The organism is Paenibacillus sp. J22P90 (assembly GCF_059692195.1).
The window spans coordinates 1,038,089-1,095,759 of the sequence record NZ_JCAUAY010000001.1; the positions used below are offsets into that span (position 1 = coordinate 1,038,089).

The window sequence follows — 57,671 nt, forward strand, 5'->3', positions numbered from 1 at the left end:
TTGACGAATAAATCCATCTGGCGTGTGGAAGGGCTCGACATTACACAGACCTTAACGCTCGTCGATGATCCAACGAACCCGAATGCAGGCAATATGAAGGTTAGTTACCATGTGAAAAATACAACCAATCAGAATCAGAGTGTCGGTACTCGGATTTTGCTTGATACGATGCTCGGTTCGCAGGATGCGTCTCCGATTTCAGTAGCTGGCGGAAGTGAGTACATCCGCAATGAGAAGGTCATAACGGGACAGCTTCCGTATTACTGGAGTGCAACGGACAATCCGCTGAATCCCAAGGTGATGTCCTATGGTTTCATGCAAGGGTGGGGAAATAAAGCACCGAATCAGATGGTTATTGCCCACTGGAACGGTATTTCCCAAACCAAGTGGGATTACACCGTGAATCCGCTGCTTGATTTCACAAGCAAGCTCAATGCTTACGGCTCAGCCGACAGTGCGGTCGCTCTTTATTGGGACCCGGCCGGCCTAGCTCCTGGCGGAGAAGCAGTGTTCGAGACGTACTATGGGCTCGGAAGCTTTTTTACATCGAAAAAAGAAGCCACCTACAGGCTGCAAGTCGGCGCGCCGAAACAGCTGACATTAACGAACGATCGCAATGGCTATAATGAAGCGGAATTTGAGATTCGTGTCGATGTTGATAATAGCATTGACCGTTCGGTGAACATGGATGGCGTGCAAGTCACACTTGCACTACCGGCAGAGTTGGATCTTGCTTCCAGCGAGCTTATGACGAAAACGATCGGCAGTGTGAAGGTCGGCGAGACGAAAACCGTCACATGGCGGGTAAAACCCAAGGTGCAGCTTGCTTATAAAGCAGCCCCGTTCCAATTGATCGCGCAAGCGGCCGGCGGGGAGGAAAGTATACAAGCGTCTTATGTTATCCTTCCAGCGTTGACGGGTGAAATACCAAATATGCAGCTGATGGAGGTTTACCCTAAGAAGATCTATACACTGGATGATAATCCAGCTCTAACGTTGCAAGGGGCAGGCTTTGAAATATTGAAAGGCTCGTCAGGTTGGAACGTCGACGTTATTCGCGATCGTGATGGCGCAAGCGTGGCCGTTCCCCTTTCGGATGTATCGATTCAGGATGATAAGCAGATTGCGGCCAAACTTAATTTGAAAAGCGATCTCTGGAAGCAGCACAAGCTAGAGGTTGGCTCGTACACGGTGAGGTTGACTGCAGGCGGTAAAGTGTTTACGAAAAAATTCGAGTTTACGACAGACAAAATGTTTAAATCGAAAGATTACGGTATTCTACTCGTCGTCGGTAGTAACATGTTGCAAGAGGAGGGCCAGACGTATAATCTTGTTCCCGTGAAAAGCGAGACAGAGCTCGCAGATCTGAAAACGCAATATGAAAGCACCTGGGGCCGCGAAGTTTCCCTATTGGAATTCCGAGGTTCGATTCGTGCCAAGAACGGGGATAACGGGAAGGTCATTTACGAGGTAGATAAAGGAGCTACGATCAATTCCGTCATTCGTCATGATACAACGGACATGTTGACGGCTATTTTCGGCGAAGCTTCCCAGAAGATGACGATTCAGAAAAGTGACCCAGACAGCTCGCACGATGAAGCGTATATTAATTTGAAGGGAAATGGCGCACTTTCGATCCCAAATTTCAAATTTGCTTATGGGCCTTTCAGTGTTGAGCTGGAGGATGGCAAGAAGTACGCACTAGAAGCGGACGAAGAGAAAGATGAATCCAAGATTGAGATTGAGTGGGATGTTTTAAAAGGATTATCCGTCATCCAACGGCTCGCATGGTTTCAGCTGAACATTAAGAATGCCGTTATTGGTACGGAAAGTGTCTCTTTCGGTGGAAGGCTTGCTCTGGATTTTGAGCCCGGTCCTAAGAAAACGGAAGATGGCGATGGCTCAGCTAGTACCGGTAACGGTAACGGTAATTCTCAGAACCCGCCTACCAATCCACCCAATGACCAAGATTTAACAGAGAATACCGATGGCGAAGATGATGGTGCGGGATCGGTGTTGGTTTCCGTTGATTTGGATGAAGCTAAATTCGGGATTAGGCAAAATGCAGATGCATTCGGTCCCGCTGGTAAATTCGGCTTTCTGGGGCTGCGTGCCGAAGGAGAGGCAGGATTACCTCAAAATTTGGTTCCAGGTCTTGATCTCGGGCTCAATGGCATCGTACGGGTAGACACGTTCCAGAAGAAATATGAAGTGGAAGCGAACGTTCAATTTAAAGTAGTCGAGGTCAACGGACTGCTAACAATTCGATTGACGGACAGCAACTTCCCCATCGTTGATAATTTTCGTTTCGTCGTCGGTGGCGAACCAGGTATCCCGCTAATTCCGATCGCACCTGTCGCTTATATTACTAAAGGCGGAGGCGGCATTTACAACATTTACGATACGTTAATGGGCAATTATAATTTTTTACCTCCATTGAAGTTAGAGATGATTGGCGGTCTGAGTGTCGGCAAAGTGTTTACGGCGGATGATGCAACGGTAGGTTTATCAATGCGCGGTGTTGAGTTCTCCGGCGCTTTTGAAGTACTCGGTATTCCATTGTTTGAAGAGGTGTATGGTAGTGTACTGCTGAAAGACTCTTTGTCCCAGTTCGGCATTGAACTCAATGCAGGAGCTAAAATTAATATTTTGAACATTATCACTGGCGAAGTGTACGTGGTCTTCCGATACGATCCTGAGGAGCATGGCAAGCTCGGACCTGTTTATTTGGCTGGTGGAGGCAATGTGCAAGTGAAGCTTCCGCGTGGTCTAGTACTTGCTGCTGCAGAAGGCGAAATCAGCTCAGAAAAAATTGCAGGGAACGTGCAGTTCCTTGGGATTCCTTGGGGTTTTGAATATGAATGGGGAGACAAACGACCAGAGATCAGCCTTGGGAAGGTTAAGTTGCTAAAAAGCAGAAGCTTGGTTGCAGATGAACCGAGTAATGAGCCCTCAACTGGCGTGCAAGACAAGAAGAGCTTTATCGAGCAGACGTACTATGATGAATCAGGCAACGTCTCCGGCACAATGAGCTTTGGTACGAATATGAAATCTGTCGCCGCTTCAGGTCCAAGAAGTCATGTACAGCAGCCATCCCGCAGAATGTTAAGGTCGGCAGATCCGTTCGAATATGCGATTCCTGTTGCAGCTGGACAAGAAATGGCCCTGCTGGACATTACCTACTCTGGCGATCCTTCTGAGCTTCAGGTACAGGACCCGGACGGAAATAGCTATGAATTCGTTGCAGGCGTAAACTATGACATTCAGGAAATTCCTGCTGCGGAATCAGCTTCAGGAGAGCTTGAACAAAGTGTGCTCATTTCTGTGCAAAATCCAAAGAGCGGCACTTGGCGCCTCATCTCAGATCGTGAAGTGGAGTGGACACTGCAGAATGTGACAGTGCCTCCGACGTTGACAAGTGTTGATGTCCAGCAGACGGATTCTCACCATATGACGGTCAATTGGTCTGGTGACCATACAACGGATCAAAAAGTTTCGCTATTCCTTAGCACGAACAACGTAAACGATCCAGGCAGCTTGTTGATCGAAGACCTTGATGTATCTAGCGAATCAGCGGAAATTACGTTGCCGAATTCGATAGCAAGTGGAACCTATTATGTGAAGGCTGTGCTGTCACAAGGGAACACAAATCTAAGCAGTGCATACAGCAGTCAGTCCCTAAACGTTGTGAATCCGTTTCAACCAGTGAAACCAAGTCACGTTCAGCTGAATGCTGCTGGGAATGGCTTGTTCAAACTGACTTGGGACGAGCAGACGGCCGACGGGTACACCGTACAAGTGTTAAATGGGAATGGCGAGTCTATCCCAAGCTTAGGCGTGATAGAGCTGAGTGGCGACCTTCATGAGGCTATGATTGGCGGCACGGTGAGCAATGAATCGGGCCAAACCGTGGGCATGCTGCCCGGGTCTGCTTACCGAGTGTCGATGGGAGCTTATAAGCTCGTCGATGGTGTCAAAGTGTACAGTGAGCCGGCTGTAACGGCAGCGTTACTTCTGCCAGAGCCAAAGGAAGCGAACGTGAAGCTATCAGTTCTCCATAATGCCAACCATGAGCCTGTGTCGAATACGTTTACGCTGGATGGGACGACTACGTATCTGATGAACGAAGCTGACTTTCAGCTCCATATGCATGCGGATCAAATCGTATCCACGAAAGTCATTGTGAATAATACGGTTCACAAGGAGCTCGTTTCAGGAGCTGATTGGACCGAATCGATTGCTTTACAAGAGGGAGAAAACGTCATTCAATTGTTTTCCACCAATGCGCAAGGCGATATGACAGCTTCCAGTGTGCGTGTCATTTCCGATGTGACAGCGCCTGATTTGAAAGTAGAAAGTGCGCGTGTCGAGTCTGACCAGCATACTGCTCTTGTGAAAGGAGTGGCAGAGCCTGGCAGCAAGTTGACGATTAATGGTGAGACGGTGGCCGTTCAAGAGGGAGGTGCCTTCGAGGCATCGATTCCAGTCGAAGGCTACATCTCGAAACCCATCATGATCGTGGCCAAAGATATGGCCGGCAATGAAACAGTCCTACAAACAGAAGTACTAAATGCGCAAGTCACTTCATTAGCAAAAGTAGAGCTTCGTCCTGCTGCTGTAGCTCAGCTGGTAGATGGTGAGCTGCAAATTGCTGAGGGCAATGAGCAATCACTAGCATTGATTGGCACTGACAAAGAGGGAAGATCGTTCGAGCTTGACGCAAACAGTGTGAAATGGAGCGTGCTCCTCGGTGATTCAAACGGAAGTATTTCCGAGCAAGGGCAACTTCAAGCGGCGTATGAGGGAGATATGGTGATTAAAGCTTCCTATTCTGTGGCGGGCGATTTTGATTTTGAGGATACGCTTGCTGTAAATATTACCAAACCGCTGGGAGCGCCGGAGCCGCCTCCAATTGATTATGACAATTGGTATGTGCCTCCTGTGACGGTATCTCCTGACGATGATGGTGACGGGGATGATTCACCTAGCCCAGTCGAAGATACGCTGCAACAAATTCTAAAAAGGTTGATTGAGCTGGAGCAAGGCATTGATTTCGTAACTTCTGTTAAGCTTGAACCTAATCATGAACGTGTTGTTGCTATTCGTGATCGTGCGGTGATTCGTATACCGGCACAGCCGTTGCGAGAAAGCGTTGGGCTTGGTGTTGGAGCCGTACGAGCTCCGAAGAAGTATGAAATAGGCGGCTTGAAGGTTATCGGTGACATTTACGAGTTCAAGTTTGATAAACCTACAAAGCTTCAAACCCCTGCGGAGCTCACAGTTCGCTATCCAATGGCAGAGCTTCAAGATCCGCAGCGAGCTGCGATCTATTATTACAATGAACAAATTCATAAATGGGAATACATCGGAGGTTCCATCAATCCGCTAGCAGGCACTATTACGGCTACATTGCCGCATTTCAGTAAATTCGCCTTGCTATATAATGGCGATTTGCCCATGTTCACGGATATGATCAATCGCTGGTCGCATGATCAGGTGTATCGCTTGGCGTCAATTGGCGCGATCAATGGTGTTCCAGCCGGTGACGGCTTGGCGTTTGAGCCTACGCGGGCCATTACACGGCAAGAATTTGCCAAAATTGCCGTCGGCGTCCATGCTGGTTCAGCTGCAACGCCTACGGATGAGCTTTCCGCCGACTTTGCGGATCGTGAACAAGTAGCTGCGTGGGCGAAGCCTTATGTCACAACGGCTATCGAGCAGCAATGGATCGGCGGTACCCTGCGAGATGAGAAGCTGTATTTGGATCCAACGGTTCCGATCTCGAGAGCTGAAGCTATTGCGATCATCGGACGGATGATCAGTTCACAAGCTGCCGAGGAGCCGGCGTCAGAGCTTGAGCATTCATTTAAGGATTCTAGCGCTATTCCTGACTGGGCTATGCCTTATGTAACGAAGCTAGTGAAGCTTGGCGTCATCAGTGGTTACCCAGACGGAACGCTTCGGCCGGACGCACAGATTACTAGAGAAGAAGCAGCAACCATGATAAGTAAAATGCTGGATGTGAAATAAGTAGGATAAAGAGCATTTCCTTCAACAAGGAGATGCTCTTTTTTTACATGTACTTCTTTTCAATAAAACTACAGATTCCTTCAATTCTAAACCATTCACTTCGCTTATCGCGGCTGGTACATTAAGATTAAACTACTTGCCAGATTCGGCCTGAAAGGGTAGGGATATGTGATGTCGATAACGACCGATCGATGGATTGAAGTAGATTTAAGCTGGTTTCAGCCCAGTTCAATAGAGGATCAAGCAGCTGCATTTATGGATCGCGTGAATCCAATCTATAACGGCATTAGTGGCGAAAAGGGGATCATTCTCAATTGCGGTTGGGTGATTGATCTTGTGACGGAATGGACAGGTCGTCCAGAGCAGCCTCTTCCATTTCGCAGCCAATTGATGAAAGCGTGGTCAAGCCAATCCTATCTCGATTTGCAAAAGTTAATTGCAGCACTTCGCCACTCTGCTTTGGAACGCGGACTTTCAGATTTCCATATTGGCGTTCTCTTTGTCGCATGGGGACAGTTCGTTATTCACGGAGATCTGTATGATATTGAAAGCAGTTGGTTTGAACGGCATGGTGAGATGTATGCCGATCATGAATCACCGCAGCCCAATCTCCTGCCTGGAGTTCCGCTAAAAGGAGATAGATATCCTTACGCTACACGTCCTGATGGCTTGGTTGAAGGAGAGTCATTTGCCGTCTTTTTAGGTGATCAGTGGGGGAGCCTATCGCGGTTTCTAGGACTTACGGCGATTCACCTGCGTGACCAATTTATTGGGGCGATGGTGTACAACCGCAAGGGGCCATATGGAGTAACAGGGCCAAGTGATCCGCAGCAGGTGATTCGATATTCGGAGGATTTTATCAAGATTTTCAGGGAAGTGAAGCGTGGGAATCCAAATGCGCTACTGATGGGGTATTCCTCAGCCATCAGCGCTGTTGCGGAGTGGCGTGTAGGTTGTGTGGATTTGGAATCGTTAGTAAGTGACGGCGCGATCGATATTTGGATTGATCAAACGTGGGGCGGTGCCTGGCAGGATTGGTGGGGGCTCGAATGCTTGGGATGGACGTTTCAACTTGCGAATTTACTTACCCATCGCGCGGTGATCGAAGGCGGAAACAGGAAGCGGCCTACTCCATGCAAGCACTATCACCTGATCGAAACTTGGGATGCGTGGGAGCCTTGGGATACGCTGCATCAAGTGCCAGAGAAGCTGCGTTGGGCGATTTGGGCATTTTCACATGCAGCTGTCCAGACACCTGATGGCATTCGGGTTCCTGATGGCTCCTATATGTCATGGGCGAATAATAGAGAAGCAAATTTGCTGAGTGAAAAGGACATCCAATTTATAGTTACTCAGCTAAATGCGGCACAAAGAAGCGCTTCTCGTTTAGAGCATGTGTATGGCCCAACACTCGTCTATAACCGCAAAATGATGGAATGGTTGTCTGCCACACAAACGGACAGTAACTGCAGCGAATGGATTGACGATCAGGCCGCCATGTTGATGAAATGGGGAGTTCCGTGCCTCAGCGCATCCCGTATGGAATGGCTTGGGGACATCACGGAACCTGAAGCATGCTTGCTGCAGGTACCAGGTCAGTTGTCTCCTGAGGAGAAGGGACACCTTGGCAAATGGAATGAAGAGGGGGTTCCCCTTGTCGTGATTGGCAGAGCCGACCAAATTGACCCGGACATCCTCCAGTTTGCCGGCGTATCCTTGAAAGATTCCCTTGCGAAGCGAGGCTTTTATAAGGGAAACCATCGTGTTAGACATGAAGAGGATATGGCTTCTGCTGGTACGATCCATCTTCCTGCTTTTCAACCTGTTCAAGTGGCAAATGGAAACGTGATTTACGAAACAGATCAAACGCCGATCGTGGTGAAGAGCCATGCTCATCATGCGATATATTGGCAACCGCAAGATTTGCGAGAGCCCGATAAAACGCATTTATCGCAGCATCAACTGGGGGATCTATCGCCATACGCCGTAGTAAGCCGACTTCTAATCGAAGCGTCTACCGAACGGCAATTATCGCATGTCCGGTCACCACAGTTTGCGCAGCCGTATACCGTTCATTTTTGGAGGAGCAATGGCGTCGTCCATATCCTGCTTGGCAATCTAGAAACCGGCATTATCGGGGATTCCCGCACGCCAAGAACCGCCGATCTGCGAGTGAATAGAGCACATTTTGGTTTAGAAGAAGGTCAGTATCACCTGTTAAATATCGATGATGATCAGATTATTCTGCCATCTGCTGAAGTCGCTGGTTACCTACATTTTAAAGTGGAAATTGGCGCCGAAGCATCGAAGATTTTTATCATTACCCAACAATGGAGTCATCGTTATTTAAAATTGAAGTCTTAATCACTTTTCATAAGTGGTTAAGGCTTTATTTTTTTTAAGAGTCTTCCATATTTATTAGCAATTTATTAAGGCAGAACACAGTAAAACTCACATAAGTTAAATAAAAAATCTAACATTTGCATTATAAGATTACATTATATTTCCTGAAATTAAGCTGAAGAAAGCAGTGTGATTATAGATGCGGATTATCCATATTAACGAATATGAAGAACAGAAAATGACACTCGCAGAGCCTGTTTACGATAACTTTGGCAGGGTACTTCTGGCAGAGGGAAGGACCATTCATCCGACGATTATTAATAGACTACGATCAATGGGGATTCGCATGCTCGTGATCGAAGACGAATTATCTGCTGGCATTTCATTAGACGATTTAATGGATATGCCGACTTGGATGGACTTGGTGCAGGGCGTGCAGAACTGTTTCAAGCATACGCAACTAAAAAAGGATATTGAGCCAAGGCCCATATTTCAGATAGCAGGCAAATTGTTGGATGAGTTGTCCAATAATCATATATTACTTCCTATCCCTGCAGCTACGGTAGCAGAAGAACTTACACCTTTTGCACATGCTGTTAACGTTACGATCTGGTCACTTCTCATTGGCAAAGCGATGGGTTACACAGCCTTGCAGCTTCGCGATCTAGCCGTAGGGTGTTTGCTCCATGATTTTGGAAAAGCGATCCAACCGAATTATGCCCAACATCCGGAAGCTGGCTTCCAGTTGATGAAGAAACATCGGGAGATCAATTTGATGTCGGCGCATGTGGCCTTCCAGCATCATGAATTACGCGACGGATCGGGCTTTCCTAGAGGGATTCAAGGGGAAGCTTTTCTGGAGATGGCGCAAATTTGCGGGCTTGCCAATCAGTATCAAAATAAGCTATCTGAAATGAGCATACCTCCGCATGAAATCGTGGAATTGTTTATGTCGTTATCGGATAAATCGTATTCACATAGCGTCATTCAAGCCTTCGTACTAGCAGTCCCTGCCTATATGCCCGGTGTTCGAGTTCGGATGAAAGATGGTCAATCCGCGATTGTAACGGCAATTACCACACATATGCAACGGCCGATTATTCGATATGAAGCTACCCAAGAGTTGCTAAATTTAGCTGAGCATCACTCGGTTTTAATTGAGAGTGTGATAGTAGCTGCCCAGCCATCATAACAAAAGCATGCAGCATCAATTAATGATCAATTGATGCTGCATGCTTTTTGTCATTTAAAACGGAAATACACGAGGCTCCCTTTGAACGGAGACCCACTTGCTCGTCGTAAATTCTTCGAAACCGAGCTCACCGCCGTAATGGCCGATGCCCGAGGATTTCTCGCCGCCGAACGGTGCGTTCATGTCCATGTTGATGGTCGTGTCATTCACATGGGTCATGCCGCTTTCGATGGAACGAGCGAAGTTCATGCCTTTGTCGAGGTTATTCGTGAACACTGCACTGGATAAACCGTATTCGGTATCGTTAGCCCAAGTGAGCGCTTCTTCTTCCGTGTCGAACGGAATAATGGAAGCGATCGGGCCAAAAATCTCGGTTTGCGCCAACTTGGAATCCGGCTTAACGTCGGCGAATACGAATGGCGTGACAATGTTGCCAATTCGCTGTCCTTCCAAGACGAGACGGGCGCCTTCTTGTTTAGCGAGCTCGGCGAGACCAAGTACTTTCTCGATTTGCTTTTCGTTAATAAGGGGGCCAACGATGACCTTAGGATCAGACGGGTCGCCGTAAGGCACTTGTTGTAATCGCTCAGCCAAGCGTGTAACGAACTCTTCGTAATGTTTACGATGTACGAAGAAGCGATTCGTACAGACACATACTTGTCCTGAGTTCAGTAATTTGCTGAATACAGCAGCGTTAATGGCTTGATCTAAATCAGCATCCTCAAGCACAACGAACGGATTGTTGCCGCCGAGCTCGAGCGAGGCGCGCTTGAGATGTTTGCCGCAAAGCTCGCCGATATGGCGGCCCACACCGGTGGAACCTGTAAACGAGATAATGCGCGGTACAGGGTGTTCGATCATGTAATCGCCAACTTCTGCGATGTCGTAGCCGACAACATTGAGAACACCTTTCGGAAGCCCCGCTTGCTCGAAAATATCGGCCACAATAGGACCACCTGTGATGTAGGTTTGCGAGTCTGGTTTTAAGACGACAGCATCACCCGCGGCGATGGCTGGCGCGACAACTCGCATGGCCATATACAAAGGGAAGTTAAATGCATTGATGGTTCCGATGACACCAACTGGGAAACGATAAACATGATTTTCCTTCCCAGGCAGGGGGGAAGGAAACACATGGGGGACATACATCGCGTCGACGTAATTGATGGCAGCCATTATAGAGCCGACAGAAGCCATGAATTCGGCTACTGACTTGGTAACAGAGCTTCCGGATTCCTTCACCATCATGCTGACAATCTCATCTTTTCTTTCTTGCAGCAGTTGTGTGGCGCGTTTAAGCACATTCTTGCGTTCTTCTGCAGTGGATTTTGCCCACAGTTTCTGTGCTTGCTTGGCAGACGAGTAAGCTTCATCAATGTCATCACGATTGGCAAGTTTGATGCGTGTAACGACTTCGTTATTATATGGATTCAAGCTTTCATATATGGTTTCGCTGGAACCGTCGCGCCAAACGCCGTTTATATATTGTTTATTATATTTATCAGACATAATCCTGGGAGAACCCCCTTGTTAGTATTTGGTGATGACCGTTACGCCAACACCAGCATAGTTGCTCATTTCTTGGAACGCAGTGTTAATATCGTCAAGTGCGATTTCTTTCGTAACCAGCTTGCCTGGTGCCAATTTGCCGCTTTCCACCATTTGGAGCATTTCGCGGTACTCTGGAACAGGCATACCAGCTGAACCGACAAGTGTAAGCTCTTTGAGCAGCAATAAATTTACCGGAACAGGCGTCATTCCGCCTTGCGGGTTGTTGCTTACGCCAAGCTGAAGGTGACGGCCGCGTTTACCTAAGCTCATGATCGAGTTGACGAATGTGTCTTGGATGCCAAGGGCTTCGATCGATAGGTTGGCACCGCCTTTGGTAATTTCCATGATCGCTTTCTGTGCGTTCACTTCTTTGCTGTTCACCGTCGCAACGGCTCCCATTTGCTTAGCGAATTGGAGCTTATCATCGGCGATATCCACCGCAATGACATTCGCGCCTGCTGCGGTCGCGATTTGGATGGCGGATAAGCCAACGCCGCCGGAGCCAAATACGGCTACCCATTCGCCCGGACGTACTTGGCCACGAGCAACAACGCCGTGGAAAGCGGTCATGAACCGGCAGCCCATAGCGCTTGCGGTAAGGAAATCGATGCTTTCTGGCAGGTGGAGCAGGTTCAAATCCGCGTTGGGAATGTGGATGTATTCTGCGAAGCCGCCGTCAAAATGAAAGCCGACCATTTTCAAATTGTCACACAGGTTGTGGTGCCCTGATTGGCAATGCGGGCATATGCCGTCGCCTTGATTAAATGGCACGATGACGCGGTCGCCTTTTTTGAAATTGCGAATATTTGAACCGACTTCTTGCACAATGCCGCTCATTTCGTGACCGAGGATATGTGGGAAAGTTTTAATAGCGCTAAGCCCTCCATGCCACCCGTGCAAATCACTTCGGCAAATGCCTGTCGCTTCCAATTTTAAAATAACGCCGTCCGGTGTTAGTGTCGGATCAGCGACTTGTTTGACAACCAAAGGTTCGTTAAATGCTTCTAGTACTGCTGCTTTCATAAGGATCATCTCCTAAGTTGGTGTTGTTTGGACTTCGTCCTCATTATAGAAATACAAATTGATAATGTATAATACATAATAAATTATGAGTTTATAGCTTTTGGTCTATATAAAAAGGAGGTACATGTATGGAACTGCTTCAACTTCACTATTTTCAGACGGTTGCCAGATTAGAACATATGACCAAAGCCGCAGAGGTACTCAAAATCGCACAGCCCTCGCTCAGTAAAACGATTTCCAGATTGGAAGAGGATCTCGGCGCGCCGCTTTTCAATCGGCAAGGACGTAATATCCGGTTAAATCAATTCGGAAAAGTGTTTCTTACCCGGGTGGACAGAATTTTTCGGGAATTAGAAGAAGGCAAAAGAGAAATTCGAGATATGGCGGGTTTGGAGCGAGGGAGTATCACGCTAGCAGCATCGCTTACGAGCATCCTGCCTGAGTTGCTTGGGGATTTTTTGCAGCTGTATCCGAATGTGCATGTTCGGCAATTACTGGAACCAACCGCGGCTATCAAGCGCATGTTAGAAGACGGGGAGATCGATCTAAGCATCACGACCGCACCAGTTGAGGGAGCGGATATGGCGTGGACACCGTTGAGAACTGAAGAATTTTATGTTGTCGTACCTGATAACCATCCGCTGGCAGGCAGAGAAAGTGTCTCTTTGATTGAGCTGAAGGACGAAACGTTCATCGGGTTGCGAACGGGGTATTGGTTTCGCAACTTGACGGACAACTTGTGTAAGCAAGCTGGTTTTACACCAAATACGATGCTTGAAGTGGATGAGTCAGATGCATCTGTGTTGTTATTGAGAAAAGGGCTAGGTATCATGTTCGCACCTGAGCTGGCCTGGCAAAAACGAGCACATTTTTTGCCCCATCGATTGCGGATTACCGACTCCGGCTGTGTAGTCACAACAGGAATTGCTTGGTCAAGGAAGCATTATTTATCCCTCGCGGCAGAGCGGTTCCGCCAATTCGTTATCGCCTATTTCAGGAATATCGAGGCGCAATAGGCATAGAAAGCGAGTAGCTACGCATAATAAGTCTGTAAATCTGGACGTGCGTGGCTGTGTAAAAGTTAACGTTGACGTTAACGTTCATTCGGATTATGATAATCACATCGAGAGGCAAACTATTTTGATGGGAGTGTTCAAATGGATAAATTCAAAATTGATGATGTTGCTAAAGAGAGTGGATTAACTAAGCGTACGATCCGTTACTACGAGGAAATCGGTGTATTATTCCCTCCAGAACGTAGTGAAGGAGGCATGCGCTTATACACCCGCAAACATATCGAAAGATTGAACCAAATCGTGAATGCCCGTGATGTGCTGGGCTTTTCACTCACGGAAATCCAAGATTTCGTGGCCATTCGAGAGAAAATGGACGAACAGAAGCAAGTGTATTGGAAAACCGAGGCAGCAGAAGAGAAGCTGCGGCAGCTGCATGAAATGAAGGTCATGGTCGACCAACAGATGGCGATGGTAGATCAGAAACTCAACAAAATGGCGGAATTCCGCAAGGAAATTGAATACATGCAAAAACGAATTAATGATGGAATTACTAAAATGACAACATAAAAGGAGTCTTCTGGAACATGCAACCAACAGCTACGAGTAAGGCCAATACGGCCGCACAGCATCAGAATGTACAGAAAGTTAGTATGTTTAGTCAACCGAAAGCGGTATGGGCGGTCGTTTTCGCTAGTATTATCGCTTTCATGGGTCTAGGTCTTGTAGATCCGATCTTGCCTGCTATCGCTAAAAAACTACATGCATCACATAGCGATGTCACCTTGCTATTCACGAGCTATAACGCAGTTATGGCTATCGCGATGTTAATCACGGGCGTCGTTTCGTCTCGTCTCGGCATCAAAAAAACACTGCTCACAGGTATTATTATCATTGCTCTCTTCTCTGCTTTAGGTGGGATGTCCAATGGTATCTGGAGTCTGGTTTGGTTGCGTGGAGGTTGGGGACTTGGAAACGCGCTATTCGTCGCAACGGCATTGTCCGCAATCGTATCCTTATCCAAGACAGGAGTAGCACGTTCCATCATTTTGTTCGAAGTAGCCGTCGGTCTTGGGATCTCCGTTGGCCCTTTATTAGGAGGGGAACTTGGTGCTATCTCCTGGAGAGGTCCATTCTTCGGCGTAGCCGGTCTCATGGTCATTGCCTTCTTTATGATTTTGTTTATTATGCCCAAACCGCAAACAACAATTCGTAAATCCAAAGCTTCATTAGCGGATCCGTTCCGCGCTTTGAAATTCAAAGCCCTTCGTACATTCGGAATTGCAGCGTTTCTGTATAACTTTGGCTTTTTCACCTTACTTGTATATGCTGCATTAGTCTTAGGCAAGCTAGGATTAGATGAGCATCAACTTGGGTATGTTTTCTTAGGCTGGGGACTTATGCTTGCCTTTACATCTGTCTTTACAGCGCCAAAGCTGCAGAAACGTTTTGGTACCGTGTCGTCGATGTGCGTGCAATTACTTTTATTCGCGGTAACCTTATTTGTTATGGCGAACTGGACGACGGACAAAACTGTTATTATTATCTGCGTTATCGTTGCCGGAGCTTTTCTTGGCAATAACAATACGTTGATCACGACTGCGGTTATGAATGCTGCGCCTGTAGAACGGCCAACTGCTTCAGCCGCTTACAGCTTCTTGCGTTTCATCGGAGGGGCAATCGCTCCGTTCCTGGCAGGTAAGCTGGCGGAGTGGTTTAATCCGCAAATGCCGTTTATCGTCGGCGGTGCGTGTGTAGTTGTGGCTGTCATCTATTTATGGATGAATCGCAAGCATTTGAAACATGTGGATGAGGTTGAGAGTGCGCATTAAAGTTTAAATATAGGGGAGTCCGCTATTCAGCGCGGCTCCTTTTTTGTTGTTTTGGAACATTTTCATAAAAGGACAAGCAAAAAGTTCAGGAATGTGATGAAAGTGGCTAATCCGAATGACCAATTAGTTCATAGAACTTGTAATTATTCACTATGAACCTGCCTCTAAAACCGATAGCATTAACCTCAGATAGCCCAAGAGGAGGTGAGCTTAAGGAAGACATGAATCAAGTAGATGGCATGCCGAAAACGAATCACCGCTTGTCCCACATTAGGACGAAAGGATGAGAGCCGTGTACGTAAATTCAATTGGAAACACAAGAAAATTACTGATTATCGGTTTAATCATTGCATTATTCGTGTCCTTGTTTCTAACTACACAAAAGGCAGAAGCAGCAAGTGTTACCATCCCGAGTAATGGCGTTCAAATAAAAGATAGTGCAGGTAATCTCTTGCAAGCACATGGCGGAGGCATCATTAAAGTAGGCTCGTATTACTACTGGTTCGGCGAGAACAGAAGCGGTGATAATCTAGTCGCATGCTACCGCTCAACGGATCTTAAAACATGGGAGTTCCGCAATAATGTACTCAAACATTCGTCAGCTCCTGAGTTAGCAACTGCGAATATTGAGCGGCCTAAAGTTATTTACAATGCTTCTACAGGTCAATTCGTCATGTGGATGCATAAAGAGAATGGCGTTGATTACAGTGAAGCAAGAGCTGCAGTAGCCTATTCCTCCACGGTGGATGGCAACTACACTTGGCAAGGAAGCTTCCAGCCGCAAGGTCAGTATATGTCTCGAGATGATACCTTGTTTGTGGATGACGATGGTTCAGCCTACTTCATTTCTTCTGCAAGAGAGAACTTAGATACGCATATCTACAAGCTTTCTTCGGATTATCGATCCATTGCGTCCTTGGTTCAGAAGGTATGGGTGGGAGCTCAACGGGAAGCGGCAGCGATGTTTAAAAGAAATGGCGTCTACTTCCTCGTGACATCCGGAGCAACCGGCTGGGCGCCGAATCAAATGAAGTATGGGACGGCAACGAGCATTGCAGGCACATGGAGCGCATTGAGCAATGTCGGAGACGGTACGTCCTTTGATTCACAGCCAGCGTACATTCTCCCTGTTCAAGGCACATCGACCACATCGTATCTCTACATCGGGGATCGTTGGGCTGGTGCGTGGGGAGGCATCGTGAATGACTCGAGGTACGTATTCCTGCCGATCTCGTTCCCTTCGAATACGTCCATGAGTCTAACCTATTATGATAAAATAACGATCGATACAGCGACTGGCACCGTTTCCGGATCCAATTACAGTTTTAACACCACAACGAATTATAAGATTCTCAACCGAAATAGCAACAAGTCACTGGCTGTTAGTGGAACGGATAAAAATCTCAGTGCAGCGCCAATCCAGCAATTTACGGATACGACGGCGCTTTACCAAAGATGGCAGCTCGTGAAAAAAGCCAACGGCTACTACAGCATCATCAATAAACAAAGCGGCAAATACATGGATATCAACGGTCAATCCACGGCAGATGGCGCCACGAACATTCAATATGCAAGCAATGGCGGGAAAAATCAAGAATGGCTGCTGGTTGATCTCGGAAATGGCTATTATGCCATCGAGAATCGCAATAGCCGTAAGTTTATGGACATCAGTGGAAGCTCTACAGCGGATGGCGGTCAGAACATTCAATATACGTGGAATGGCGGTAATAATCAGCAGTGGACGATTAACTAAATCGGAACGTGAAGCGAGGCAGGGAGCGATCTCTGGCCTCGTTTTTAATTTTTCATCAAGCAGAAATTGTGCACGACTTCATAGAAATGTACACATCGGTTGTAGAAGCGTCGGATATAAAGGGATAAGCAACGTTGTTACAATACAATTGGGAAAGCGCATTCATCACTAGATGCAATCAATTAGTAGGAGGAAATCAGAATGAAACGTACGCTATTCGTAAAATGGATGTCATGTATGACGCTAGCCAGCATGCTAGTCACATCAGTGGGGACTGCTAGCGCAGCCGGGGGTTCCGCTGCATCAACCGAGCAACCTATTTCCAGATCGGAATTCGTCACTTTGATGAATCGCACTTTCGGATTTACGGAAAAAGCGAGTATTTCATTCCGTGATGTAGCCCCGGGTAGTGCCAACTATGACGAAGTAGCCAAAGCGGTGAAAGCTGGATACATTCAGGGATACGAGGACGGTACCTTTGGAGCGAGTAAATCCATCAGCCGCCAGGAAGCTGCTGTGATGATCGCTAGAGCGAGAGGCTTATCCCAAGCTCCAAGTGCACCAGCTCAGTTCTCTGATGGCAGTTCCATAGCGGCTTGGGCGAAGGATGCGGTAAATATGACCGTTGCTCGTCGCATATTAATTGGGAATGCCGTAGATAATACGCTGAAACCTCTTGATCCTATTAAACGAGCTGAAGCGGTTCTCGTAGTGAATCGGGCTGCAGCACCGTTGAATGGCTTGTCCATCTTAGACTTTGGGGCCATCCCGAATGATGGTAAAGATGATTTGCCAGCGATCAAGCTTGCTGTAGAAGCGGCTAAAGCGAAGGGCAAAGGCGTTTACGTGCCTAGCGGCGAGTTCAATTTGAATGGCTTGCTTTCGCTGGATGCTGTCGATCTGACCGGCGATGGTGAGACATCGATCCTCAAAAGCATGGATCTTAAACTGCAAGCTATTATCTTGACTGGGGATGGTACAGATTTAAGCGCAGTCAAGCTGACTTCAGTGCCAGCTTCTGTTCGATTGACCAACGATGATTCGGCTCGGGTGCGCGTAGGTCCGGATGCGAAGAACTATTCCATCACCAACATTGTGATTGACGGCGGCTCTTCCGTAGGCTTTTTCAATGCGGGAACGAATGGGGTTATCAGTGGAAATACAGTTAAAAACATGCTGGCAGACGGCATTCACATTACAGCCTTATCCAGCGAGATTCTCGTTGAGAACAATACCGTCAACCGTGTCGGGGACGATTTCATTGCAGTCGTTTCCTACGAAAAGTTTGGCGGCTGGGTCAAGAACGTCACAATTCGAAACAACAACGTCTCTGACGGCGAAGCGAGAGGGCTAACAGTTTCAGGTGGGGAAAATGTGCTTGTTGAGAATAATAAAGTGTCCGATATCGATGGCGCTGGCATTTACCTGAGTTCCGAAGGCAATTACAAGACGTATGCGGTGAAAGATACCATTGTACGCAATAACACGGTTTCCAATGACAGTCGAGATGGCGGAAGTCCAACACAAGGCGGTCTAAATATCACAGCAACGAACAAAAATCCAAGTCTAGTTAACGTTTTGATTGAAAATAATACGTTCACCGATTCGCATGATAATGGTGTTCTGATTGCGGGTACTTTTGAAATTAAAGGCGTGCAGTTTAAAAACAATACCATTATCAATCCGAAAAATTACGGCATATTGATTGTAAAAACGATCATTGGCGATATTAACATTGCAGGAAATAAGGTAACCAAGTCAGGCAAAGCGGTTTATGCGAATGAATCCAGCGATAAGCGAATTGTTAGTGATTTTACGAATGAAGGCGGCAGTAATGGTGGCACTGGAACAAGCAGTGTAGCCGCATACGGTACACCTACGATGGATGGTGTCATCGATTCAATATGGAAAGACGCAAGCGTCCTGCAAATGAATACGGCTGCTACTGGAACTACCGGAACAGCTAGAATTGCATGGGATGAGAAAGCATTGTATTACTTATTTGAGATGAAGGATAGCACGCCTTTTGCCGTAGCTGCCAATGAGAAGAACGACTCCGTTGAAGTATGGGTGGATGAGCTCAACAAGAAGAACGGCGCCAAAACGGTGGGCGACTACCAGATGCGCGTGGATCTGAAGAATGCGGTAACAACGTCCATGAAAGGCTTGAATTTATCGAATGTCACAAGTGCTGTAAAAGAGGTTGAAGGCGGCTATATCGTTGAGTTTGCCGTACCTTACAGAGAGCTGAAGCCTGCAGCTGGCACCATTATTGGATTTAATGCAAGCGCCAATGATGATTCGAACGGCGACGGTGTGCGTAATGCATTTGTTACCTGGGTAGATAAGAATCTTCCATATTGGGCCGATACGAAGGTTTACAATGAAGTGAAGCTTGCAGCGCCGAAAAAATAATACATAAAAAGGGGCTAGCTCGAGGTTGATAACCTTTGAGCTAGCCTCTTTGTTTGATGCGCTGTTAAGGTGTTGGAACGGCAGCACCATTAATATAAGATTGCAGGGAGGAGCTATTGCCACTGTATGTCTGCGTAGAGCCGTTCACGAGCTCCTCTAAGAAGTAGTTCAAAGTATACCCAGCAGCATTGGTATGCGTGTTGTTTTGGATTTTGACACTCGTAACGGTGCCTGTATCTAATTTAATGACATCATTAGCAGCCGTATTCGAGGTATTAATGTCTTGGAACGTATTGCCTTGGACATTCAAGGTGCCTGCGGTCATGCCGTTCTTCCATTTCAAGCCATTCGTTGCGGTACGGATAAAGGTATTGCCTGTAAAGATAGCCGTGCCAGTAAAACTGGAATCAATAATGGCACCTTCGGTACTTGTGCTGGATACGCTAGGGGATGTGCTTGTAATTGTATTATTCGTAAAAGTAACGCTTTGGACATGGTCACCGGTTACGTTGATGCCCATTTTGCGCGAGTTGTAAAGCTTATTATTCGAGAAGGTGACGTTAGAAACGTTATTAAAGCTAGAGGAAACCATTAAGGCACCGTGACTTGTCGAAGTGCTGCCGCCATTAGTAATCGTGTTGTTGTCTACGGTAACGTTATTTACACCGAAGGTGGAATACGCGGATTCGGATGCGATCAAAATACCAGCATTCAGCGGATTCGTGATGGTATTGTCCTGAATCGTTACATTGTTTCCGCCGATGACCGTCATTCCACGTCCTGCCGTTGGCTGGTTTGAAAACTGGTTGTTCGTAATCCACACATCATGGACGGCTTGCGGATCCTTTAATTGATAGCTGACAACAGCGATACCGTCATCACCAGTATTGCTGACATCGTTATTATGGATACGAATGTTATAGGAACCTGCTGTTGTATGGATGCCGTCAGCTAAGGTGTTTTTCACGGTATTATTTTGTACGAGGCCATTGCTGGCACCTTTAATCATAATACCAGCCCCGTTCGCGCCATCGACAGTGACGCGCTCAATCAAGAAATAGCCAATGTTGCTTACACCGCCAGACACTGCCCCTTCCACATAAATACCACAGGTCGTATTCGCTGCAGAGCGAGTGGAGGTGACGGCCGTCAGCTTGAGATCCGTCAGCACTGCGTTCGTATTCGTCATGCGCACAGCCTGATTTGTTTGATTCGTGGCAGCGAGGATGGACGACTGTCCACTTCCGTACATAACAACACCGTCTAGTTGAATTAGACCAGCGTGCTCGAACCGTCCGCTTGGGACATACACAGCGGAGCCTGAAGATTTGGCTGCTGTAATGGCATTATTAATAGCAGTTGTATTATCCGTGCCTGTTGTCGCAACGGCTCCGTAGCTCGTAATATTGACATTCGGCTTGCCGTAGACCAGGAATTCATTAGCTGAAGCAAATGCACCGACTACGGATGAGCCTGTTACCGTAATTCTTACATATCTGCCGACATCCAATAAAGTATCGTTTGAATCCCCGACAGTGGTGTTGCTCGTTTTATCAACAACGGTTGTAAAGTTGACATTGTCGGGACTGACTTCAATTTTATACTTGTACGATCGGCTGGCGCTTAAGTACCATTGCGAGGTTACCTTGGTCAATGCTCTTGTTTCACCGAGATCGACTAACCACCATTGCGGCATCGTGCCGCTTGAAGCTGCCCAGCGAGTAGCGGTGTCGCCATCATTGGCATTGCTTCCAGGATTGCCAGATTGTGTGGAACTGACAGTTACCGTTTTTCCCTGGGACAAAATTGCATCTGCGGCTAATACGGTAGAAGGATGCATACCGATGAGCCCGATGCTGAACGCGACGATCAGCATGAACGATAGATAGATCCTCCAAACACATTGAAACTGGCTTTTGCGCATCATTTTCATTCTCCCTTTCGCAATTGGATTCGATTACATCCTAAGTATAGCGGGGAAGAATTGAACTTTTTTGCTTGTAAATAGCACTATTTTACGATTGTTCTGAGTTCATAGAAATATGCACATCATTCGTAGCATCATCGGATATATCGGAAAAATACCTGTTGTTACAATAGTGAAGAAAGCGTATTCATGCAAAAAAATGGAGGGGATAAAATTGAAAGCGTTCAAGCAAAAATGTTCGCTTCTTTTGGTTTTGGCCATGCTCTTAAGCCTGCTGCCATTGCCTGTGGTTGGGGATGTAACCACAACACCCGCTTATGCGGATAGCGTGATTCCGACATCTGGACTTGATCTTTGGTTAAAAGCAGATGCTGGGGTTACGGCGGATGCTAATGGGAAAGTTAGTCAGTGGGCGGATCAGTCTGGTAGAGGTAACCATGTATCTCAAGCGACAGCGACGAAATATCCGAGCTTTGTTACGGATGCTGTCTATGGTAAGCCGGCCATTCGGTTTACAGGAGACGTTGGCGGGAGCAGCAACCAATTTCTGAGCAAAGATCTGGTTGCGGATTCGAAAGCGTGGACTGGAAACAGTACTGTTATTATGGTGATGCAACAAACCAGCTTGGCGCAATTAAATGCCAAAGGGATTTTTTCCAATGATTTAGGCTCCAATATCGGAGCGTGGTCCATTGTGACAAGTACGGGCGCTCCCCAAAGGCTGATGGTGCTCGGACCGAGAGATGGCGGTACGTCTAACGCGAACTTAGAGGCTGCCTCGACGTCAACCCCGACAATCATGACTGTCACGATCGATACGACAACTGACGCGAATCAAGGAATTATTAACGCCTATAAGAATGGCGTGTTGTCTTCGATGAACGGCGCTGTGGTCGGGCCCGTTAAGAATGCCTACTATAAAAGTTTTAATAACTTTAAACATTACGTCATTGGCAAAAGTTACAGCACATCTGAGTTGAATATGGCGGCAGATGTATCAGAAGTATTAGTCTACAAAGGTGTACTATCGGATAGTGATCGACAAACCGTTGAAAATTATTTAATGAATAAATATTTTACAGTATCGCCTGTCGTTGCAAATGTACCTTCAGGATCAATTACGGCTGGTCAGGCAGTGACACTGTCTACTCCAACCGTTGGATCAGCTGTGTATTACACGCTTGACAGCAGTGATCCGCTGACTTCAGGTACTCGTCTTACTTATTCGTCTCCGATTGTCATTTCGAGCAACACGACGATTAAAGCGGCTGCAAAAGGTAATGGATTAACGGACAGTCCAGTATCAACTTTTACGTATACCCTAACAACCAAGTTGGTAGCACCTACTGCGTCGGTACCTACGGGTAATGTGTCATTCGGTAAAATGGTATCGTTGACCGCATCTGCTGATACGACGATTCGCTATACACTAGATGGTACTGATCCGAAAACATCAGCTAGTAGCAAGGACTACTCGGCACCATTTCCTATTTTGGCAAATGCAGCGCTGCGCGCGTATGCAACCAAAGCGGGTATGACAGATAGTGACGAATCGGTATATAACTATACAACGATACTAGCTGACCTCGTGAAAGCCAATGCAACTTCTGGTGCCATTTTTAATGGTGGAAAGATTAAGCTGACTTCGACAATTGAGGGGGCTTCCATTTATTATACGTTGGATGGCAGCGATCCTGTTTCTTCGGGAACCAAGACACTGTATACAGCGCCGATCGTCATAACAGCAGCAACAACAGTTAAAGCTTATGCAGAATTAAACGGAACTGCCGGCACGGCAGTTGCCCAATATGACTATACGATTTATACACCATCGCCTACGTCAACTGTGACGAACCTGCCTGATAGTTACTACAACAGAGACGGGCTTGAAAACATGCCTCACTTGAATTATGAAGCCATGAAAGTGGCGAACGTCAAAGATTTTGGTGCGGTAGGGGATGGCAATGCTAGTGATGCCGAGGCTTTTGAAAGGGCAATTAATGCCTTGAATTCAGTGGATGGCGGCGTTGTCTACATTCCAAAAGGGTTTTATTACTTCCCGTTTGACTTGACCGATCCACTAAATCGCTGGGCTTGGAAGCGCAATTACAACAATGTTCATTTTATCGGTGAAGGCGACGAATCGGTTATTCGTTTCAAGCTTCCAGGTATTCCAACATTGCCTGCTGGAAGAACATGGACGAATAGAAACGGTGTGTTCTCAGGTTTTGCTTACGGTTGGAGAATTGATGGCAAGGATATCTCTTATAAGGATCTGGCCTTCTCCTGGTACCCACGATATGACGCGAGGGGCGGAGCAGGAGGATATTCGGTTGCAACATCTGGCGAAAACATTCAAATGAATCGTGTATCGATCGATCAAGGGAATATCGGAGCTGTATTTTGGCAAAATACGAAAAACGTGTACGTCGTCGACACGCAAGTTCGTAACACGGCGGCAGATAGTATTCACTTCGCGAACGTTGCGGATGTTGTGGCAGCATACAACCTCGTTGATGGAGCGAATGACGACTCGATCGCTAGTATCGATGATAAGGAATATATTGTCGCAGATAATCATCAATATTTGCATAACACGATCTTAAACAGCTATTGGGGACGCGGAATTACCGTCACGGGGACGAATAGTCGTGTTGAAGACAACTGGCTTGAAAACATTAAGTCCTCCGGTGTCTATACGAATAACGGTGGTCAAAGCAGTGTGTCAGGTAATGGTCACGACACGGAGCACTTATTAATAAAGAATAATACGATCGTTCGCTCCGGGCTCATGGGCTTGAATGATAACCAAAAAGGCGCCATTGCATTCAACCAGTACAAAGACGATTTAACGGTTGAAAATAACCATGTATATGGTGGGCAATCGCACGGGATTTATTTCAATCCGTGGGGACCGGCATCCACAATTAACAACGTTCGTATTAGAAACAACGAAATTGCTGCAGTTGCAGGGAATTCCATTGTATTTAATTCCAACATCAAAGTGAATAACATTGATATTACGAACAACGACATGTTCGGCAATGAGTTACGTTTACCTGCCACTGATCCTAGTGTTAATTTCAATGCCGCTACATTATCAGGTAACGTAAATATGTCAAATAACAAGGTCTCGCGAGCTGTCTCGAACACGAATTATGCGAGCGGCTTCCCAATTGTTGCAGACCAACCTGTGTATATCGATCCTTATGCAGCGATTGCTGCAGAGCCTTCTGCGACCGATTGGGCAGGAGCTCCAGTCGTCACAGCTGCTGCAAATCAAATCAACGTGAAGAGTTTTGGAGCAAAAGGCGACGGGGCAACGAACGATACGCAAGCATTTTATGATGCTTTGGATGCGATTCCAGCTTCTGGCGGCACACTGCGCATTCCAGCTGGGACCTACGTCATTTCACCAATCCCGGGCAAGGATACACGACCGTATAGTCAAATAAAACATCATTTGCTGCTTGAAGGTCGTGACAATGTCCACATTGTAGGGGATGGCGATAGCTCTGTATTGCGCTTTACAAGCGCGGATCATTTTGGTATTCGTCTTCTCAATTTGACGGATTCATCCATCCGTAACGTGAAGCTGGAGCTTGCGAATAAGCCGTTTTTACGCCATAATCGTTCGCTGCTTGATATTACTGGCAGCAAAGGCATCGTAGCGGAGCATGTGACAGTGGCTAATTCAGGCGGGTCAGGCATTCAAGTAGATTCCTCTACAGGTGTATCCATTCAGGCATGTACGGTTGTTGACTCTAATATGAGCGGGATCCTTCTAGTGGCGTCCAGACAAGTATATGTCGAGAATTCCACACTGAATGGCAATCGTGACCATGCAATCTTCGTGAACAAGCAAGGCAGTATCGCGCGTCTACCAGAGTACATTCGGATCGCGGGTAACGTTATCGACGGTGAAGGGAAATCAGAGCAAAGCGGTATTGCGTTTGCTTCCGGCGACACCATACTAGCAACCGGCAATACAATTAAGAACACGCACATGGCTGGTGTTTTGTTCTATTATACAAGCGAAGTTTATCCTACAGATCGTATTACAGTAACAGGCAATAAGCTAATTAATACGAATACGGGTACAAATACGCTGACTTACGGAGCAATAAGTTCCATGATGTCCAAAGGCGGCAATTTCACCATTACAGAAAATACCATTCAGAACACACCTTACTCTGGTATCTGGGTGAAGGATAGCACACTCAAATCGCTGAAGTTGACTGCGAATTCATTTACCGACATAGCTACCAAAGGCGGGGCAATCATTGATATTGCCAGCGATCAATTAGCGACAATTCCTCAGTACACAGCGAATACGGATCAAATCGCGGTTCAAACGAAGCCAGTACGTGTTTCTGGAGGCTCTGGTTGGGGGATCGCTGTCACGATCCAAAATCTCATGTCCTTACAATCGAGTGCAGGCGGAACCGTAAAAGTGACGAGTCCGACAGAGTGGGCGAATTCGATTGCGCCAGTATCATTTAGTGACATCGCACCTAGTCAATCGAAGACAGTCATCATTCCAGTTCCAGCACCTCTTCCTGTGAATATTGGAGCTATCCCTTTTACAGTGAAGATTGATCAGAACGGTACGATTACCAATGTAACCAAAAGTGTTAACTTCCTTGCAAGCAGCGAGGGATCGACGCCGCCTATCGCTGCCGTGCTGAACCAGGCAAGTCAGGTTAAATTCACTGCATCGGATTGGGCAGGTGCTGATGATCTTAGTGCAACTGGCTACGTGAAGCATGATGCAACAAATCTATACTTCTCTGTAGTGGTCAAAGATAACGTTCAAGTTCAAACGAATACAGGCTCTGATATTTGGCGTGGCGACAGCTTGCAGCTGGGGATTGATGCGGGAAGAACTGTATCCAGCGGTCAGACAGGCAATATGAGCGAGCTCATATTTGCTTTGACGGCGGACAATCAGCCAGCCAAGTGGAGAACTACAGCGCCAAGCGGTAAATCAACAGGATCTCAGTTCAGTGGTGAGTTGGCAGTACAACGTAATGAGGCGAACAAAACAACGACGTACGAGATCACACTGCCTTGGACTGAAATTTTACCAAATGCCTTAACAGATGTACCTGAAAGAATTGGCTTTTCGTTCTTAGTCAATGATGATGACGGTACGGGAAGACGTGGATGGATCGAGTATATGAGCGGTATCGGCTCGAGCAAAAATCCAAGTTTATATGGTGATCTGTTGCTTGAACAACCTCCAATTGACCCAATTGTCGTTAATCCTACACCACCGTCGACAAATGTACCATTTGGGAATCAAGGTAAGGTTGAATCTACTGGCACAGGAATCGTTATTCAGCCGGATACGTCCAGCAAAGTAACGAATTCGATTGACGGAATCAAAATTACAAGCATTAAGGTCAATGACGAGCTTGTAAATAAAGCTTTGGATGCGCTCGAGAATCAAGGCAAAGGGAATAAAACAATTGTTATTAAAGAAAGTGGAAGCAACGGGTTGCAAATTGAAATCAGCGGTAAGGCAGCTTCTGCTTTAGAGAAAGAGAAGGATGCGGTGGTATCTCTTCTTGTAGGTCAAAATGCCATTCATGTGCCAGCTAGTCTTTTGGATTTTGAACAACTAGCCAAACAGTGGCAGGTTAAGCAGGATGATCTGAAAGTGAAGTTAGTCGTGCAACCAGCTTCCAATGATGACAAAAAGCAAGTGAACATGCTGACTGTATCGACAGGCGTCACGCTTGCTACTGAAGTATTCAACTTCGGGATCCAAGTGGAAGCGGGAGGTCATAAACAGGAAATTGATAGCTATGGCAGCACGTATATGACGCAAAACATGACCTTCCCAGCAGTGTCAAATTTCAATAAAGTGACAGGTGTCATGATCGACCCAATTACCGGTGAGATGGTCTTTGCACCGACGACATTTGCACTGGTGGACGGTCAAACCGTAGCGACAATGCGTAGTAACGGTAGCGGCGTCTTTGCAATCGTACAATCGGATAAAAATTTCGATGACATGTCGGGACATTGGGCTGAAAATGACGTCCATATGTTAGCTTCAAAGCTGTTGATCAAAGGAATGACAACCGATGGATTTGAACCAGAAGCAGCTGTGACGAGGGCGCAATTCGCAGTTATGCTGTCACGTTCGCTCGGGTTAACGCAAAAGAATGGCGCTGCGCAAGAGTTTAAGGATGTTCATCAAGCAGATTGGTTCAATAATCAACTAAGTGCGGCTTTACAAGCTGGTTTGATCGATGGCTATGACGATGGGACCATGAAGCCTAATGAAACGATTTCACGTGAGCAGATGGCCGTTATGATTGCAAGAGCATTGCATTTCACAAAAAACGACATCCAAGTGACGGATTCAAAGGAAAAGCAAATAACAGCACGCTTTGGAGATCGGTCCTTGATTGAAGATTGGGCTATAGATGCCATTGCCAAATGTTTGGAGGCTGGCATTATGCAGGGAGTTTCCGAGAATAGCTTCGGATCTGACCAAAACGCTACACGTGCACAAGCAGCAGTTACCCTAGGCAGACTACTGAAGTTTACGAAATTTATTAACTAGTTACTAGAGAAGACAGGCTACGTTTTTAGCCTGTCTTTTCTAACCTTTCTATGAAGGAGATGAAAAAGTGACCCACAGCTCAACTCGTTACTCGGAGAAAATGATGGAATGGGTGGATGACAATTATCAACATAAATGTGTGTTGGAAAGACTAGCCACCATACTCTACTTGTCCCCATCACATATTTCACATCTATTTCATCAGGAAACAGGGGGGACATTATCCGAATATTTAACCTCGCGGAGACTTCATGAAGCAAGCAGGTTACTGCGATCCACATCCTTACCTATTCAGGAAATAAGTAAGCAAATCGGATACAACAGTGCTTCCTATTTTTCGCGTGTGTTTAAGCGGCACATGGGCTTAACCCCGTTTCATTATCGTCAAGCAGGTACCTAGTAACCTTAGGGCACCATAAATGCCTGTCTTGAGAACCACATGCTCACGTTATTTTTCTCCCTACCTTCGGCTTTCGAGCTGGAGGTGGGTTTTTGCTGTTGTCCCGGAGGGCAAGTATGCCACAAAAACAATTTTCTGAGATATCTACAAACCTTTTAAATGCGATGTGTTAGTTCTCAGTTCTTAATCCTAAATCCTAAAATCACAATCCTAAATCCACAATTCTTCCCCATTCTTAGTCGAAGTCACAATCGCAGTCGCAGTCACAGTCGCAGTCGCAGTCGCAGTCCCCAGTCCTCTTTCAATTAAACCTAAGCCTCTGGCTCCTTCATCGCAAAAATCCACATATATTCACTTTGTAGATACCTCAGAATCTCAGTTACATTGAAATATTCCCCTCCCAAAATAAACATTTTTTGCTTTACTTGGAAACAAATGTTCGATATAATAAGAACATGAGTTCTCTTTGTGAGGTGAGACCAGCCATGGACATGCATTTAGTAGATACTTTGGATAACTCTTTTCAGACAGAGGAAGATTGTGAGAAGTTTTTAATTAAAAGCCGCTGGTCAAACGGGTTCTTTTGTCCGCGTTGTGATCATGATTCTTTTTATAAAATAAAGACTCGCTGCTTACTTGAATGTAAGGAGTGTCGTACTCAGATTTCCATTACGGCTGGAACGGTTATGCATAAGTCGAAACTTTCCTTATTAATCTGGTTCAAGGCTATTCGAATATTGATTCAAGATAAGGTGACTTACTCAATTTCAGAGTTTGCAGGTTTGCTCGGAGTGAATTATCGTACAGCGAAGTTAATGATTGAAAAAATTCAATTCGCTTTACATAAGCAATACAGCCGACTGGGAAAAAATCTGCCTGGGAAAGCTATGGAGGCTTCCAAGATTGAAGAGCTAGAGCAGCAAAGCAGTGAGGGAAGAAGGATTGTACCAAAGAGAAATACAAATGTATTTGCAGCATATTTATTTAAGACTTCAAGGAACGTAAGATATGTACAAGAAGTTATGTTTGAGAAGTGGATGAATGCGTGTTTTTCTGTGTATTTATATCCTCATTTTTTACGATATTTTCAACTAGGTTGAAAAATAGAAAAAAAGCCCTACCACGAAAATCGTGATAGGGGAGAGATTAGGTGGAGATTTTCGACTGCTCTCGAAAGGCGCTCGGCGTTTGGCCAGTCGACCTGCGAAACAGTCGGGTGAAATATTTGTAATCGGGAATTCCGACTCGCTCGGATATTTCTTGAACTTGCAGCGTAGTTTCCTTCAGTAGCTTCTTGGCTGCTTGCATCCGATAATGCGTGACATAATCCGAAAAGTTGCTTCCAGTCTGAGCCTTAAATAAATGACTAAAATAATTGGGACTAATTTGATGGTGTTGACAAACGTCAGTGACGCTGATCGGTTTATGGAAATGGGTGTTAATATAATCAAGCGCATCCTGGATTTCGATGCGATATTGGTGATCTTTGCTGGATAATACTTGAATCGTTCGTTTCCATTGCATTAATTGGAGCAAATACGCTTCAACATCCTGAAGCACCTCAACCGATTCGAGGGAATCAATGAGTGTAGTTGCTCCTAAAGGATCATTAGCGGTCCAATGCCTGGTTAGCTCGTCTAACCAAATGAGAAGCTGAGCAGGCTGTATATGCTGTTCCTGAATGACACTGATTACTTCTTCAGTGAGGCTTTTCCGCAGGGTGCTGTCATCTAGGAAAGGATTGATGCTTTGCAAGTTATTATTCAATGTTTGCTTTTGAGCTTCTCCCAACGAGTGATAAGGCGTGAAACTGGAATACTTATACACCATGCCTAAATTATTGTAGAAACGCTGTGTCGTAGCGGTAATTGCTTCGTGAACAGCTTCTTTTAATCTAGACGGCAGCTGGCCATAATCCAAGGATAGTCTCTTTGCCTGACTGAAACCGCAAGTGACCGTAAAAGGCAAATATAGTTTAATAAACTCATTTATTTTTTGGAAAAGAGAGATGATTTGTGACTCCGCTTGCTCCATTTGATAAACGGAATCCCAGTGAATCCATAGACACAGGGAATTCTCTTCTGTCCATGGAAATAGGTTGCCGTTGTAGTGGGTTGAGCTAATCTCTTCAATCATCTGCATCAGCACGTATTTGAATAAGGAGATATCTCGCGAATGGAAAGTCTGTTTCAGCTCTGGAAATTTATCAATTTCCATGTAGGCAATCGTAAATCCATAGGACACAGGATGAAGCTCAAGCATAGTGAATTCTTTGCGAATGGACTCCGGTGTAGCATACATTTGATCCATCACATTCATGATGAATTGTTTGCGAAGCAAAGGCTTGCTTTGCTGAAAACGATGCCGTTCTTGTATTTTTTCAAGCAATAGTGCCCGATCGAGTTCAATTTCTTTTCTGGCGCGTTCGAGCAGATCGAGAAGCTCTCGATGCCCGGACATGATTTTCAAGAGATAGCCGATGGCCCCCAACTGAACAGCTTTGCGGGCAAAGTCGAATTCTTGATAGTTGGACAAAATGATTACCTTTACACGAGGCATCAGTATCTTTAACTGTTCCGTCAATTGCAGCCCGTCCATTCGCGGCATGACGATATCGGTAATTACAATATCAGGGTTGAGCTGCTTGCACAACTCTAAAGCCTCTTCGCCATCCTCGGCTTCTCCTACAATTTCGAAGCCATTTTCAGCCAATGGAAACCCACTTCGAAACCTTTCCCGAACCAACGCTTCATCATCGACAATGATACAACGAATATTTTCGCTAATAATTAAGTTCGATTTCATAAGCTGTCATCTCCTTTCATTGCTGGCATTAGCAGTTCAACTCTAGTCCCTGCTCCTTCCTGACTCGTAATACTTAATCCATATTCCTTCCCGTAGTGAAGCTGATAACGTTCATGGACATTTCGCAAACCAATGGAGTTTAATCCCTTGGGCTTTGAAGGAGATGGGGCTCCTAAGTTATCGAGTAGCAATTGAGCAAGACGTTCTGGAGGAATGCCCGTCCCATTATCCTCGACAAACAGAAGAATGGAAGTTGTTCCGTTCGTGAAGCCGCCGCCGATGTGAATAATACCTTCGCCTTTTTTGTTGCTTTTGATGCCGTGGAATATCGCATTTTCAACAATGGGCTGAAGAGAAAGCTTCAGCATTTTATAGGTCATCAACTCTTCGTCGATGGAGTAACGAACCTCAAATTTGTTCTGATACCGAATTTGCTGGAGATAGACATACTGTTCTAACCCTTCGAGCTCAGCGCCAACCTCCGTAAATTCAAGCCCGTGATCCATTGTATATTGAAACAGCCGCACGAGAGCATTCAGCACTTTAGGAATTTCATCGGTACGATTCAGATCGACAAGTGCGTTAATCGAGTTTAATGTATTGTATAGAAAATGAGGATTGATTTGCGAGCGCAGCGCTTTGAGCTCAAATTTCTTTTTGGCTTGCTCGATAAGTACTTTTTCTTCTACTAGTGTTTCAATACGGTCGAGCATCTCATTAAACGAGTCTGCTAGGGATAGAAACTCATCCTGTCGCTTTAGTCGGATACGGATGTGTAGATTGCCGTTTTTGATCCGGTTCATCTGAATGATCAATTTTTGGATCGGTTGATCGATCGACCTTGCTAAGTAGAGAGATAGGATGAATACGATCAGTGTAAAAACACCTGCGAACCAGAGGGTATAGTTTTTGAATTTCTCGACTTCACCTAAGAAGCGGTCCTTATTCACGAAGTGAAGCAATTTTAACTTAAATAAATCAGGCGTACTAATCCGCACAATGTATTCGTCATTATGGATCTTAACAATTTTCGTCTCATTATTCACTGTTTTGACGAGATCCTGGAGAGCTGGAAACAATTCCGAATATTCCTGTTGTTGAAATGTTCCACGCAGCTTAATGTCGCTTAGAATTGGACGGAGCTCGTTGTTAAATACTAACGTAGAAATTTCTTTATCAATATTGCTATCCATAAATAATTTATTAATTTTCTCTGAATTGATATCGATGGCCAGTATCCCTTTTATTTCAGTGCCTTTTCTAACATTGGCTGTGACTGTACTAATGAGACCCTTGGAAGGGGAATAGTAGGGGCCGATATAGTTGATTATTTTACTGCCAGTCTGGTCGATAATGTAATTTGTGATATCTGGTGGAACCAAATAGTTGTCATGCGTTTGAATTACGTGTCCAAAAGGATCTATGAAGTATAGGTTCTGTGTGAGTGGATAGAGAGAAAAACTATACTTTCTGAGCACAGATGTAATTTCATCCGCAGTTAAGTTGGTTTGCGCAATTTCACTAGAAACTAAGGACAGCGCTTGTTGTAAGTCATTTGTCGTTCGCGCTAATTGCTCCTCTGTGCGGTCAGCTAGTATTTCCATCCGCTCCAGTTGACTTTGGGTGACAATTTGAAGGGTATAGCGATACGCAAACAAGCCAAGCAGGAGCACGGCGGCGATAACGACGGTTGAATTTAGGATGAAAATTTTAAAACGTATGCGCGTTGTGAAGCGCAAATAATGTCGTAGGATTCCCATGATGCACCTGTCCTATATCGTAATCGTTTCCTATAAGTAATTGTTAAGCATGCTGCATGTGCATGTCAATGTATTTTGGGGTGTCCATAGATTTATCCACGTGATTCGTAGAATTGTTATATAAGGTGCATGTCTCAGAGCGTGGATGATCACCTTGTTTCAATAGATTAATCCACCTCGTTTATAGTAGGTTGGGATATTACAAAGAGTTTGCGATTGCTACAATTAACATGTAATCAAAATCAAACTAGCAAATAAGGGGAGTCGAACACATTGAACAAAAAAGTCAAAACTTCGGCATTGGCTGTTCTGGCCTTATGCACAACGATCGTGGCCGCTGGCTGTTCCAAAAACGCTGTTGAACCTGCGCAAAGCGTTGCTCCAGCAACAGCTAAACCTACTGCTGGGCAGCCGCCAAAAACAGTTAAGGTTGTACTACCTTCCGCTAGAGCAGAAGATGAAGCTTTCTATAAGGCCGAAGTTAAAAAGTTTATGGATAAAAATCCAGAAGTGAAAATTGATCTTCAAATGAATCCTTCCGCACAGTATAACAATGCGGTGCAACTGATGTTTGCAACAAATGAAGGACCAGACGTATTCTTCATCGTTGGCGGTAAGGCGCAGTGGCAGCTCGCTTTCGACAACGGATGGATCCAACCGATTGATGAGTACGTGACGCCGGAATTCAAAGCTAGATATCCACAAGGTACTTTCGACAAGGATAGCTGGTTGCGTTATAAAGACAAGTTGCTAGGCGTGCCTTTGGCCGATCCTCGTTACAGTAAAGTTAGACCTTTGTTCTACAATGTCGACATTTTGAAACAATACGGTATTGATACACCACCGAAAACGTATTCTGAATTCAAGAATATGTCTGCCAAAATCACCAAAGAAGGCAAAGGGCAAGTGTATGGTACGTCCATTATGGGGAAAGACCTTGGAGCATTCTCGGCTACTATTGCAGGCTTCGCCGTATCGAATGAAGGCGGGGTTCTCCAACAAGAGGGAGATTGGCCAATTAGCCTCCTAACAGGTCAGGCAAATGCAGCATCTATGGCTCCTGCGGTTGAAATATTCCGCGATTTGAATGCACAGAAAGTATTGGCTCCAGGTTGGGAGAACTGGGATCCAGCACAAATGCATCAGCAATTTGCAGCAGGCAAGGTTGCGATGTTCGTTGGAGCAGCATGGCAAGCAGCCGAGATTCTGAAGTTAAAACCAGATTTGAAACTTGGTATTGCTGCTGCACCAGTACCGGATACAGGTCGTAAAGGTTATAGAGATGTACCTACGCCAGCTGAGCCTAAATTCGTTATCGGTTCAGGGTCCAAGGTGAAGGATGCGGCTTGGAAAGTACTTGATTATTTCGGTTCTGCTGAATTCCAGAAATCATACTTCCAGTCTTCCAAAGAAATGGTCGTTATTCCAAAGGCATATGACGGTATTGAGTTGGATAGTGTTTCCAAACAAGTGTTGCAAGTGATGAACGAGACATTACGTTTGGCGCCGCATGTAAGTTTGAAAAACGCGGATATGGATAAATTGTCCAAACCAATCGCAGACGGATTGCCAAAACCAAGAATTAAAGAGCTTGGCATTAAAGCCATTATCAATAATGAAGATGTCAAAGCCGTATTTAGCGACTACGACAAAAAAGTTAACCAATTAATCGAGGCTGAAATGAAAAAAGCTCGCGATGGCGGCAGTAAAATTTCAATCGATGATCTGAAGTTCTCAGATTGGGATCCATTAAAAGATTTTCTTAGAAAATAAGTGATTTCGTGGGGAGATTCCTTCAAGAGAGAGTAATCGCTTGAGGGGATCTCTTTTCACCAAATGGATAGGAGAAGGAGTGGAAGGAATGAACACACACCAAGAGAGGACATTACCATCCTCCACCTCAGCACTAGGAAGTGGAGTAGCGTCGTCATCAGTCTTATGGTATCGGATTAAGCAGCATCGCTGGCATTACTTGTTTATTTTACCCATGCTGGTATTGTTTCTTATGTTTTCGGTTTGGCCGATGGTTGGAAGCTGGTATTATGCTTTCTTTGACTGGGATGGTACTGGAAGACCGACGAACTTTATTGGTTTCGCTAATTTTATTGAGATCTATACAGATCCCGGATTTTGGAATGCTTTTAAAATTACATTTACATTTGCGCTCAGCAATGTATGCATTCAGCTGCCTTTAGCACTCATTGTAGCTGTAATTCTAAATCACCCTGCTGTTAAAGGAAGAGATATTTACCGTTTATTAGTCTTTTTACCAGTGATTTCGACGACGGCAGTTGTTGGTATTGTCTTTGTAATTTTGCTCAACCCGCTTGGCGGACCGATTAATGATGTGCTGTTAAAAATAGGCTTGATAGACAGCCCGATTAACTTCCTCGGGTCCCAGAAACTAGCATTACCTACCTTGTTGGTTATTTCGCTATGGAAAAGCTTTGGTACGCCGCTAATCTATTGGCTCGCTGGGTTGCAAACTATTCCTGCAGAGCTGTATGAAGCTGCGAAAATCGATGGAGCAGGTGCTGTTCAGCGTTTTACCCGCATTACGGTTCCACTGCTCGTGCCTATCGGTATTATCATTGTCTTGTTGACATTCATAGGCAATCTTCACCCCTTTGACTTGGTCAAAACGATGACAGAAGGCGGACCTGTCAAATCCACAGATGTCATTGATACTTATATTTATCGCTATGCGTTCGAAACGACGGAGTATACGAATACGCGTTATGGTTTCGCATCTGCGGCGGGGATCGTGTTCAGTTCGGCAGTATTTCTAATTGTGCTTGTTCAAGCGATTGTTATGAAAAAAGTAAAGCCAGGTAAAGGAGGGCAATCGGCATGAGAAGACTACGCACAGGTAAAACAATGGCTCAGACCGGCATGCACCTTCTTTTCATTGGACTTACCTTTTTATGGAGTTATCCGTTCCTATGGATGATTTCCTCGGCTTTTAAATCGCAAGGAGAAATGTTTCTTGGCGGACTTCGCTTAATTCCGAAAGAGCCAACCCTAGCTAACTTCTCCCGAGCATGGGAAAGCGCCAAATTTTATTTATACTTCTTTAACACTGTCTTCGTAACTGTTACCGTCATTCTAGTGGTCCTTATAGTTTCCTCATTGGCGGGCTATGCGCTCGGTCGCGGCAATATGCCGGGCAAGAAAATCATTTTGGCTGCCCTCGTTGTGGCCATGTTTTTACCGAAGGGATTCACGATCATCCCGCTTTTTGAGTTGATTGTGAAAATAGGCTTTAACAACAGCCTCATGGGGGTTGTATTAGCTGAGGCGGGGCCGTCAAACGTGGTCTCCATTTTGTTGTTCATGGGCTTTTTTGCTTCGATTCCGAAAGAAGTCGAAGAGTCGGGTGTCATGGATGGCGCAAGTCAGCCACGCATCTTCTTCAATATTATGCTGCCATTAACAAAGCCAATTATTGCAACGGTTAGCATTTTCACATTCATTGCTGCGTGGAACGCGTTTCTAGTGCCGTTGATCTTTACGCTTGGTAAACCAGAGCTTCGTACGCTTGGGGTAGGGATGTACAATTTCTTCGGTACGAATACGGTGGATTGGACGGGGATCGCGGCAGGAGCATGTATGTCACTCATTCCGATTATTATCGTTTTCCTATTCCTACAAAGATACTTTATTGAGGGAATTGCGGGTTCAATTAAAGGATAGTAGCTGCTAGAAAGTCAAGAAAACGAGACAGGAGAGCTAACATAGATGTTATACACAACGGAAAAGCTGGGAAAACGCATTGCTGAGCTTTCAGAGTATCGCTACAGGGATATTATTGCCATTCAAGAGCTGCAATGTGCGTTGGATGAGGAGGGCAATATCGGTGAGCGACCTCCGCTTGCCTTTGAAGAAAGGCCGCTGCAAATCGGTGATTCGTGGGAAGGAAACGATACCTACTTATGGCTTCGTACAGAAATAAAGGCTCCAGAGGCATGGCAGGGTAAAAAAATTGTTGGTCGTTTCGATTTCGGAACCTCAGGTCCTAATCACATTTCTGGCTTTGAATCGCTGCTTTATGTAAACGATATGCCTTATCAAGGTGTGGATACGAACCATCAAGAAGTGCTATTGCCGCAAGCTTGCACGACTGAGACACATACCCTTACTTTCCGATTATGGTCGGGCTTGAAAGGTTACGGCAGCTGGGGACCGCGGAATAAAGCCGAGCATAAGATTCTCAAGGCTGAGTTGAGCTGGTTGGACGAAACGGTGGATGATTTATTTTTTACAGCAAAAGCGGCGTTGGAGACGATTAAACGTCTTCCTGAAAACAGTGCAGATAAGATGATGTTGATCTCGGCGTTGAATAAAGCGTTTTTGAAAATTTACTGGTCGGAGCCGGGCTCCTCGGCGTTTTATGATTCCGTGTACGATGCTAGCGCGGTGCTTCAAGCTGAGTTGGATTCACTGAATAAAAACTCGGCAATAACTGTTCATTGCGTGGGGCATACGCACATTGACGTGGCTTGGTTATGGCAGTTGAAGCATACACGCGAAAAATGCGTGCGCTCGTTCTCAACGGTGCTTCGCTTGATGGAGCAGTATCCGGAATATTTATTTTTGCAAACACAGCCGCAGCTCTATGAATATATGAAAGAAGATTATCCGGAGGTTTATGAACAAATTCGCACGCGAGTCAAAGAAGGCCGCTGGGAAGCGGATGGCGCCATGTGGTTGGAGCCGGATTGCAATCTGACCTCGGGTGAGTCTTTGGTTAGACAGATCTTGTACGGTACTCGTTTTCTTCGCGAGGAATTTGACGTAGAATGTAGTTACTTGTGGTTGCCAGACGTATTCGGTTACAGCTGGGCGTTACCGCAAATTCTGCAAAAGTCGGGCATCAGCACGTTCATGACGACCAAAATCAGCTGGAACCAGTACAATCGGATGCCGCATGACACCTTTATGTGGCGGGGGATCGACGGTACGGAGATTTTGACCCATTTTATTACGACACCGGAACCTAATCATACGATCTACACATACAACGGCATGGTTACCCCTGAGACGGTGCAAGGTATCTGGGATAACTACAAGGATAAGTCACTCAATAAAGATCTCCTCCTTTGTTACGGCTATGGAGATGGTGGCGGTGGCGTAACCCGTGAGATGCTGGAGATGCGCAGACGGCTGGATGTGCTGCCTGGTTTGCCGAACGTGAAGACAAGCCGCGCTGACGATTACTTCGCTGGGCTTCAGGAGCGGGTTGCACAGAGTGAGGAATATGTCCACACGTGGGATGGCGAGCTGTATTTGGAATTCCACCGCGGGACGTACACAAGTCAAGCGCGTAACAAGCTTTTGAACCGAAAAGCAGAGCTAATGCTAAGAGAGAGCGAATTTACTTTCGTGCTCGAAGGGATTTTGAAAGAAAACTGGTCCTCCTATCCGACAGATGAGCTGTTAAAAATTTGGAAAACCGTTCTGCGTAACCAATTTCATGATATTTTGCCGGGTACATCAATTCGCGAGGTGTATACAGATAGCTGGCAGGAGTATGAAGAAGCGGATCACTCGCTTGTTCGTTTGTGGAAGCAATCTTTGGCAGAGCTTTCTCGCCAAGATGCCAATGCCAACAAATACACCATGTATAATTCAGCCTCTTGGCAACGTTCTGAGCCAGTATTTATCCCTGAACCTGGGCTGCAAGGGACTTGGCGAAGTGCAGACGGGGCAGAGCTTGCCGCACAGCGCAGCGGCGACGGTTGGGTTGTTATGACCAATAATGCACCTGCGATGGGGATGACGGAACTTCATTTTCAGGCTGGCGGTAATGGTGCTGCAGTATCGAGTTCATTCAGTTTTCAAGCGGATAGCCTGATAACTCCGTTCTATTGCTTGGAGTGGAATGAGTTCGGCCAGCTCACGCGTATCTACGATAAGGAGCATGACCGTGAAGTGCTCAAAGCCGCTGAATTCGGCAATGTACTGCAAGTTTTTGAGAACAAACCGCTGCGCGATGATGCTTGGGGAATCGACATTTACTACGGAGAAAAGAAACGCGAAGTGACTGAACTACTTTCAGTTAGCTTAACGGAAGATGGCGCTGCAAGAGCAGTTGTACGTTTTGAATGGACGTTCGGCAAATCGCAGATCGTGCAGGAGTTAATCGTGTACACGCATAGCCGCCGAATCGACTTCAAGACGCATGCGGATTGGCATGAGCGCGAGCAAATGTTAAAGGTTGCTTTCCCAGTAAGCATTCGTTCCACGGAAGCGACGTATGATATTCAGTACGGCAACGTGAAGCGTCCGACACACTGGAACACGAGCTGGGATTATGCGCGTTTTGAAACCGTAGGCCAACAATGGGCAGATCTATCTGAACATGGGTATGGTGTCTCCTTGCTGAATGATTGTAAGTATGGCTACGATATAAAAAATCATGTGATGCGCTTATCCCTCATCAACTCTCCAGTATTTCCTGATCCGAAGGCAGACCGTGGTGAACATCATTTCACCTATGCGCTGCTGCCGCATGCGGGTGATTGGAGACAGGGAGAAACTGTGCGCGAGGCGTGGAGCTTAAACAGTCCACTAAACGCGACCATTGGCGGGACTTCGCATGCAGGTTTGTCGCTCTTTACTCTTTCTTCACCACACGCTTTAATCGATGCTGTGAAAAAGGCAGAGGATGAGAACGCGGTAATCTTACGTATTCATGAATTCGCAGGGGCAAGAGGACCACTGGAGATCACAAGCAGTCTACCGATAAGCCGCTGGGCAGCATGCAATCTCATGGAAAATATCGAATCCGACATACAGGAAAGTAACCGCATAAGCTGTACGATGAATCCTTATGAAATTAAGACGTTTATGGTGTATTTCTAAAATATTGAATTTATAAGTTTATTTTGAATCCGATACGGAAAGAGTGAATTGGAATGCAAGGTGCTAGGAACCTAGTTAGCAGCATGCCGCACAAACTCGCGTCCAATCGAGTATGGCGCACGTATCATGGCGGCAAGATGATTGAAACATGGCAAGGTGAAGAGCAGCCGCAGGACAACGCCATGCCAGAAGAGTGGATTGCCTCTGTGATAAGGGCTCGCAATGTTGGCAGGGAGCATATAGTTGAAGGGTTAAGCTATGTATTGTCAGATGAGGCCGCAGGGGTGTCACTTCTTGAGCTGATCGAAGCTGATCCCGTTGGTTTTCTAGGTCAGCGTCATCATCAAGAATATGGCAGCGCGACCGGCGTGTTGGTTAAAGCCTTGGATGCGGCGGAACGGTTGACGATTCAGGTTCACCCTGACCGTGCGACGGCACAGGAGATTTTCCAGTCGCCATTCGGCAAGACAGAGGCGTGGTATATTCTTGGCGGCAGGGAAATTGATGGACAGCCTCCCTACATTCTTTATGGGTTTAAGCCAGGCATGACGCGTGAGATTTGGGAAAAGCTATTCTGGGATCAGGATATCGAGGGGATGATCCAAGCCTTGCACAAGATCGAAGTGCAGCCAGGTCAGGTATTTCTGGTCGAAGGTGGAATGCCGCATGCCATTGGCGCGGGTTGCTTCTTGATCGAAATTCAAGAGCCGACGGATTATACGATTCGAATTGAACGCGTCACGCCAGCAGGCCGCACAATCCCCGATGGGATGTGCCACCAAGGTGCGGGTTTTGATCGCATGTTCGACTGCTTCCATTATGAAACCTACAGCTTGGAAGAGATTACTTCAAGGTATCGCTTGCAGTCCCGACTGGTGGAGCAGACAGAGAACTTTGCGAAATACGAGCTCATCTCGTATGAAGATACGCCATATTTCGGACTAGAATCCATTGAAATCAAGCATTTATATGCTTTGCATCAGCATGGTGAGTTCTCTGTACTGGTTGTGGCAGAAGGAGCAGGCACACTAACATGGGAAAATGGCACTGTACCTGTTCGACGTGGAGATCAGATTTTCTTGCCAGCAGGGCTGCATGCCCTCCAGTGCAAGAGTGAGAATTTAGACCAACCACTTCATTTGTTGAGATGCTTGCCCCCTCTTACGTAAAGGCAAGGGGATAGAAAAAAGAGACCTAATGGGTCTCTTTTTTCATTTTTCTTCTGTCGTATCTTCAGGCGGAAATATCGCGCTAAGATCAATAGACACACATGGAAATAGGGGAGATGTAAGGGTATCATTATCCGTTAATGTTGCGGCCAAACGGTATTCGCCGTCAATACGGACAAATTGATCAACGGTTCGATAAGAGGGATCGAAAAGCCAATATTCTTTCACGCCAAATCTCTCGAACATGGCCTTCTTTACTGTTTTATCTTTACGTCCAGTGCTGCTGGACAAGACTTCAACGACCATATCAGGAGCCCCATACACGAATCCATCCCGAATAATTGAGAGATTTGCGTTCGATATGTAGATGATATCGGGCTGTGCAATATTGTCTTCATCAAAATGGACGTCCATTGGTGCTAGGATGATTTTTCCTTCAAGAAAACAAGTGGTTCGTAGGTTGAAATGCAGATTTCCAACGATTTCCTGATGCTCGAACTTGGGGGATGGCGAAAGGTCATAGCGTATGCCGTTAATGATTTCAAATCGCTCTGGAACGTCATAAAATGGCGTATGCTCTTTAATATTAGGTTTTGATGTCGACTTGGCGTTATTGCTCATAATGACATTCACCTCCTAAGTATGGGATTACTCTCTGATTATACCATAATAACGACTCGTTTCGTGATGGTTGCTTAGCGAAGGCGTCATTCCGCAAGCACCATAGAATCGATCACATTCTTCCCTGAAATAATCATAGACAGTGCAAAAAACGATGGCTAACATGGTATCATATAGAATAATTGACAGCGTGTTGTCTGACAGGGGGCTCCGATGTATAAAATTCTGGTCGTGGATGATGAGCCGACAGTGAGTACGGGAATTAAGAGCTATTTAATGAGATCAGAGCTGGGCATTGATCATGTTGAAACCGCTTCAAACGGGTTTGAGGCATTGGACTGCTTACGCATGGACACTTACGATCTCGTTTTGACAGATATTCAGATGGGGATGATGAATGGCATCGAATTAATGGAGGCGATCCTGCTGGAGCAGCCGCATCTGCCTGTAATCGTCATTTCAGCCCATGAGAAATTTGATTTTGCCAAGAGAGCGCTCCGCTTAGGGGCGAAGGATTATTTAATCAAGCCTGTTGAGCTGGATGAGTTAATAAGGGTTGTTGAGAAGGCGCTGCATGAGAAGAAGGAAATGGGCCGACTGACGCTGCAGCGTCCAGATGCAGACAGCCACAAAGACGGTCATTTGCTCAAAAAGCGCCATGAAGCTCTAATCGAGCTCGTAACGGAAACGGATTTGCAAGATAAAGATTACGAAGATTTGCTCCGTGAAATCGGCAGTTCCTTGAAGGAGCAAGGCCATTGGTATGGCATCGCTGCTGTGCATTTGAATTTGAGCAAGGGCGGATTCAGCAATCAGGACATTACGCTAATGGACCGCAAGCTGTTGAAATATGCATCTGTAAATATTTTGGAAGAAAGCCTATCGGATTGGTGCGGCGTAGCCTTTTATGGCTTTGGCAATCAGCTGGTCTGTGTCATTCAATTGGAAGCTTCCGATTCAGGGGATGCGAGATTGCCGATGAATTCCCAGCTGAATCTGATCGGTCAAACGATTATTTTTAATCTTAAGCAGTATTTGAATGTGGATGTTACCGTCGGTATGAGTACGCTGAGCCTCGATTTGTCGATGCTTCCGAAGCTGATGGAGGAGGCGAATGCAGCGATTGAGTGGCGCAAGCTGCATCCTGATAATAACGTGCTGTATTATGAAGATATGTCAGCTTTAGGCAATATGCGAATGATCGAGTGGGCAGAGAAGGTTGAAGAGCTGGTGCTTCACTTGAAAACAGTGGATGAGGCAGGAATTGTCAAGGAGCTTCAGTCTGCAGTCAAAATACTGTCCAATCTGATCCATTCAGAAGGCTTGTTTCATAGCTGTTTTGGCTTAATGGTGTATCGCTTGTATGGCTTGCTTTTTGATAATGGCTCAGAATCCAACAGTTTGTTTCGCCAATATGATCCGGATGTGTATTTCAAAGGGATGGAGCTCAGCAGGAAAGTGGCTTGTTTGCAGGAGTATGTGCATGCGCTTTCCGATGTCATACGGGCCAGTATTAGCGAGAGGGATCAGACCGTCGTATCCCGCATTTCGGCTTACATTTTCAACAATTATGGCAATCATGAGCTGAAGATTCAGGATATCGCTGGCGAAGTGCATTTTAGTGCAGCCTATGTCAGTTATTTATTTAAAAGAGAAACGAATAAGAACGTATGGGATTTCGTCTCCGAGGTTCGGATCGAAGAGGCGAAGCGTTTGCTTGCTGTAACCGATTTGAAGCGATATGAAATCTCGTATCAAGTGGGGTATCAATCGCCGGAGCATTTCAGCCGTATGTTCAAACGGTTCATCGGGATCTCACCGGCCGATTATCGCAAAGAGATCAGGGGGAATTAAACTGAGGCTTCAATATAAGGTGATTGTAGCATTTTGCTTATTCATCATCGGCCCGTTTCTCATTGTCGGATGGATCTCCTTCTCACGAACCTCGGCTACGATTAAGGATGAGGTTGGGAAGACGATGCTCCAACTGGTGATGCAGAATCACGCTACGATGGAGAACACGCTGTCTTCGGTCAGAGATAAGACGGTCACGTTTCTGGACAATCATTTTTTTAGCAATCCAAAGCAGTTTGCTTTCTGGACGCATATTGAAAGTATTAATGCATTAAGCGAAGCAGACACGATTCTGGATCGTTGGTCTTCCGATGGCACCGAATATGCAATCTATATGGGGAGTAGAGGAAACCAACCTTTTCCAGTAAATGCCCTGTATAAAAAGCAGGGGCTCATTTATCTGGATAGCAGCAGCACTTACCCGGAGTGGGCTTTACAGACACAAGCAGAGAAAGGGGCTGGGAGTCTTCGACTAGCCAAGTCGAGTTCAGGACAGCCGACAGTAACGTTTACACGCAGTATTTTAAATCCTGAAAAGTATGATGAATTGATCGGCTTTCTTGCTGTTTCCAAAGTCGAGGTTTTATTGACCAAAAATCTCGTTTCGGTACAACTGCCCGATCATGCTGGGGTCTTCTTATTTGATGATCGAGATGAAATGCTGTTGAAGGCTGGTTCGGCAGACATGGCATTGTCGGAATTGCCAGAGGCTCTTCGCAATAAATCGAATGGCTTTTATTATTCGGAATCCAATGATCAAAAACATCTTTATGCCGTTTCCTATGAATTTAACTTCAATACAAGATTAATCTATAAGATTCCATTGGATTCCATTATGGGAAAACAGACGAGCTTTCAACAGTTAATCATGGTGATGCTGGCCATTTATTTAGTTCTCGTGTTGCTGTTCGTCTTGTATTTGCTGCGAAATATCATTAAACCGTTGGCTCGATTAGTTACCTTCACACGTGTATATGAGCTGGGAAGACCTTTTGATTTTGGAGATCGGCGCTCAAGCACGGATGAATTCGGTCTACTATATACGGCATTTATTCGGATGACAGGCAGACTCAATGAATCGATTGAAGAGAACTATGGGATGAAAATCAAACAAAAGGAACAGGAGTTGAACACGCTCCATTCTCAAATCACCCCGCATTTGCTGTATAATACGCTAGATTCCATCTATTGGTATGCCCTCGAAAGCGGTAATCACGACGTCGGCGGTATGGTTAAAGATTTATCGAAGCTGCTGCGCATCGGCCTAAGCAAAGGAAAGAGCATGATTCCGATCAGCGAAGAGTTGGAGCATGTGCGTGCCTATATCCGACTTCAAATGAAGCGTTATCCAGGGAACTTCGAAGTGTTCTGGGATATGGATGAAGATCTCGAAGTGTACAAAATGCCTAAAGTCATCATCCAACCTCTTGTCGAGAACGCGATATTCCATGGTATTCAGAGTATGGATGGCGAAGGCCATCTGTGGGTTCGATTGAAACGCGTAGAGGATGAGATTCATATCCTTGTTGAGGACAATGGATTTATTCCGGTGAATCTCGATAAATTACGAATGATTGTCAGTGGGGAAATAGACGACAAAGGCTATGGTATTCGCAATGTTCATCAACGCATTCAGCTGCATTATGGTGATTCGTATGGGTTAAGCTACCGTCTGAGGGACGGCGGCGGTCTTATTGCTACAATTACGATTCCGATTCATCCGAGTGAATAAGTTTGACAATGATCCGGCCCTGGGCCGGATTTTTTGTTTTGTTTTAAACGCTGCAATGGTGATTTTTTTCATTAAAGTACTTGCTGAGTATTCATCACGTTCTTATGCGGATACATCATCGAATTGGAGGATTCCACGTACTATACTTAATTTAACAGAGAAAGGAGTGGACGCAGTGAGAGAGACAGCCGCACCTGCACGAGAGGCAGGGCAGACGCGAAATCAAGCAAAAGGAGTTAAGATTTGGCGTAACTTCTGGCAATTCAGAACGCTGACTTTGATGTTAGTGCCTGCAGCCCTCGTGCTATTGCTTAATAATTATTTACCAATGTTCGGGCTATTCATTGCCTTTAAGAAAATCAACTATGTCGATGGTATTTGGGGGAGTCCATGGATTGGATTCGATAACTTCACATTTCTATTCACTAATGGATCTTTGTGGCGAATTGTACGAAATACAGTTGGCTACAGCATAACATTTATGATTGTGAATTTATTCTTATCCGTGGCTATTGCCTTAGCACTCAATGAACTCCGGAGCCGAATAGCGGTTAAGAGTTATCAAACGTTCCTGATTATGCCTCATTTTTTGTCCATGATCGTCATTAGTTATCTCGTATACGCGTTCCTGCATCCCACACAAGGCTTCATGAATGTCACGGTTCTGAAATGGTTAGGTAAAGAACCTGTGTCTTGGTACATGGTGAAGGAATATTGGCCATTCATACTCACTGTGGTTAGTGCTTGGAAGGGTGTCGGTATCGGTGCCGTGATCTATATCGCAGCCATCGCTGGTATTGATACGGAGTATTATGAGGCAGCTGTCATTGATGGTGCTTCAAAATGGAAACAGATGATGCACATCACCTTACCATCTATTATGCCAATTATCATTATCATTACAATTCTGAATATGGGACATGTGTTCAATTCGGATTTTGGACTATTTTATCAAGTGCCGTTGGATTCTGGTGTCTTATATCCAGCCACCGATACAGTAGATACGTATGTGTACCGTGTTTTGACGCAACTGAATGATATCGGTATGTCTTCAGCGGCAGCGATGGCACAGTCGGTTCTAGGCTTCATTATGGTCTTTGTGACGAATGGAGCAGTCCGTAAAATAAATAAGGATCAAGCTTTATTCTAATTGATTGGATGGGAAGTGAACTTCATGATTTCCAAATCGTATCGAAGGGAAAATCGCATTTCCCCACTGGCTGAGACGATCATTAATTTCGTATTCATCTTACTAGCGTTATCCTGCATACTACCTGTCATTCTCGTCATTATTGTATCTGTCACGCATAATGATTCTTTGATTAATGAGGGATACAGCTTTTTCCCTTCGAAGTGGTCGTTGATTGCGTATGACACCGTATTTAAAGATTTTGCGACGATGGCAAATGCTTATAAAGTTTCCATCGGGATTACCGTCGTAGGTACCCTATTAAGTGTCTTACTGATGGCTTTATATGCGTATCCCTTGTCTCGCAAAGATTATCCATATCGTAACATGTTCACTTTCTTTCTTTTCTTCACGATGTTATTTAACGGCGGAATCGTGAGTCGTTACATGATATACACCCAGACGCTTCATCTGAAAGACTCTTATATGGCCTTGATCCTACCGCTTTTAATCGTTCCGTTCAATGTGATTATTATGCGTACATTCTTCCAGTCTACCATCCATCCAGCTTTGATTGACTCTGCCAGAATAGATGGAGCGGGTGAACTGCGTATCTTCTTACGCATTGTACTTCCCTTATCGCTGCCAGTGCTTGCGACGATGGCGTTATTCTCAACGATTAATTATTGGAACGATTGGTTCAATGCTTTGCTCTTCATCAATAAGGAGCATATGTATCCCATACAGTTCCTGATGTTGCGCGTGCTGAAAGATGTTCAGTACATCCGCGAGAATCTGACGATAGCTTCTCAGAATCCAGAGTTGCTTAAGAATTTGCCCAATGAGTCTCTGCAGATGGCCTTAGCTTTTATTGCTATGGGACCCATATTGATTGTCTACCCGTTCTTTCAAAAATATTTCGTCAAAGGCTTAACTGTCGGTGCCGTCAAAGGCTGAGATCAGATTCACCGGTTGCGATTTGCTTCTCGCTTTCGTCAGCCGATTCATATACCATAATTTACAGGAGGGTCTACAAATGAAACGTAAAAAGTCAGTGATGCTAGCCCCAATGGCGCTAGCGCTAGGATTAACCGCCGTACTGCCAGCATGTTCCAGTGATAACAAAGCAAGTACATCCGCAAGTCCAGCAGCGACTGCCGCCAGCTCCGCAGCTCCAGCTAGTCCAAAAGCAACATTGGAGCCTTACGAAGTATCCCTACTCTATCAAGCAAAACCGATGAAGGACGATGCGCTCGTTCAGGAAGAACTGAATAAATATTTGAAAGAAAAAATTAACACGACGGTTTCCCTACAGCCGATTGCATCTGCTGATTACAAGAAGAAGACTGAGCTGATGATGAATACTGGGGAAAAAATGGATCTCGTATTCACAGCGTCATGGTTAGATTTCTCTGCTAACGTAACCAAAGGAGCTTTCCTTGAGCTGGATACGCTGCTCGATAAATTTGCGCCAGAAACGAAAAAAATGCTTCACCCACTTTATCTAGAAGCACCACGGTATAAAGGAAAGTTGTATGCGGTTCCAACGGATAAAGAAATTACACAGGGGAAAGCTTGGACATTCCGTAAGGACATCATTGATAAGTATCAAATTCCGATCGATAAGATCAATAAGGTAGAAGACTTAGAGCCGTATTTCGAAAAAATTAAAAAAGATAATCCGGACATGATCAATAACTATGTCGCTGGTGGAACTGCTTACGGTGCGAGCTTCATGATGTATGAATCCAAATCCAATTATCGTCCGATCGGGCCAACTCCTGGTAAAATGCCGACGTTCTTCTTGGATTACAAGTCAACAGATATGAAGGTCAAAACTGTATTGGATCAAGATATTGTTGATTTGAATAAAGCCGATGCAGAAACATACCGTAAATTTTATGAGAAAGGGTACACCAATGCGGATGCCGCTACGGTAACGACCAATATTGGGGAGATCCGCAAGCAAGGTAAAATTTGGGTGCAATCCACAGTATGGAAACCTGGTTCAGATATTGAGTTGAAGATTGCCGACAACGGCGCGTATGACTGGGTTTCCCGCGTTATCGAAGAGCCAATCGTAACCACGGATTTGGCAACAGGTTCCATGCTTTCCATTTCGAGAACGTCCAAAAATCCAGAAAGAGCGATGATGGTCCTTAATTACCTTCATACAGATCCATACGTAATCAACCTTCTTGTTAATGGTATTGAAGGCAAACACTACAAAAAAGTAGGACCAAACCGCATCGAGCCAATCAAAGATTCTGGCTATGACAGCCAAGTGTTCTGGGTACTAGGAAATCAATTCCTGAACTACATGAAGCCAGGCCAACCGGATGATTTGTATGACAGCTGGAAGAAGTTCAACAATGACGCGAAACGCTTCCCATTGATCGGATTTGTGTTTGATGACACCAATGTTAAGAATGAAATTGCGCAACTGACGACAATTGTCAATGAGTATAAAGTTACAAGCACGGGTGCTGTTCCGAATCCTTCCAAATTGATCGATGAGCGCAATGCGAAGCTGAAAGCTGCAGGTATTGAGAAAGTTAGTGGCGAGCTTCAGAAGCAAATCGATGCCTGGTGGAAAGAGAACAAAAAATAGGAAGAGCTCGAGGTGATTACCGTTGAAACCCCAGAACCTCATTTACACCTTCGTTAGCTATGCTTCCCATTATGATACCCCTTGGGGACGTGGTGTAGCTGTCGATGGTGTGGAGCGGACAGCAAGATTAGCCCATGCGCATGGCATACCCGTGACATGGATCGTCAACCGTGGCTCTATCCCTATACTGGGTGAGCAAATTCGGCAATGGCATGAGGCATATGGTGATGATATCATTCTGCAAAGCCCCTTCTTTATGGAAGACTGCGGGATGTCGAAGGACGCATTTAAGGCTAGGCTGGAGAGCGATTGGCAGCTTGTACAGGAAGCTTTTCCTTGGGCGACAACGAAGATCGCAGCCAGGGGCAAAATTTACAATGAAGTCATTGAAGTGTTAGAGGAACTGGATTTTCAAGGCATGTGGGGATATTGCTGGGAGCAAGTGTGGTGGGACGGAATTACACATAAAGGGATTCCTTGGGGATCCTGGTATGTGGATAGCCATCGGTACAAGGTGCCACATCCTGGAAAAGGCAAAGTTGTCGCTTGTGAGTGGACAGCACGGGATTTGCACCTGTCTTATCACACAGGCAGCCCAGTTATCTACTCAACCGATCCCAATGATGTGCTGCGCGCTGGTTTGTGTTCAGGTGAAGAGATTACGTATTGGCAAATGCTGTTTGATGAATATTTGGATAATACCGACCATAACGATCAGGTGTTTTTCCTTCAGCAGCAAGAGGCACATGAGATGGAGTTCAGCGATCGCTTTCAAGTATTTCCAGCTTCACACGTTGAGGCCTGCGCAGGGATGTTGGACCGGTTCTTTGCCTACGTGGCGGGGTGCGGCGTAACGTTGACAACTCTGCCGAAGGCGCTGGCCATGTACCATGAACAAAATCAAATCACTGCGCCTTCCTATATGCTAACCAAGGATAAGCCGATTCGACCTGAAGTGAACGACTACACCATGACATTAGGTGGGGTGGCTTCCGGGCCATGGCCGGATACGTTCCTCTACTACGACAGCCAATGTCAGATGATTTTCGTCAAAGGGGAGTGCAAACCGCGGCTTGCCCGCAATTATGTCGGCCAGTGGAATATGCAGGATGAATTCGAGGAAAAGATTCCCCCGTTATTCATCACAACGTACGAGAAAACGAGCGATCGCATCGAGCTTGTCTACGATATTGGCAACTGGAAGCCGATACCGTTCGGGCTGGTGTACTGGGACGATCTGAGTGATTATGTGATCGAGAGTTGTTCTGAGAATGTGGAGACGAAGATAATTAAAGATGAGTTGGTTTTCCTTCGCTTTAATTTGACGGGCGAGAAGAGAACGATTCGGTTAGTTTTAGGTAAAAAGAAGTGAATTGAGGGAGCCTCGCGGGTGCGAGGTTCTTTTTTTCGCCGGGAGTGACGGTAGTCCGATATATCCGAACTAAATCAGGGCTTTCGTTGGGAAAAGCAGGAATAGTTCGATTCTACGGAACTAAATGCCCGCTTTTCGCGGGTGGGGGTCATTTGGGGCGATTTAGTTCGGCTAATTCGGACTAATTGAGAATTGTTGGTGCTGACAGTGGTATTAGTTCGGGAATGTCGGACTAGTGGTTGCGGGGGAGTGACTTGTGTGCAGACGCGGCATTGAGGAAGGAGATAGTCGATGAAACCGACTATCTCTGTGGTTGGAGAGGTCAAGATGCTGGAGATAGTCGATGAAACCGACTATCTCTGTGGTTGGAGAGGCCAAGATGCTGGAGATAGTCGATGAAACCGACTTTCTCTACGATTGGAGAGGCCAAGGTGCCATAGATAGTCGACGAAATCGACTAACTCGACGGCAAGGGATCCCACCAAGCTGCATCCAATCAGGCGCCAATCACCGATTTCAGAAGGAATAAGCATACTAAACTTGCTTATCCTCCGGATTGCACACACATGCTCCCCATGCCCACATCAAACAGAATTGATCACAAGAAGTCGAGATTACATCATCGCTCGCGATAAGAAGGGTAAGTATAATAAAAACTGTAAGCGGTTCCAACAAACTTTTTGCATGGGAGGAATGTTAATGTCAAGCACCACTCGGATGAAAGGAAGGGCAAGGAGATTTTGGTGCATCTGTTTAGGGTTGATTCTCGCCTTGAACACCTTGCTGATTGCGCCTAACACAAGCTCTGCTGCTGTTACGCCGCTGCCAGGGCCTGGAAATCCACTCCTCTACGACGACTTCAATGGGGGAGGCCTCTTCAAGTCGAACTGGACCAACTGGTTTAACCAAGCGGGAGGCACCGGCACATTTTCAAAGACGACTGTCGATTCACGCCAAGTGGGATTGTTCACGCAAACACCGACATCGAGCTCGTCCTGGGCTAAATTTCAGCCTATGAATGAGACCGTTGATTTGACGGGGTATCGCTATTTGAACGTCACGATGAAAAATCCGGGCTACGCTAACTCACTAATCCGAATTGTCGTCGGGGACGGAACGACCAATTATAATCTTACTGCTGGCTGGGTTGCGATTCCCACAACGTGGACGACGAGTCAATTTGATTTGAATGCCTTGACCCCGGCTCTGAACAAAAAAACAGCGAAGTTTGAAATTTGGCTGCGTCAATCTGGCGGTACATATGGCGAAACGCTGATTGACGATATCTTCGCATCTACCGACAACAGTGGCACGGCACCCACATTATCTGGCAGTATGACCGCCAACTCCGCAAACGGCTATAATCAGAATACCTCCTTTACTTTCAAAGCGACCTACACCGATGTGGATAATGAGAAGCCATTTGCCATGCAGCTTGTCGTCGACGATACCCTCTACGATATGAGGGAAGAAGATAATGCGGACACCACCTACACCAATGGCAAAAACTATTACTACATCACGAAGCTGCCTGTGGGCTCGCATACGTATTATTTTAGAACGACAGACTTGACTTCGAATCAAGTATCAACGACGCTCCAGAACGAGCCTGTCGTGACAAGCACGACGCAGGTTATCGATGTAAACGTCAGTCAAGCAGGCTATAACGCCGGTGCTTTTAAAAATGCCAAAGTGACAGCTCAGCTTCCCCTGACGGACACCTCCTATGTGGTAAAGAATGGCGCAACTGTTGTTGCTACAGGGAATATGACGTACGATGGTTACTTTTGGAATAAGCACGTGTATTCGATTGATTTCTCATCGGTCACAGCTAGTGGTACGAATTATACGGTTGTCAGCAACAGCATTTCATCTTTCACTTTCGCCATTCAACCGAACATCTGGTCCAATTATAAGGATGAAATGACGGCGTTTTATCGCATCCTGCGGGCAAGTGTGGCGACTTCAGATGCGTATCCTGCCGGATACAGCTCAGTGGCGCCTTCGGCAAATATTTACCATGCGGCCGGCCATTTGGACGATGCGCAATCCGCCGATGGCTTGACGCACTATGACTTAACGGGCAGCTGGTACGATGCCGGAGATTATGGGAAATACGGAGGCAACCAGTGGGTAGGCAGCGAAATTGCATTAGCCTATATCAGACATGCCGACGCAGCCAGCTCTAAGTTCGATAATGACAGCAACGGCGTCCCTGATCTGGTAGATGAGGCAGTTTGGGGCAGTGAGTACTTAGTCAAATTTGCCAATCAACTCGGCGGTGAAATGTATGATCTCAAGAACAACGCCAGCTTCGTTCATCCGGCTAAATCAACGGATAACATTAACGGCACAGCCGATGATCGCAAGCTTTCCGGCCTAGGCGTAGGCGGGTCCGCCAAAGCAGCGGGGACGCTTGCGGCTACAGCAAGGGCGATTCGCACTGCGATTGCTAAAGGGGACATTGCCCCTGCAAAAGTGTCCGCACTCACGACCTTCGCTAACAATTGCGAAGCGGCTGCCGTTACATTTTACAATTATGTCGTCGCTAATCCGAACGGGCCTGTTGGTTCCTACTCCACTCGTGGCGGCATTCCGAACTCCAAGCTTTTAGCAGATGTAGAGCTGTATCTGTTGACGAACAACACGGCCTACAAGGATGCGGCCACAGCGAATATTAATACACTCGTCTTTACCGATTTGGCTTCAACGAACTATTGGGATATGAGACCCATGTCTCTGGCAGAATTTTATCCTGTCGCGGATACCGCAACAAAAGCACATATTCAACAGTTATTGAAGCAACAGGTCGACTACTTCCTATCCTCAACGGATGACACGCCTTACAGCGTGCTGAATCAATTTAAGAATTTTGGCGTGAACGAACCGCATGCTTCTTACCTTGGCGACATGATGCGGTACTATGAGCTGTTCCAAGATCCTGCGGCACTACGTGCGGTCGAGAAGGGGATGTACTGGATTTTTGGGGGAAATCCGTGGAACATGAGCTGGGTTTCTGGGATTGGTTCGGACTACGTCACCTACCCGCATACCCGTTTTGATGAGGGAGCGAATTCCAAGCTCGGTTCTGGCGTCGTGTTCCCAGGCGCAATGGTCAGCGGGCCGAATATGAAGGATACAAAGGATATCACAAGCGTAAGCCCTTGGTATGAAGACCGTTCGCTGTATCAAGATGATACAAACCAATGGCGTTATAACGAGTTCAGCATCAGTATTCAAGCTGGGCTACTATACACGATCATGGGGTTAAGCGCGAACGCATCCGCAAGCTCAACTGGCGGTACGACACCGACGACACTCCCAATCACATCACCAACAATTGGCGATTATGTGCGGGGGAACGTAACGGTATTTAGCGGTTCTACAACAGGTTTGAGCAATCTAGAATACTCTTCCACAGGCACTTCGGGTACATTCTTGCCAATGTCTGTCTCGGGCGCTGTCTATGCGGCGACGGTTGACGAAAGTGCATCAGCTGCTTATGCCAATAAGCGAGTGGACATTCGAGGAACGGATGCTGCAGGTAGACAAAGCTACAGTTCGACGCACTATACGGTAGCAGCGCCTCTTCCAGATCCTTCAACACCGCTGATGTATGATGACTTTGGTGGCGGCGGCATTTGGGGATCTGTGGGAGGTACGGGTGAATGGGTAAACTGGTATACGCAAAATGGCGGCACAGCCGCATTCGTGAAGACAACGTTGGATGGTTTAACAGTTGGTAAATTCTCGCAAACGCAAACCGCCGTGAACTCGTATGCGAAATTCCAACCTTGGCACGATTTCGTTGATTTATCTGGGTATCGCTATTTGAATTTTAAAGTGAAGAACCCGAGCTATGCCAACCTGAAGATGAAAATCGAACTCAATGACGGCACACGCACCTATAACCTCACGGGTGGCTGGATCGCGGTTCCGACCACGTGGACGGATTTAGCCTATAACCTAGATGCCCTAACACCGGCAGTTAATAAAAAGAAAGCAACAATTTCCATCTGGTTGAACCAAACGACAGTTGGCTATGGCGAAATGTTCATCGATGAAATTAAAGCGACGAATGTGGCCAGCGGAACAGCGCCTACACTTAGTGCCATCAGCGTCGATCATGCAAGCGGCGATGCGGCAACTGATTTTACTTTCAATACAACGTATACAGATGCTCAAAACGAAAAGCCGTTCTCCATGGAGCTCATCTTGGACGGCATTGTTCGTCAAATGGAAGCTGTTGATCCGGCAGATGTCACCTACAGTGACGGCAAGGCTTACAAATATACAACCAAATTGCCAGTAGGTAACCATTCTTATTATTTCCATACGACAGATAACACTTCCAATGCAGTCAGCAGCGGGCTCCAATCGGGTCCTACGGTGACACAGCAATTGTTTTTCAGCGATTTCAACAATGGCCTTGCCAGTGGTTGGACGCCTACAAGCGGTACTTGGTCAGTACAATCTTCGCAGTACAGCGGGCAAGCGGGCGGTGCAAGCAGTTTTTCGATTGCAGGCGAGTCTACTTGGACTGACTACACACTGGAAGCGAAAGTCAACGTAACGAGCAACGCGAGTGGCAATAAGGATGCGGGGTTAGTGGTTCGATATACCGATACGAATAATTACTACCTGCTCTATTTAAAAAATAATGATCACGCTAGCAGTCGGAAAATGGAACTGATCAAAATGGTCGCCGGCGTCAAAACGACACTTGCCTACACGAGTCCAAGTATAGCTGCCGACACGTTCTACACATACAAAATCGTACTAAATGGCAGCGCGATCTCAGTGTACAAAGACGGCGCACTGCAATTCAGTGTGACAGATACCGCTTTCGCCAGCGGAAAAATCGGCGCACGAACGTACGCGAATACGAAAGCTAATTTCGATGATGTATCGGTAACGAGATAACAAACATAAAAAGCTTCCAGTCATTTGACTGGAAGCTTTTTATATTTGCTGCAGCGGGACTACTGCATCGTACAGTTAAACTTATTCAAAAGTTCACCGAACTTTTGTTGATCTTCCAAAGTCCAATCTTGAAGATGATTAGCAAGATAAGCTAGGCGAGCCTGCTTGTTCAAAGCTAATTCCGCTATACCGAGTTCAGTGAGCTGCATGGCGTAAGCGCGGCGATCCTGGGGATCGGGAATCCGATACACATAGCCCTTTTGCTCCAAAGCGGCAGTCTGCCGGCTGATTGTGGACATGTCCAGATGGAATTCTTCGGCCAAAGCTTTCACGCCAGCGGAGCCGTGTGAGGAGATTTGATGAAGCAAAAGATAAGCAGCACGGTCCAGGTTGCCAACTTTCTTATTCGTTGTTGCTGAGATAAAACGGCGTATAAAGAGGGCTAGTTCGCCTTCAATGGTTTCAACAGGATTTTTCGTCATTCGTGTACCTCATCTATGGGCGTGATCATTCATTCCAAACTTTATCGTAACATACTGCGCATGATTTGAATATCATCGTACATAGCTGTTGTCGAAAAACGCGTAAGGATTGACTTCACCTCACATAGTTGTATAATGCAAGTATGTAGGTTCATCATACTTCTTTTATGAGGCAGAAGCAATTGTAGACGGGAGAGGGCACATGATGAAGGCATCGGAGATTATGGTTCGTCAAGTTTATAAAGTAAAAGAAGAGGACAGTGTCCGTGCTGTCATCGAGAAGTTTCTTTTGCATCGTATCAGCGGGCTTCCCGTGGTTAACGATCGGAACGAAGTCGTCGCCTACATTAGTGACGGAGATATTATGCGTTATATTGGCAAGCATGACGATCATATATTTGGTTCATATCTCTACACAGCCGTAATCAAAGGGGATAATGAGGAGTTTCAAGATCGCGTTCGCAACATACTTCCTTTAAATGTGATGAAAATCGCGCAAAAGAAAGTCATTGCCGTTGATGCTGATGAGGATATAGAGCAGATCGCGGCGATATTGGGCAAAAAGCGCATTAAAAAACTGCCTGTCCTAAGAAGAGGCGTGCTGGTCGGCATCATTAGCAGGGGAGATGTGATTCGACATGCCTTCCATTCTATTTTGTGAAAACTGATTGAAACGAAAGGAGCTCTCTGTATGTTGGAACGGCTCAGACATCGATTATTTTTATTTCCATTATTTATTGTCATCAAAATTTATGTAGCGTGGATGATTTTATTTGAAACAGGACCGTCCGCCAGAATTCTACTGACTGAAATCCCAGCCATCTTGATTACTTATTGTGTGATTGAGTACGTTGTGAAAAAGCATAAACTCGTCTGGTACCTTGTTGTTGATTTGATTATTACGATTTTGTTTTTTGCACTCGTTATTTATTATAAACATTTTGGCGTTATCGCTACGTATCACGTTCTTACGCAAGCTAAGCAGGTCGGAGCGGTCAAGAAAAGTATTTTCTCAGTGATTGAGCCTCAATACTTACTTTTCTATTTGGATATCGTTGTGGTGAGCTTTTTTGCGTTCTTTAAGCCGAAGACGAGAGAGTGGAAGCCGCTAAGTATGAAAATCCTTGCTAGTGTCGCTTGCTTCTCTCTCTTACTTTGCGCACTAAGTGTCATTCCTAACCGCAGTTCCTTTAATGAGAATGTAAAAGCGAGTAAGATGGGCATTTTAAACTATGAAATGTATAATCTGCTGTCTCAAAAGAAAGAAGAGATCATCAGTCCTGATCAAATTACGCAGCCGACCATTGATGCATTGAAGAACAAAATGGCGGTCGCAGCACCCGTTCAATACGGGGCAGCAAAGGGTAAAAATTTGATTATCATCCAAATGGAATCCTTTCAAAATTTTCTGATCGATTTGCACATCGACGGAACCGAAGTGACGCCGAATTTGAATAAGTTAATCAAATCGAACTATTATTTCCCGAAATTTTATCAGCAAATTGGTCAAGGGAATACGTCGGATGCCGAGTTTATCGTGAACACGTCCTATTATGTTCCGCCAGACGGCGCGGCTACGCAAGTCTATGGGAAGAAGGATCTGCCAAGCCTGCCCAAGCTTCTTGCGAAGCAAGGCTACACGACGATGAATTTCCATACGAACGAGGTTGGGTTCTGGAACCGGGACGATTTGTATCAAGCGATCGGATATGATAAGTACTACGATAAACAATTCTTTAAAGACGAGGATGCCTTTTTCTACGGCTCGTCCGATGAGGTGTTGTACAGAAAGACAGCGGAAGAATTAGCGACGTATCAGAACCAGGGAACACCGTTTTACGCGCACGTGATCTCGATGAGCTCTCATAACCCTTTTACGATACCTGAGGAAAAATATAAAATGACACTGCCTGAGCGATATGAAGGCACCTTTGTCGGTGATTATATTCGCGCAGAAAATTATGCTGACTATGCGCTTGGGTTGTTTATTGATGATTTGAAGAAGCGAGGCATTTGGGAGAATAGTCTAGTTGTTCTCTATGGCGATCACCGCGGCCTTCCCTTATTTTCTTTGAAAACGGAAGACAAAGCACTTATGAACGAGATATTAGGTCATGAATACGGCGAAAAAGAACTCATTAATATTCCTCTTATTATCGCTGCCGAAGGCGTGACCACCTCAGAAGTTCATAGACAGCTCGGCGGTCAAGTCGATATTTTACCTACAGTCGCGAACCTGTTAGGTGTGCCGTTAACAGACCATATCCACTTTGGTCAGGATTTGCTAAACCAA

The 57,671-nt window shown here is 45.8% G+C and carries 33 protein-coding genes (2 of these 33 running past the window's edge); 26 read left to right on the top strand and 7 right to left on the bottom strand.

The features are described from left to right. The 3 genes from AC58UX_RS03670 to AC58UX_RS03680 form a co-directional block, all read left to right on the top strand. A protein-coding gene (locus AC58UX_RS03670) for an S-layer homology domain-containing protein (protein WP_497249733.1) crosses the window boundary here: on the top strand, nucleotides 1-6,030 show its 3' portion. 363 nt of this gene lie to the left of the window's left edge; only the last 6,030 of its 6,393 coding nucleotides appear in the window; the start codon falls outside the window, past its left edge; its stop codon occupies nucleotides 6,028-6,030. 171 nt (nucleotides 6,031-6,201) lie between these two features. After that, nucleotides 6,202-8,394 (top strand): hypothetical protein, encoded by a 2,193-nt coding sequence (locus AC58UX_RS03675; protein WP_497249734.1) that lies wholly within the window; start codon nucleotides 6,202-6,204, stop codon nucleotides 8,392-8,394. A gap of 178 nt (nucleotides 8,395-8,572) precedes the next feature. Then, the gene (locus AC58UX_RS03680; RefSeq protein WP_497249735.1) at nucleotides 8,573-9,565 is read left to right on the top strand and encodes an HD-GYP domain-containing protein; all 993 of its coding nucleotides are present in this window, start codon (nucleotides 8,573-8,575) and stop codon (nucleotides 9,563-9,565) included. A 54-nt stretch (nucleotides 9,566-9,619) separates the two neighbouring features. Here the strand turns inward: AC58UX_RS03680 and AC58UX_RS03685 are convergent, their stop codons facing one another. Together AC58UX_RS03685 and AC58UX_RS03690 are read right to left on the bottom strand one after the other, a co-directional pair. Next, entirely contained in the window at nucleotides 9,620-11,074 is a 1,455-nt protein-coding gene (locus AC58UX_RS03685) for an aldehyde dehydrogenase family protein (RefSeq protein WP_497249736.1), read from the bottom strand. Between the two features lie 21 nt (nucleotides 11,075-11,095). Beyond that, nucleotides 11,096-12,139: a zinc-dependent alcohol dehydrogenase family protein gene (locus AC58UX_RS03690; RefSeq protein ID WP_497249737.1), complete on the bottom strand. Its 1,044-nt coding sequence runs from the start codon at nucleotides 12,137-12,139 to the stop codon at nucleotides 11,096-11,098. Between the two features lie 128 nt (nucleotides 12,140-12,267). Between AC58UX_RS03690 and AC58UX_RS03695 the strand changes: the two genes are divergently transcribed. The 5 genes from AC58UX_RS03695 (at nucleotide 12,268) to AC58UX_RS03715 (ending at nucleotide 19,152) form a co-directional block, all read left to right on the top strand. Then, the gene (locus AC58UX_RS03695) at nucleotides 12,268-13,155 is read left to right on the top strand and encodes a LysR family transcriptional regulator (protein ID WP_497249738.1); all 888 of its coding nucleotides are present in this window, start codon (nucleotides 12,268-12,270) and stop codon (nucleotides 13,153-13,155) included. Nucleotides 13,156-13,296: 141 nt separating this feature from the next. Next, the gene (locus AC58UX_RS03700) at nucleotides 13,297-13,722 is read left to right on the top strand and encodes a MerR family transcriptional regulator (protein WP_497249739.1); all 426 of its coding nucleotides are present in this window, start codon (nucleotides 13,297-13,299) and stop codon (nucleotides 13,720-13,722) included. 17 nt (nucleotides 13,723-13,739) lie between these two features. Beyond that, entirely contained in the window at nucleotides 13,740-14,984 is a 1,245-nt protein-coding gene (locus AC58UX_RS03705) for an MFS transporter (protein WP_497249740.1), read from the top strand. Between the two features lie 292 nt (nucleotides 14,985-15,276). Then, nucleotides 15,277-16,737, top strand: a complete 1,461-nt coding sequence (locus tag AC58UX_RS03710; protein ID WP_497249741.1) for an RICIN domain-containing protein — start codon at nucleotides 15,277-15,279, stop codon at nucleotides 16,735-16,737. Between the two features lie 201 nt (nucleotides 16,738-16,938). Beyond that, nucleotides 16,939-19,152: a sugar-binding protein gene (locus AC58UX_RS03715; protein ID WP_497249742.1), complete on the top strand. Its 2,214-nt coding sequence runs from the start codon at nucleotides 16,939-16,941 to the stop codon at nucleotides 19,150-19,152. 64 nt (nucleotides 19,153-19,216) lie between these two features. Here the strand turns inward: AC58UX_RS03715 and AC58UX_RS03720 are convergent, their stop codons facing one another. After that, nucleotides 19,217-21,076, bottom strand: coding sequence for a discoidin domain-containing protein (locus AC58UX_RS03720; RefSeq protein ID WP_497249743.1), 1,860 nt, complete (start codon nucleotides 21,074-21,076; stop codon nucleotides 19,217-19,219). Nucleotides 21,077-21,293: 217 nt separating this feature from the next. On the opposite strand from AC58UX_RS03720, the gene AC58UX_RS03725 reads away from it, so the two are divergent. The 3 genes from AC58UX_RS03725 (at nucleotide 21,294) to AC58UX_RS03735 (ending at nucleotide 29,156) form a co-directional block, all read left to right on the top strand. Continuing rightward, on the top strand, nucleotides 21,294-27,656 hold the full coding sequence (locus AC58UX_RS03725; RefSeq protein WP_497249744.1) for a chitobiase/beta-hexosaminidase C-terminal domain-containing protein: 6,363 nt from the start codon (nucleotides 21,294-21,296) through the stop codon (nucleotides 27,654-27,656). A 67-nt stretch (nucleotides 27,657-27,723) separates the two neighbouring features. After that, nucleotides 27,724-28,056, top strand: coding sequence for a helix-turn-helix transcriptional regulator (locus tag AC58UX_RS03730; RefSeq protein ID WP_497249745.1), 333 nt, complete (start codon nucleotides 27,724-27,726; stop codon nucleotides 28,054-28,056). 485 nt (nucleotides 28,057-28,541) lie between these two features. Next, complete coding sequence (locus tag AC58UX_RS03735; protein ID WP_497249746.1) at nucleotides 28,542-29,156, top strand: transposase family protein; 615 nt, start codon at nucleotides 28,542-28,544, stop codon at nucleotides 29,154-29,156. A 46-nt stretch (nucleotides 29,157-29,202) separates the two neighbouring features. Here the strand turns inward: AC58UX_RS03735 and AC58UX_RS03740 are convergent, their stop codons facing one another. Then, nucleotides 29,203-30,861: a response regulator gene (locus AC58UX_RS03740; RefSeq protein WP_497249747.1), complete on the bottom strand. Its 1,659-nt coding sequence runs from the start codon at nucleotides 30,859-30,861 to the stop codon at nucleotides 29,203-29,205. Further along, nucleotides 30,858-32,621 (bottom strand): sensor histidine kinase, encoded by a 1,764-nt coding sequence (locus tag AC58UX_RS03745; protein ID WP_497249748.1) that lies wholly within the window; start codon nucleotides 32,619-32,621, stop codon nucleotides 30,858-30,860. Before AC58UX_RS03745 ends, AC58UX_RS03740 begins: the two co-directional genes overlap by 4 nt. Before the next feature lie 273 nt (nucleotides 32,622-32,894). On the opposite strand from AC58UX_RS03745, the gene AC58UX_RS03750 reads away from it, so the two are divergent. The 5 genes from AC58UX_RS03750 to AC58UX_RS03770 all read left to right on the top strand — a co-directional run bounded on the left by AC58UX_RS03750 (nucleotide 32,895) and on the right by AC58UX_RS03770 (nucleotide 40,654). Continuing rightward, nucleotides 32,895-34,394 (top strand): ABC transporter substrate-binding protein, encoded by a 1,500-nt coding sequence (locus tag AC58UX_RS03750; RefSeq protein WP_497249749.1) that lies wholly within the window; start codon nucleotides 32,895-32,897, stop codon nucleotides 34,392-34,394. 88 nt (nucleotides 34,395-34,482) lie between these two features. Then, entirely contained in the window at nucleotides 34,483-35,475 is a 993-nt protein-coding gene (locus AC58UX_RS03755) for a carbohydrate ABC transporter permease (protein WP_497249750.1), read from the top strand. Then, a complete protein-coding gene (locus tag AC58UX_RS03760; RefSeq protein ID WP_497249751.1) occupies nucleotides 35,472-36,314 on the top strand; it encodes a carbohydrate ABC transporter permease in 843 nt (280 codons plus the stop codon). The genes AC58UX_RS03755 and AC58UX_RS03760 overlap by 4 nt, the downstream gene beginning before the upstream one ends. A gap of 45 nt (nucleotides 36,315-36,359) precedes the next feature. Then, nucleotides 36,360-39,485 (top strand): alpha-mannosidase, encoded by a 3,126-nt coding sequence (locus AC58UX_RS03765; protein ID WP_497249752.1) that lies wholly within the window; start codon nucleotides 36,360-36,362, stop codon nucleotides 39,483-39,485. 83 nt (nucleotides 39,486-39,568) lie between these two features. Beyond that, a complete protein-coding gene (locus tag AC58UX_RS03770; protein ID WP_497249753.1) occupies nucleotides 39,569-40,654 on the top strand; it encodes a class I mannose-6-phosphate isomerase in 1,086 nt (361 codons plus the stop codon). Nucleotides 40,655-40,696: 42 nt separating this feature from the next. Here the strand turns inward: AC58UX_RS03770 and AC58UX_RS03775 are convergent, their stop codons facing one another. Beyond that, complete coding sequence (locus AC58UX_RS03775) at nucleotides 40,697-41,275, bottom strand: Uma2 family endonuclease (RefSeq protein ID WP_497249754.1); 579 nt, start codon at nucleotides 41,273-41,275, stop codon at nucleotides 40,697-40,699. Nucleotides 41,276-41,488: 213 nt separating this feature from the next. Here AC58UX_RS03775 and AC58UX_RS03780 point away from each other — a divergent pair, with 213 nt between their 5' ends. The 8 genes from AC58UX_RS03780 to AC58UX_RS03815 all read left to right on the top strand — a co-directional run bounded on the left by AC58UX_RS03780 (nucleotide 41,489) and on the right by AC58UX_RS03815 (nucleotide 54,896). After that, the gene (locus AC58UX_RS03780) at nucleotides 41,489-43,129 is read left to right on the top strand and encodes a response regulator transcription factor (protein WP_497249755.1); all 1,641 of its coding nucleotides are present in this window, start codon (nucleotides 41,489-41,491) and stop codon (nucleotides 43,127-43,129) included. Between the two features lie 19 nt (nucleotides 43,130-43,148). After that, nucleotides 43,149-44,861, top strand: coding sequence for a sensor histidine kinase (locus AC58UX_RS03785; RefSeq protein WP_497249756.1), 1,713 nt, complete (start codon nucleotides 43,149-43,151; stop codon nucleotides 44,859-44,861). 175 nt (nucleotides 44,862-45,036) lie between these two features. After that, nucleotides 45,037-46,011, top strand: a complete 975-nt coding sequence (locus tag AC58UX_RS03790) for an ABC transporter permease (protein WP_497249757.1) — start codon at nucleotides 45,037-45,039, stop codon at nucleotides 46,009-46,011. A 24-nt stretch (nucleotides 46,012-46,035) separates the two neighbouring features. Beyond that, a complete protein-coding gene (locus AC58UX_RS03795; RefSeq protein ID WP_497249758.1) occupies nucleotides 46,036-46,947 on the top strand; it encodes a carbohydrate ABC transporter permease in 912 nt (303 codons plus the stop codon). A gap of 79 nt (nucleotides 46,948-47,026) precedes the next feature. Further along, nucleotides 47,027-48,601 carry an ABC transporter substrate-binding protein gene (locus tag AC58UX_RS03800; protein ID WP_497249759.1) on the top strand — a complete coding sequence of 525 codons (1,575 nt, stop codon included), beginning with the start codon at nucleotides 47,027-47,029 and terminating at the stop codon, nucleotides 48,599-48,601. 22 nt (nucleotides 48,602-48,623) lie between these two features. Next, nucleotides 48,624-49,973, top strand: a complete 1,350-nt coding sequence (locus AC58UX_RS03805; protein WP_497249760.1) for a hypothetical protein — start codon at nucleotides 48,624-48,626, stop codon at nucleotides 49,971-49,973. Between the two features lie 343 nt (nucleotides 49,974-50,316). Next, nucleotides 50,317-50,502: a hypothetical protein gene (locus AC58UX_RS03810; RefSeq protein WP_497249761.1), complete on the top strand. Its 186-nt coding sequence runs from the start codon at nucleotides 50,317-50,319 to the stop codon at nucleotides 50,500-50,502. 230 nt (nucleotides 50,503-50,732) lie between these two features. Then, on the top strand, nucleotides 50,733-54,896 hold the full coding sequence (locus AC58UX_RS03815) for a glycoside hydrolase family 9 protein (protein WP_497249762.1): 4,164 nt from the start codon (nucleotides 50,733-50,735) through the stop codon (nucleotides 54,894-54,896). A 59-nt stretch (nucleotides 54,897-54,955) separates the two neighbouring features. On the opposite strand, the gene AC58UX_RS03820 is transcribed toward AC58UX_RS03815, so the two are convergent. After that, complete coding sequence (locus AC58UX_RS03820; protein WP_497249763.1) at nucleotides 54,956-55,378, bottom strand: MarR family winged helix-turn-helix transcriptional regulator; 423 nt, start codon at nucleotides 55,376-55,378, stop codon at nucleotides 54,956-54,958. A 205-nt stretch (nucleotides 55,379-55,583) separates the two neighbouring features. Between AC58UX_RS03820 and AC58UX_RS03825 the strand changes: the two genes are divergently transcribed. Further along, nucleotides 55,584-56,039 (top strand): CBS domain-containing protein, encoded by a 456-nt coding sequence (locus AC58UX_RS03825; protein ID WP_497250050.1) that lies wholly within the window; start codon nucleotides 55,584-55,586, stop codon nucleotides 56,037-56,039. Between the two features lie 30 nt (nucleotides 56,040-56,069). Beyond that, nucleotides 56,070-57,671, top strand: the 5' portion of a protein-coding gene (locus tag AC58UX_RS03830) for an LTA synthase family protein (RefSeq protein ID WP_497249764.1). The gene runs 234 nt beyond the window's last position; 1,602 of the gene's 1,836 nt are visible here — the first part of the coding sequence; it begins with the start codon at nucleotides 56,070-56,072; the stop codon falls past the right edge of the window.

Bases quoted from the DNA above. Each gene is read 5' to 3' on its own strand.
- AC58UX_RS03675 (WP_497249734.1), top strand. From the start codon at position 6,202: ATGTCGATAACGACCGATCGATGGATTGAAGTAGATTTAAGCTGGTTT.
- AC58UX_RS03680 (WP_497249735.1), top strand. From the start codon at position 8,573: ATGCGGATTATCCATATTAACGAATATGAAGAACAGAAAATGACACTC.
- AC58UX_RS03685 (WP_497249736.1), bottom strand. From the start codon at position 11,074: ATGTCTGATAAATATAATAAACAATATATAAACGGCGTTTGGCGCGAC.
- AC58UX_RS03690 (WP_497249737.1), bottom strand. From the start codon at position 12,139: ATGAAAGCAGCAGTACTAGAAGCATTTAACGAACCTTTGGTTGTCAAA.
- AC58UX_RS03695 (WP_497249738.1), top strand. From the start codon at position 12,268: ATGGAACTGCTTCAACTTCACTATTTTCAGACGGTTGCCAGATTAGAA.
- AC58UX_RS03700 (WP_497249739.1), top strand. From the start codon at position 13,297: ATGGATAAATTCAAAATTGATGATGTTGCTAAAGAGAGTGGATTAACT.
- AC58UX_RS03705 (WP_497249740.1), top strand. From the start codon at position 13,740: ATGCAACCAACAGCTACGAGTAAGGCCAATACGGCCGCACAGCATCAG.
- AC58UX_RS03715 (WP_497249742.1), top strand. From the start codon at position 16,939: ATGAAACGTACGCTATTCGTAAAATGGATGTCATGTATGACGCTAGCC.
- AC58UX_RS03720 (WP_497249743.1), bottom strand. From the start codon at position 21,076: ATGCGCAAAAGCCAGTTTCAATGTGTTTGGAGGATCTATCTATCGTTC.
- AC58UX_RS03735 (WP_497249746.1), top strand. From the start codon at position 28,542: ATGGACATGCATTTAGTAGATACTTTGGATAACTCTTTTCAGACAGAG.
- AC58UX_RS03740 (WP_497249747.1), bottom strand. From the start codon at position 30,861: ATGAAATCGAACTTAATTATTAGCGAAAATATTCGTTGTATCATTGTC.
- AC58UX_RS03745 (WP_497249748.1), bottom strand. From the start codon at position 32,621: ATGGGAATCCTACGACATTATTTGCGCTTCACAACGCGCATACGTTTT.
- AC58UX_RS03755 (WP_497249750.1), top strand. From the start codon at position 34,483: ATGAACACACACCAAGAGAGGACATTACCATCCTCCACCTCAGCACTA.
- AC58UX_RS03760 (WP_497249751.1), top strand. From the start codon at position 35,472: ATGAGAAGACTACGCACAGGTAAAACAATGGCTCAGACCGGCATGCAC.
- AC58UX_RS03765 (WP_497249752.1), top strand. From the start codon at position 36,360: ATGTTATACACAACGGAAAAGCTGGGAAAACGCATTGCTGAGCTTTCA.
- AC58UX_RS03770 (WP_497249753.1), top strand. From the start codon at position 39,569: ATGCCGCACAAACTCGCGTCCAATCGAGTATGGCGCACGTATCATGGC.
- AC58UX_RS03775 (WP_497249754.1), bottom strand. From the start codon at position 41,275: ATGAGCAATAACGCCAAGTCGACATCAAAACCTAATATTAAAGAGCAT.
- AC58UX_RS03780 (WP_497249755.1), top strand. From the start codon at position 41,489: ATGTATAAAATTCTGGTCGTGGATGATGAGCCGACAGTGAGTACGGGA.
- AC58UX_RS03795 (WP_497249758.1), top strand. From the start codon at position 46,036: ATGATTTCCAAATCGTATCGAAGGGAAAATCGCATTTCCCCACTGGCT.
- AC58UX_RS03800 (WP_497249759.1), top strand. From the start codon at position 47,027: ATGAAACGTAAAAAGTCAGTGATGCTAGCCCCAATGGCGCTAGCGCTA.
- AC58UX_RS03810 (WP_497249761.1), top strand. From the start codon at position 50,317: ATGAAACCGACTATCTCTGTGGTTGGAGAGGCCAAGATGCTGGAGATA.
- AC58UX_RS03820 (WP_497249763.1), bottom strand. From the start codon at position 55,378: ATGACGAAAAATCCTGTTGAAACCATTGAAGGCGAACTAGCCCTCTTT.
- AC58UX_RS03825 (WP_497250050.1), top strand. From the start codon at position 55,584: ATGAAGGCATCGGAGATTATGGTTCGTCAAGTTTATAAAGTAAAAGAA.